Raw genomic sequence first — 57,671 nt, 5'->3', positions numbered from 1 at the left:
GATCGTTTTCGTTGAAGAACCGCAGGTGCGCCGATTCGTCCATCACGTCTTCGTCGCGGGTGTTGTTGAAGAACGCCGTGTACTTGTAAAAATCCTCGTGCCGGAACGGATCATACGGGTGGCTGTGGCATTGCGTACAGGCAAAGGTGGTGCTGTTGAACGCCACCCAGGTGGTGCTGACCCGGTCAAGCACCGCCGACACCCGGAACTCCTCATCATCCGTCCCCCCTTCGTCGTTGTTGGCGGTGTTGCGGTGGAAGGCCGTAGCAATGAGTTGGTCCTCGGTGGGGTTGGGCAGCAGATCGCCCGCCAGTTGTTCGGTGATGAACTGGTTGTAGGGCATGTTCTGGTTAAAGGCCCTGATCACCCAGTCGCGGTACCGCCAGATATTCCGGCTGTCGTCTTTCTCGTAGCCTTTGGAGTCGGCGTAGCGGGCCAGGTCCAGCCACAGGGCGGCCCAGCGCTCTCCGTAGGCGGGCGAGGCCAGCAGCGAATCTACGGCAATCTCGTAGGCATTGGCCCGTTTATCGTTCAGGAATCGCTGGTACTGCGCTTCGGTAGGGGGCAGGCCGGTCAGATCCAGGCTCACGCGCCGGAGCAGGGTCGCTTTATCCGCCAGTTTAGAGGGCGATAGTCCTCTTTCCTTTTGTTTAGCCAGCACAAAATGGTCAATGTCGTTACTAACCCAATTGGCGGTAGGATCACCGGAGACGGTAGCGGTAAGCCTGTCCCACCAGGAAGCCGTCGGCACCGCCGGCAGCTCAACAGTCTGGTAGGCCCAGTGCGTACCCCATTCGGCCCCCTCATCGACCCAGTCGGTCAGGATACGGATCTCCTCGTCCGTCAGCGGATCACCTTTTTTAGGCATGCGCTTGTCGGGGTCTTTATGGGTCAGTCGCTTTATAAACTCCGAGTGTTTGGCATCGCCGGGCAAGATAGCGGGTTTGCCGGATTTGGTGTTGCCCAGCGCTTCTTCGCGAAACAGCAGGCTGAAGCCACCGGCTTTTTTTACCCCGCCATGGCAGGCCATACACTTTTTGTTCAGGATAGGCTTTACCTCCCTGTTGAAGTCGACCTCGTCCGACGAGTGGGTTGCGTAGTAACCAACACCCAGCACCAGGGCCGATAGTCCGATCCAAACCAGGTTCTTCAGGGTACGCTTCGCCATAGCTTTGTCAGTGCCTTGCTTTACAGATTCCGGGACAAAGAGCCAATCTACTCAGGTTTAGGCGGGAAAGCAATATTCCGGGACAGAATTGGCTTCATTACAGAATAAAGCAACGGGTAGGTTCCTTTTACCGTTTTGCCGATTTTTGCGCCATGAAAATCGCGTATATCTGTTACGAAGACATCGGCACCTATGCGTCGTCGGTGGAAAACGAAGATCAGGCCCTGTTCCGGTTTCTGAAAACGAAAGGGCTCGACATTCACTTCATGCTCTGGACTGACCCCCTTGCCCAGTGGTCCCATTTTGACCTGGCCCTGCTGAAAGCCCCCTGGGATTACTTTGAGAAGATCGACCAGTTTTATGCCTGGCTGGATACGTTGAAGCAGCAGCACGTACCCCTGCTGAACCCGTATGACATTGTAAGATGGAACAGCGACAAGCATTACCTGCGCGATATTGCCGCAGCCGGGTTTCCGGTTACGCCTACCCTTTTCCTGGAAAAAGGCGAACAAGCCGACTTAGCTGCCTATTTTGATCAGTTTAACAGTGTTAAGCTGATTGTAAAGCCCTGCATCAGTGCCGGTTCCAAAAATACGTACGCCATTAGCCGTGAACAGCTAAGCGATTTTACGCCGAAGCTAAACGCGCTGCTGCAGCAGGAGGCCTTTATGGTCCAGCCGTTTCTGACCCAGATTCAGGAGGAGGGCGAATGGTCGCTGCTGTTCTTCAACGGCGTGTTCAGCCATGCCGTGCTGAAGAAAGCCAAAGCCGGTGATTTCCGGGTGCAGCACTACCTCGGCGGCACCATTCATCCGCAGCAGCCCTCGCCGGCGCTGGTTCAGGCCGCCGAAGCCTATGTCCGGCGCTTCGCCAAAGACTGCCTGTACGCCCGGGTTGACGGCACCCTGGTAGCCGAACAGTTTGTGCTGATGGAACTCGAACTGATTGAACCGTTCCTCTTTCTGTTTACCGATCCCAACAGCTACGAACGGTATTTCGAAGCCTTGCAGCACCTGACGGTATCGTCGCTCGTCTGACGGTCGGTCCGGGTTACCCGACCCTACCGGCCAAACGGTTTCTCAGGCCGGCGCTCCATTTTTACTAAATTCAACTAATTCTATGATTAATGCAATACACGGAATTAATTTTAGCTAAACCTTCTTTTTACCTCTAAAAAGTTTTACATTTTAATAAGTTTTGCTATTTTTTGGCTGGCATAGCCTTATTAGTTCGTCTCATAAAACCTTATAGCCATGAAAACAGAAAAATACCAGCAGATTCGCCTGATGGCTCAGATGTCCGGCAAAAGTTTTCTGGAGCTGAAGACCCATTACGATTGTAAAGAAACCATCGACACAACCACGGCCTACCCCGTTCGGACGTATGTGAAGATCAGTACATCGGTACCGAAAACAAGTGTTCCGGCCTGACCAGCGCCTGAGGTGTGCGCCCTGCCGGGTGGTTTGTACACCAGGGTACACAGCCGGCCGCCCTGCCTCACCGGTGGGTTGCCGGCTGGTTATTTTTTCCAGTCGAAGTAAAACGTACTGCCCTGCTCCGGTTCCGATTCAACCCGGATTTTACCGCCCTGCTCTTCCACCAGCATTTTCATGATATTTAGCCCAACGCCGGTACTGCTTTCGGTATGAGCGGTGTTGTGGCTGGTCCGGAACAACTCAAACAACTGCTCCTGCTCGTCTGCCCGAATGCCCGGTCCGTTGTCGCGGACGTAAAATTCTACATAAGACCCGGCATCCCGGCTTCCCACCTCAATCAGCCCGTTCGGCTTATCGTTGTACTTGACGGCGTTGCTGATCAGGTTCTGAAACACCTGCTGAAGCTTCAGCTTTTTAGTTTTCAGCACGGGCATGGGTTCATCGACCCGAATCTCGATATGCTTGGGTGGAAACAGCAGAAACGCAATTTCCTTCACCAGTCTCTGCACATCGACCTCTTCCACCGTCTGCTCCGCCACACTTTTCCGGGAATACTCCAGAATAGAGGTAATCATATTCGACAGGTGATAGGTCGCCTGTTTCAGTTCATCCACGTATTCACGCAGTTCCTCCGGCTTTACAGCCTGCCGTTCACTCTTCATTTCCAGCAGGGAGAGCAACGCCATGATTCCCGTCAGCGGAGATTTCAGATCGTGGGCGACGATATAAACAAACTTTTCGAGTTGCTTGTTGATGCTCTCCAGTTCGCCGGCCGTTTTCTTCAGCTCCTGCTGGTAAAAATACAACTGCTCAAACACCCGCACCTTGGCTTTAGTCACGTTAATGTCGAGCGGCTTCTGCAGGTAATCCACCGCGCCTTCTTCAAAGCCCCGCAGCACATACTGCTCTTCTTTGCTGATAGCCGTTACGAAAATTATTGAAATATGGCGGGTTTTAGGGTTGGCTTTGAGCAGCCGGGCTACTTCAAAACCGTCCATTTCGGGCATCTGCACATCGAGCATGATCAGTCCGATCCGGTCATTTTTGAGTACGTGCCGGAGGGCCTCGTTACCGGAGGTGGCTTTTATAAACAGGCGCCCCTCCTGGGCCAGCATTTCTTCCAGCGAAATCAGGTTTTCCTCCCGGTCGTCGACCAGCAGAATTGTAAACTCATTAGCAACGTAGTTGATATACATAGGGAATGGGATTAACAGCAAAGCGATGTCAGAAAAGCCACGATCTGTTTCGGGGTAAACACATCCAGCTTATCGGTCAGGGCCAGGGCCGCTCGCGGCATGGTTGGGTAATCGGCCGTCTCGGGGTCCTGCACAATGCCGCGCCCACCCTGCTTCACCAGGGTCAACAGGCCGGCGGCTCCGTCGTGGTTGGCTCCGCTCAACAGCACACCAATGGCCCTGGCCCCAAATACCTGGGCAACACTCTCGAAGGTTACATCGATGGCCGGCCGGCTGTAATTGACCAGTTCCGAATAATCCAGGCTGAAGCTTTTGTCGGCTTCCACCAGCAGGTGATAATTCTGGGGAGCCAGGTAGATATGCCCAGGCTGAATCGGCTCCTTATCGTCGGGCTCATGGATACTGAGTCCGCGCCGGCCCATCGACAGGATTTTGTTCATTTCGCTGGATACATTTTTCAACCGGTGCAGCACAATCACCAGGCTGAGCGGAAATTGGGTCGGCAGGGACGACAGGATCTGAATCATGACCGAAATACTACCGGCCGATCCGCCAAGAACGACAATGTCGTACCCTGTTTCGTTTATCATAGCGGCCTTACCATTTACGTCTGAAAATTTTGGCAGTAGCGTTTATCACCTCGAACCGGTCGCGAATATCCGAAAAAAGCAGCGACTCTTTCATGCCGATGGCCAGATACCCCAGGGGGGCCAGGCTCTCGTAAAACAGGCGAATAACCCGGTTCTGCAGGGATTTATTGAAATAGATCAGCACGTTGCGGCAAAAGATCAGTTGAAATTCGTTGAACACCTGATCGGTCACCAGGTTGTGGGGCGAAAAAAGAATGTTCTGCCGCAGCTCTTTGTTAATAATAGCGTTTTCGTACCGGGCGGTATAGTAAGATGCGAATTCGTTGTTGCCGCCCGACTGCAGGTAATTCTGTGTATACTCGCGCATGTGCGCCAGCGGAACAATACCGGTCCGGGCTTTTTCCAGGTTGGCGGGGTTCAGGTCGGTGGCGTAGATGCGGGTACGCCCCAGCAGGCCCTCCTCCTGCAGCAGAATGGCCATAGAAAACACCTCCTCGCCGGTGGCGCAGCCGGCATGCCAGATCTTGAGGACCGGGTACGACGCCAGCGTGGGCAGCACCGCTTCCCGCAGGGCCTTGTAAAATGCCGGATCCCGAAACATCTCCGTGACGTTGACGGTGATGGTTTCCAAAAACCAGGCAAAAAACTGCCTGTTGTTGAGCAGTTGAACCTTCAGGTCGTAGGTGGTTTTGAGCCCGGCACCGGCCATGCAGCGGATAATCCGGCGTTTGAACGAAGCCGGTGCATACTCCCCAAAATCATACCCATACTGCAGCCGGATCAGATTGATCACTTCGGCCATGTCCTCCGTACTTATTTCTTGCTGATGACTCATAGTTTTATTACCGGGCCAGCCACACCCGCATCAGAGAAAGCAGCTTCTGGTTATCGACGGGTTTGGTAATGTAATCAGAGGCACCGGCTTCTATGCTTTTTTCCCGGTCGCCGGGCATCGCTTTGGCCGTGAGGGAAATTACCGGCAGCTTCCGGAAACGCTCGTTGCTGCGAATACGGCGGGTGGCTTCATAGCCATCCATCTCCGGCATCATTACGTCCATCAGCACCAGGTCTACATCCGGGTGCTGATCCAGCAGTTCCAGGGCTTCCTGGCCGTCGCCGGCCGTCAGTACCTGCATCTGATGCTCTTCCAGCAGGGTACTCAGGGCAAACACATTGCGCATATCATCGTCGGCCAGCAGCACTTTTTTGCCGGTCAGACTTTCATCACCCACCGGCTTTTCGAACCGCGACGGTGGTTTTGCGGCATTTTCCTGAATCTTGTAGAGAAATAGTTCCAGTTCGTCCATCAGCCGCTCCTTGGCGCGGGACGAATCCCGGATGATCACGTCAGACAAGCGCTTCAGTTGCAGTTCGTCGGAGGCCGACAGATCCTGCGCCAGATAAATGATTACCGGCACCTCTTCAACGCCCATCTGATGCTGCAGGGTCTGTAGTTCACGCACGCCTTTGGTAAAGTCGCGGCCAATGTCGGCAATAATGCAGTCGTAGCGCTGCTCCTTTACGTGTTGCAGGGCTTCGGCTTCGGTAGCGGCAAAGTCGCATCGGCCGGTAAAATTCCGGTCGTTGATTAGTTGTTTGAGCGAGGCTTCGGTCAGGTAATCGCCCGACAGCACGAGCACTCGCTTGAGCTGAGTCTGAAGATGCTCGCTGATGCGAACAAATACCTGTTCAAGATCGTCTTCGGTCAGAGGTTTATTGACGTAAGCCAGGGCGTCGGCAGCGACCAGATCCGGCTCCACTGCGGCCGAAATCACGTGCACCGGGATATGCTTCAGGGTGTCGTCGCTCTTGAGCAGTTTCAGGAGTTGCCGGCCGTCGATCACCGGCAGCCTCAGGTCGAGCGTAATAGCCGTCGGTTTGTATTGGCGGGCATACTCCAGGCCTTCATCTCCTTTCAGGGCAATCAGGGTTTTGTATCCTTTCTGGCGGGCAAACACCTGCACCAGCCGGGCAAAATCCGGGTCGTCTTCAATAATCAGCATGACCTTATCGGTAGCCGTCAGGGTATGCCGGTCGTCGGGCAGCACGGTTTGCTCCGCCACTCCGTTGACGGGCAAGGCAGGCACTGTGGTCGGTGGCTGATCGGCAAAACGGGGGGCCGGCCGGGCATCCGGCTGCTGAACCGGCAGATACAGGATAAAGGAACTGCCCTGCCCCGGCTCGCTCTGCACGTGAATCTCTCCGCCCAGCTTTCTGATAAGTTCTTTGGCAATGGAAAGCCCCAGACCCGTGCCGCCGTACTTGCGGCTGGTAGAGCCGTCGGCCTGCTGAAAAGCCTCAAAAATGAGTTGCTGCTTATCGGCCGGTATCCCAATGCCGGTATCGGTAACCGCAATAGACAGCACGTCGGTGGCGTTCAGGAGCGCATCGTTGGTAAACAGCAACCGTCCTGAGGTGACCATCGAAAACGACAGTGTTACGCGTCCCGCTTTGGGCGTAAACTTCATGGCGTTGGACAGCAGGTTTTTGATGACCTGCTCCAGCCGCTGCTTATCGGTGACTAAGCGGGGGGGAACACCGTCGTCGATGTGCGTTACCAACTGAACGCCTTTCTGCTCGGCTACCACGGTGAAGAGTTGCTGCAGATCATCGGCAATACTGGTCACCGGCACCGGCTCTATATGCAGGTCAATCTTGCCTGCTTCGATCTTGGACAGGTCCAGAATATCGTTGATGAGGTCGAGCAGGCTCGTTCCGGATTTATGAATGATGTTGGCGTACTCGACCTGCTTGTCGGTCAGGTTATGCGTTTTGTTGTCGGCCAGCAGCCGGGCCAGGATCAGCACGCTGTTGAGGGGCGTCCGGAGTTCATGCGACATATTGGCCAGGAACTCCGACTTATACTGGCTGGTCACCTCCAGTTCGCGGGCTTTCAGAGTGAGCGCCTGGCGGGCGATCTCTACGGCCTCGTTCTTTTCTTCCAGTTCGGTGTTGATCTGGCGCAGCTCTTCTTCCTGCACCTTCAGCTCTTCTTCGGACGACTGGAGGATTGCCGCCTGGCGGATCAGCTCTTCGTTGCTTTGGCGGAGTTCTTCCTGCTGATTTTCCAGTTCTTCCTTTTGTTCCTGCACTTTCTCCAGCAGGGCCATCACCCGCTCGCGGGCGTCGGCCGCGTTCAGAGCCACCGCCACGTTGTCGGCAATAACGGTCAGAAAATCCAGTTGGCGGGGGTCAAACGACCGGAACGATGCGAGTTCCAGCACGCCCTTGATCTCCTGGTCGTACCAGAGCGGCACCAGGGCCACCTCGCCCGGCCGGGCCTGGCCGCTCCCCGACTGAATGTGCCAGTAACCGGCAGGAACCTCTCTGACCACGTAAGGCGTCTGGCGGGTGGCCGCCTGGCCAACCAGACCCTCGCCCACGGCTATCTGCCGGGGCGAGGTTGTGGGCATGGCTTCGGCGGCCGTCAGCACCAGTTGATCGGGTTGGTGCTGCAGCACATAAAAAGCGCCCACCGGTACATCCAGATATTGGGTAATGGTGTGGATGGCAGTCCGGGCCAGGGTGCGTACATCCGTTACGCCCTGCATGTTGGTATGCATGGCCGATACGCCGGAGAGCACCCAGTTTTTATCTTCGCTTTCCCGGTTCAGGGTTTCGAGCTTGGTCAGGTTTTGCTGGAGCTGCTGTTCGGCATTGCGCCGTCGGGCAAACTCCCGCAGAATCAGATACATCAATACGCAAACGATGCCCAGGCTCCCCAGCGTGCCCACCCCCACCGACCAGGATGCGTTGGTCACCGCCCGGTTGCTGACCTCCTCCCGCCGGGCCAGCAGCCGTTGTTCGGTTTCAACCATCTTGACGAGCTGGTTCCGGATGCTGTCCATCCAGCCTTTCTCTATGTCGGTCACGCGAATGATGTCTTCCCGGCTGTACCGGCCGGCATCCAGACCCAGTTCGGCCCAGAACTGCAGGATGCCATTCACCTGGGTCCCCACCTGCTGGGCGCGGGCCAGTTGGTCGGGGTTGTCGCTTACCAGCTCGTTCAGGGTTTCAACGGCGGGGCCTATGGTGCGCAGGCCGTTGTTGTACGGCAACAGAAACCGGCGCTCGTCGGTACTCCGGAAGCCCCGGCGGGAAGCTTCCATATCCAGCAGCACTTTCTGAATGCTTTCCAGTTGATTGATCACCTGATAGGTATGCTTTACCCAACCAGCATCGTCGGCCTGCCGCCGGAACGTCAGGTACGACAGGCCGCCGATAAGGATAATCAGGAAAATGGACAGGCCAAACCCCAAATACAGCCTGCTTTTAAGCGTCACTTGCATCGAATTACCCGTTAAACACGGTAATTATACGAAGAAAAGCGCTTATGGGTTCATATTCAGCATTCGCTCCACATCTTTCTGGTACAGCCGGCCAATCGGCAGTTCCTGCCCGGCAATGTCGATATGACTGGGTGTAAAGGCATTGATCTTATCCACGGCCACAATAAACGACCGGTGAATCCTGAGAAAATCCCGCTCCGGGAGCATGGCCTCTACCGAACTGATGGTCTGCTTTACCAGCAACGGTTTGGCATTGCCGGTGATGATTTTGATATAATCTTTCAGACTCTCAATGTACTGGATGTCTCGGGTGAAGACCTTTATCATTTTACGGTCGGCCCGGAAATACAGAAACGCGCCCTTTTCCGGAGCGGGCAGCTCCTGCACCGGCGGCTGAGGTCCGGTAGTTGCCGGTTCGATCCGCATTACCTTGGCGACCGCCCGCAGAAAACGGTCAAACGCTATGGGCTTCAGCAGGTAGTCGACGGCGTCGAGCTCAAAGCCGTCGAGGGCATAGTCGCGGTAGGCCGTGGTGAAGATCACGCTGGGCGGCTGGCGCAGACTGCGGAGAAAATCGGTACCGAGCAGCTTCGGCATTTTTATGTCCAGAAACATCAGGTCGACAGGCGTCTCCTGCAGCACACTGAAGGCCTGAACGGCGTTATGACATTTGGCGACGACTTCCAGCCCCTCAATCATGTCGATGTAGGATTCGATGACGTCAAGCGCCGGCGGCTCATCATCGACCAGTAAACAGCGTAATTTCATAGCGGTGTGGTGTGGTTGTTTCACCAAAGATAATCAGGAAACGACCGCCGTCTGAACTGATTGAGTGTTCGGTAAGGCAGGGGCATCTGCCAGGCCGAGCGTCAGCGACACCAGAAACAAATCTTCTTCGGGCATGAGCTGCAGCTCATAGCGTTGTGGGTACAGGAGGTCGAGCCGCTTCCGGACGTTTTGCAGACCAATGCCGCCCTGCCGCTCCGGGTGTCTGGTCTCCGGATCGCGGCTGTTGATGAGTTTAAACCGCAGCGAATCACCCTCAACGGCCAGATCCAGACTGATCCAGGCCTGGTCGAGCTGCTCACTGGTCCCGTGTTTGAACGCATTTTCCAGAAACGGCACCAGCAGCAGCGGAGCAATCTGCTTCCCCTGCAAATCGCCGTGGAAACTCATCGACAGGTCGAGCCGCTCGCCGTAGCGCAGTTGCTCCAGGCCTACGTAGTTGCGGATAAAGGCAATCTCCTTCTCCAACGGCACCTCGTCGGCGTTGCAGTCGTAGAGCATATAGCTGAGCAGTTCCGACAGCCGCAGCACCACCGCCGGCGACTGCTCCGACTTCTGAAGGGTCAGGGCATAGAGGTTGTTGAGCGTATTGAACAGAAAGTGCGGGTGAATCTGCGATTTCAGCAGTTGCAGCTCCGCCTGAAACTTTTCCTGCTGACTCTGTTGCAGCGCCTGCTGCTTCAGATACCAGTCTTTGCAGAGTTTGATGGCAGCCGCAAAGCCGGCAACGGTAGTAGCTCCCCGTAACCCGGCCATAAACCCGTATCCGATATTGGACAAGTACTCCGAAGAGGGCAACCCAATCAGTTGGCGTAAAGGAGTAATTACGTTAGCCGCCAGAAAAACTGAGACCAAGGCCGCCAGAGCGCCTAGCCCCAGTACGCCAATAAACATACTAATATAGCGGCCTTTGTATAAGAACCCGGGAATTAGCAGGTACAGAATACCGTAGGTCAGCACCATATGATTAGGCATATAGATGAAAGCCTCGATGGCCGACACTAAATAGCTAAACAGCATAGCAGGTATTGGCTCAATACCGATAGACAGCATGTGCCGCAGCGGAAATACACTGTACAAAAACCCAAAGTAAAGCATCACCACCAGCCAGAACAGACCATGACGGGCCAACCGGTAGCGGGGCTGGGTGGAGAAGACAAATTGCCGGTCTAGAAGTTGCATGGAACCGTTGATTACCTACCCGAATTTAGACAAACGCCTGGATAACAGCCACACCAGGAAGAGTTTGTAGACGAACGGCGACTTCCGGTCGCTCAACAACAAAAAACGTCGAAATACAACACTCGTCACCAGCAGCCTTCTATCTGACCCGGCATGTTTCCCGTTCGGCGACAATCCCGACTAAGTATGTAAAGACATACTACCTTTCGACCATTAAACACACAAAACTACTATCCACACCATGAAGACCTTATTCACCACCCTCCGACCGGCCTCCCTGGCCATCCTATGCGCCCTGGTTGTACCTTCAGCCGCCATGGCCCAGAAGCGCGACGTTCCTGTACCGTCGAAAGATGGCTACTGGGTGGTCGAGAGTGCTAAACAGCCCACCCGCCAAACAGTGGTACGCTTTTACAACACCGATAATAAGCTGCTCTACGAAGAGAGACTGTCCCGCAAACGGCTGAATATCCGGCGGACCAAAACCGTTATCCGGCTGAACGAAGCCCTGGACGAAGCGATGTCGCAGTGGACCATGACCAAACAAATCCGGCCGGAGCAGAATCTGGTGGCTGCGCAATTTCGTAAATAAGCGCAGAAGCCATAATCCATTTATTAAGCAGTGTTTGGTACAGCGGGCAGAGATCGATCTCTGCCCGCTGTCTTTTTCCGGTAGTTGGTCACCGGTCAACTCACAACCAGAGCCAAACTTGCCTTTTTTATTACAAATCACTAATGAATAAAAATCTTATATATTTAGTTATTTATTTAAACTTTTCAGTAACTTAGTCGGAAATTCTGACGGTATGCTGATTCGTACATTTTGGCTTCTTCTGCTCGTTAATTTTTCTTGGTTAACAGGTCTTCTGGGGCAACCGGTTTCGCCGAAATCGCGGGCATATGCTGTTGGTGTCCAGCTTGGCACTACCGGGCCGGGCCTGCAGGTGGTTCATCGCTTACGGCAGTACCCTCAACTGGCGGTCCGGCTTGGGGGCAGTTACCTGGCCTACCGCAAAATGATGCGTCTTGCTGCGGGGGAGGGCTCTACGTTGGCGCTCTATCCGGATGCGGTGCTGGGTATAGGGCAGGCGACGGCGAAGTGGTTTCCATACCGGCAAACACCGTTCTTTCTGACCGCCGGGGGCGGCTACACCTGGCATCCGGAACTGAATTTTCGGCTGGAAGCTGACAATAAGTTAACGTTTGGCGGCCTGGAAATGACCCCCGAAGATGTAGGCACCGTTACAGCCTCACTCCGCTGGAACCGGTTGCTGGGCTATGCCGGCTTTGGCTACGGCCGGGCTATTCCCCGCCGGCGTATTGGTTTGAGTATTGAATTGGGCTGCTACTACCTGGGTGCCCCCAGGGTTAATCTGGACTACGAGGGTTTTCTGGAAACGACGACCCTGCGTGACGAAATGGTCAAGGTTCAGAAAAACATGACCAATTACCGGTACCTGCCCTCCCTCCAGTTTCTGATTTCGTATGCCCTTCCCACCCGATAACGTATGAAACATTTTATTGCCCTATCCCTGTTGCTGCTGATGCTGGGCACCGACGCCTGCAAAAATCCAATTGAAGGTGTTGAACTGCGCTTTATTGAACCGCTGCCCGTGGCGGTTGAGCTTCAGTTCTTTCCAAAATCTGGCGATCTGCCCAAAAAAATTGACGTGCAACTGGCCGGACCGGAGGCTGAGTATGTGCTTACCACGATTCGCTCCAGGCGCTTCCGGGTTACCTCCGACGGCCTGCTGTACCTGTCTCTCACCCCTGATGCCAAACCCACGGCCGCTACACCCATTCGCTTCACGATCATTGCCAAAGCACCGGGCTTTCAGGACATTATTTATCCTTTACAACTGACCAGCCAGGTTACCCGATCGCTGACCCTGCCGCTGACCCGGACAGATGCCAGGGCTGCCATTGTGGAAAAGACCGGACAAAGCTCCTCCACCGGTATGGTTACGGCTCCGATCACCGCGCAAACGCCCCAGGTCCCAACAGGGCAGACTTCGGTTAGCATTCCGCAGGGAACCCAGTTGAAAGACGTTGCCGGTCAGCCCGTCGGCGGCCCGATAACGGTCCGGGTGGCACAGCTTGACGTCACTGCAACCGCCCTGGCCGAACTACCCGGAAACGGCACCATGACAAATATGCTGACTACCGACGGCAAACAGGTACCTGACCAGCGTTTACACACCCTTGTCGGAGCCGCCAGTATCGACATCTATAATACTGACTACCAACTGGTTAAAACCTTCTCACAACCTATCCGGCTGACATTCTCCGTCAATCCTACCATCCAGCATCTTCAGGCGAAGCGGCCAATCCGGCCCGGCGACCAGATTCCGCTTTTCAGCTACGACGTTATGACCAACCAATGGCGGCAGGAGTCGCCCGGGCAGGTGCTACGCAATACCCAGGGGGATCTCGAGTACGTTGCCGACATTACCCACCTGTCGATCTATGTAGCCGGCTTTACCAGGGAGAAGTGCGCATCAGGGCCGGTGTTTACGATGAATACCCCATTTCCTACCTATGGCATCGGCTACCGCGCCGAGGTCATTGAAGAAGGCACCGGGGCGGTGCTGCAACGGTTTACCACCACCCTTGAAAACGGCAGACAGTTCCGACTCGGCAACCTGGAAACCGAAACCAGCGTACGGTTCCGAATCCATGACAACGGTAGCCCGGCCACGGTTACATCTCCGGTCCTGACAGGCTGCCTTACCGGCAGCTACTCCTTTGACCTCAGTGCCTTCAACGCCCCCGAGCCACCGGTAAGCCAGCCAGGCAATGGCGGTAACAATCCCGGTACAGGTAATCCGGGCGGTAATGATCCGAAGCTGGTGACCATTTCGCTTCAGTTTCCTTGTCAGCGCATCAACGACAGCAAACTACCGACCAAAACCTTATACGCCCGTTTCCGCGAAACCGGCACTGTGCCGTGGAAGAGACTGCCGGCGGTTCACTACCAATCCGGAAAGACCGTCTTCAGCGTACAAACCAGCGAGATGGAGGTGGGAAAAACGTATGATATTCAGGCCGGCTCTGCTCCGGGCTATTATTCGTTCAGCCACGAACCCTACAAACTCACCTCCACCAGTTGGGTCATTAAGGTTAAAACGAAGGAGTACTGTCAGTAGCCTTTCTTTTTCGCTTATCCAACCAATAAGCCGTCCTGCTGCTGGCCGAAAGACCAGGATGCAGAGCGGCTTTGTTATAAGCGCGGATACGACACGATTCGCTTTTCTTCAGACCGTTGATGAACTCACCTCCGCAGTTTATCAACTGGGGGTTGCAAATGTTCGTCCAAGTCCGGTACTTACAGCCGGAAAACCGCAAACTACCCAACCAGACTACCCAAACCAATGAACAGGCAATACCTTGCCCAATGGGCCTACCACCATCCGGTTTCTGCCAGAATACTCCTTATTACTCTCGAACTGACCAATGCCGCGCTGGGTCTGCTGCTGGGTGCCAATGCCTGGGCAGATGTTTTCCGGAACGGAACTCCACCGGCCGGGCTGCTCGCAACCATGACCATCCTGCTGGCGGGTGCTGTTTATTGGATTCGGTTTATCTATTTTACTGCCGGCCGGCCTCTGCGCAGCAAGCATCACTACCAGTACGCCTTGTTTGTTGCCAATTTTCTCTTGTACACAACCCTGGGGGGTATAGGAGCGCAGCGGGCAGAAGTGTTTCACCCGTCGGGCAGTGTGGGCGGCAGTAAGGAAGTGCGCTACGAGGCTACGAACCCAACCAGTCCGGCCGCCCCGGAAACAAGTGATCACCGGGTTGAGCGGCCAGAGGCCAAAGCACCCACAGACAGCGACCGGACGGCAACCCGCGTGGGCTATGTCCTGCTGTTTCTGGCGGGCCTGGTGCTGGCTTACGGCGCTGCCGCCTTAGCCTGCAATCTGGCCTGTGCCGGGTATGGCTTTGCCTCCGTCATGGTTCTGCTGCTGGGAACGGGCATTCTGGCGGGCGGTGCGTATTTTTTCGGGCGGGCGGTTGATAAAAACATGAAATTCTACCGGGACATGACCCCCGAAGAGCGCAAACGGGAGAAGCGCCGTTTTTTCCGGACCTGGGGGGGCGTTCTGATCGCGCTGATCCTGTTTTGGTTGATCGCATTTGTCAGCGCCCGGTAGATTCCGACCTGTTTGCTTTAGCCAGGCCCTTCGTATAGACAATTCTATAAAACAGACATTTTAGCATGGATTTTCCTCTTCGATTTATGAGACTACCTATACCCGTACTGAGCATCCTGCTAATAACCCAGACTGCCTACGCCCAACTTACCCAAACCATCCGCGGGCGGGTGGTCGACAAAGAATCCAAGTACCCGCTGGTGGGCGTTACCGTCCAGCTCACCGACGTCACTCCTACGCTGGGCACCATTTCTGACACCGCCGGCCGCTACCGGCTCACCAACGTGCCCGTAGGCCGACATACCGTGCGACTTTCACTGGTGGGGTATAAAGACGCCCTGCTTAACAACATCATTGTCGACGCCGGTCGCGAAACCATCCTGGACATTGATCTGGAAGAAGCCATCCAGCAACTATCAGCCGTGACCGTCAAGGCCCAGCGCACCGGCGATGCCCGCAACGAGATGGCGCTGGTCTCGGCCCGCCAGTTCTCGGTGGAGGAAACCGACCGCTACGCCGGCAGCCGGGGCGAACCCGCCCGCATGGCCTCCAACTTTGCCGGCGTGCAGGGGGCCGACGATTCCCGCAACGACATCGTTATCCGGGGCAACTCACCCATTGGCGTGCTCTGGCGGGTGGAGGGGGTAAGCATACCTAATCCAAACCACTTTGCCATTCCGGGTACCACGGGCGGGCCGGTGAGCATTATCAACAACAAGTACCTGGCAAACTCCGACTTTTTCACGGGAGCGTTTCCGGCCGAGTTCGGCAACTCCATGGCCGGGGTATTCGACCTGCGGCTGCGCAACGGCAACAACGAGCGGCACCAGCGGTCGTTTCAGTTCGGCTTTCTGGGTACCGAGGGCCTGGTGGAAGGACCCATCTCCCGCAAAGCGGGCAGTTCGTACCTGGCTTCGTACCGCTACGCCAACCTCTGGCTGTTCAGCAAAGCCGGCATTGATATTGGCACCCAGGCTGTGCCGAGCTACCAGGATGCCGCCTTCCGGTTCAACTTTCCGCTGAAGAATGGAGGGAACATAGCGCTGTGGGGATTCGGCGGCACCAGCACCATCGACATCCTCATCAGCAAGCAGGAAGTGTCGGACCGCAATATTTTCGGCCAGAACGACCGCGACCAGTACTACACCTCCCGCATGGGGGTAGCGGGCCTGAGCTATAACCAACCACTGAGCCGCAACACCTTCCTGCGGGCTACGCTGGCCGTGTCGGGCAATTCGCAGGGGGCCGGCGACGATTACCTGTTTATCCGGCGCGACAGCCAGGGCAATCTCCAGGTGCAGAACAACCGGTTTGTCATCGACTCACTACGACCGACGCTGAGCTACCGGTTCGCCGAAACAAAAACATCGCTGGCAATGTCGGTCAACCATAAATTCAGTCCGCGCAGCACCCTGAAAGTAGGGTTAAATACCGACCTGTACCTGTTCAGCTACAACGACAGTGTTCGCACCATTACCGAAACCGCCACCAGTGTCCGGCTGAGCAACTGGACTACCCGCTGGGATAGCCGTACCTCGGCCGTGATGCTGCAGCCGTATATCCAGTGGCGCGTTAATCTGCTGCGCAACATGACGCTGAGCACCGGCCTGACCAGCTTGTACTTCTCGCTGAACAACAACAGCTTCTCGCCCATTGAACCCCGACTGGGGCTATCGTGGGACTTACCCAACCGCCAGAAGATCAGCCTGGCTACGGGTATGCACAGCCAGATACAGCCCGCCTATGCCTACTTCTACCGCTTTACCCCGGCCGGTACTTCGTTGCCCCGGAGTGACTATAACCGCGATATGGGCCTGACCAAAAGCTGGCACTACGTAGCGGCCTACGACCGCCTGCTGGGCCGCAACATGCGCCTGAAGCTCGAAGCTTATTACCAGAAATTGTTCAATGTGCCGGTCGAGCAGGGTAACAGTTCATTTTCGATCCTCAATACCGGCGCGGGTTTTTCCAGGATATTCCCCGGCAAGCTGGTCAACGAAGGTACCGGTCGTAACTACGGCGTAGAGCTAACGCTGGAAAAATTCTTCAGTGACAGCTACTATTTCCTGGTCACCGGCTCCCTGTTCGACGCGAAGTACCGGGGTGCCGATGGCGTGCTGCGCAATACCGACTTCAACGGCCGGTACGCGTTCAACGCCCTGGTGGCCAAAGAGTTTACGTTCCGCAGGGGAGACCGGCGCGGGTCGAGCCTGAACCTGGGCGCTAAGTTTACGGCTATCGGCGGCCGGTGGTACGGTCCCGTTGACGAAACAGCCTCGCGGCTGAATCAGGATATTGTCTACCGCAATGCCACCCGAAATACGCTACAGTTTGCCCCTTATCGCCGACTCGACCTAAAGGTGGATTACAAGATCAACCGAAATAAGCTTACCCACACCATTGCCGTCGATCTGGTAAATATCCTGGGTATCCAGAACCTGCTGTCGCTGAGTTACGCACCCCAGCCCGACGGCACCTTTATCAAGCAGGAGTACCAGTTGGGTTTCCTGCCCGTCTTCTTCTACCGCATCGATTTTTAACCGAAACCACCAAACCTTACTATGCCCATTCGCCTGCTCCTGACCGCCTTCATCAGTATTGTGCTGACTGCCTGTCAGCGGCAAACCGCCTTCTTTCAACCAACGGCTCGCATCCAGTATGAAGCCGCTGCCCAACCCGCAGCGGCAGTTGTTGTGGTACCGTCAGATTCAGTATACAGGCAGACTCAGGTGGACGCCACCTCTGAGTTGCCGCTGGTGATGACCGCTACGGCTGCCGAGCCCCTTCGTCAAACCGTTCGGCCGGCTAAACAGCAACGGGCCTTTCGGGAAACCATCGTCAGGGCCGTGGGCACCCAAAAGCACATCCGGCCGGCCGACGAGTCACCAGCCCGACGGCCGGCCCGTAACGCCCTCATTGCGGGTTTGCTCGGGGTAGCGGGTCTGGCCGTAGCGATCCTGATTCCCAACGCGTCGATCCTGCTTTTGCTGGCACCTGTAGCGGGCATCTGGGCTGTTGTGGCTGCCATCCGCGCATTTAACCGGTCGCGAAAAGGAGACCCTCAACGGGGCAAAGCAACAATTGGTCTGATCCTGGGTATTCTCCTCCTGGTGGTCACGGTATTATTTGCGCTGGTTATTGCCGCCTGGGGTGGCGCTTTTCAGTAGAGCCGAAATTCAATACCTTTGGCTTGCACTTGCCTCAAACTAACTATGCTACGTAAACTGCTTTACCTGCTGGTGCTGGCGTCCTGGACCAGCTTTGCCCAGCAACCTGCCCCCAGTTCATTTATCCGGGACAACTATCAGAAGTATGAATACCAGATTCCGGCCCGCGACGGCACCAGGCTGTTCACCGTTGTGTACGTGCCGAAAGATGCCTCGGAGACTAACCGCTACCCCTTTCTGATGCAGCGCACCTGCTACAGCGTGGCCCCCTACGGACCGGACAATTACGCGCAGCGCCTGGGGCCCTCACCTACGCTAATGCGGGATAAATACATTTTTGTGTACCAGGATGTGCGGGGCCGCTACATGTCGGAAGGTACCTGGACCAACATGACGCCCAACCTGCCTGACCCGCAGCCGACGGCAACCGCCAGCCGCAAAAAAGGCAAAGCGACTGCTGCCGTATCAATGGCCGGGGCTCCGGACGAAAGCTCCGACACCTACGATACCATTGAGTGGCTGCTGAAGAATGTAAAGTTCCACAACGGCCGTGTGGGGCAGTGGGGTATCTCCTACCCCGGCTTTTACACTGTGGCCGGGGCCATTGATGCCCACCCGGCCCTGAAAGCCTCGTCGCCCCAGGCCCCGGTGGGTGATTTCTTCTTCGATGATTTTCACCACAACGGCGCGTTTATTCAGGCCTATATCTGGACGTATCCCGTATTCGGTATTCAGCACCCAAAGCCGACGACCGAAAACTGGTTTGCCCCAGCGATGATTGAGCCCGAAACCAAAGATGGCTATCAGTGGCAGTATGATTTAGGGCCACTAAAGAATGCCAACAAATTCTACCAGGATAATTTTTTCTGGAAGGAGACGGTGGAGCACCCGAACTACGACGAGTTCTGGCAGAAACGTAGCATTATACCCCACCTGAAAAACGTTAAACACGCCGTGATGACCGTTGGCGGCTGGTTCGATGCCGAAGATTTGTACGGGCCGCTGACGATCTACAAAACACTGGAGAAGAATAACCCCGGCACGTATAACACGCTGGTGATGGGGCCATTCGGACACGGGCGCTGGTCGGCGGAGACGGGCCATACGCTGCACAGCAACGTTTACTTCGGCGACAGTATCGCTACCTTTTACCAGCGCAACATTGAGGCCCGCTTCTTTAACCATTTCCTGAAAGGGCCCGGCGACGGAAAAACCGGCCTGCCGGAAGCCTACCTGTTCGATACCGGCCGGAAAGAATGGAAAACCTTCGATAAGTGGCCGGCTGCTGCGACTCAGAACCAAACCTATTTTCTGACTGCAAATGGGCAACTGACGCAGCAGTCCGGCAATGGCACTGCCTTTTCCGAATTCATCAGCGACCCCATGAAACCGGTGCCGTACACCGAAGACCTGAGTACGACCGAGACCTTTACTCCGTTCAATTATATGTCGGAAGACCAGCGGTTTGCCGGTCGGCGTCCCGATGTGCTGGTGTTCCAGACCGAGCCGCTGACCGAAGACGTAACGCTGGGCGGAGAAATTACGGCCAAACTCAAGGTAAGCACCACCGGCACCGATGCCGACTGGGTGGTGAAGCTGATCGATGTATATCCGCCCGACGAGCCGAACCACGCCTATATGCCGAACAAAAACATTATTCTGAGCAACTATCAGCAGATGGTGCGCTCGGAAGCCATGCGCGGGCGGTTCCGTAACAGTTTTGAGAAGCCGGAGCCGTTTGTCCCGAACCAGGTGACCGACGTTACCTTCCGCCTGCAGGATGTGCTGCATACCTTCAAAAAAGGCCACCGCATCATGGTGCAGGTGCAGAGTACGTGGTTCCCGCTCATCGACCGCAACCCGCAGAAGTACGTCGACAACATCTTCAAAGCCGACGCAGCCGATTTCCAGAAGGCCACGCATCGGGTATACGGAAATTCGGCCATTGAGGTGCAGGTTTTGAAGTAACGTACCCCGGACCGGCTGGCCGGAGCCATGTAATTCCGGCCGTTGAAAACCCACAAACATTGTAAAAGGCATAAAACGGCCGGAATTACATGGCTCCGGCCAGCCGGTCCGGGGTACATTACTTGCCAGCGGCTCTGTTGGCGTTTTACCGTAGCACCTTATCTAGCAATCCTTTCAGATAAACTACCTGCTCCTCCAATTGCTTAATCTGCCCTTCGTACAACTTACGCTCGTTGTCGAAATTCTCCTTGCCTAAAAAGACTCCATTATTTGCTGTAGCATGTGTATGCATAGCACCAAAGATTACCAGTTTATCATCAAAGCCTATTAGCTCGTTTAATTCTACTTTCAACACACTGGCAATCTGTTGCAAACGAGACAGTGAAATATCCGTTTCGTCTCGTTCAATCTTGCCGTAGCCTGCCTGCGACATCTGTAAAGCCTCAGCCATATAATCTTGCGTGAAATTTCGTAGTTCACGCAGCTTTTTAATCTTATTTCCAATTTGCAGCGGTTCCATAGTTGTAATAAATTATTACTCTAAGTTGCTAATATACCACTATAAGTTTTGAAAGATCACTAATAGTTATATTTTCTTAGTGGTTACGCTTTTTGTAACCTTATGATTCCGCAACTGTCTGAAGACGAACGTCTTTTCCTGATTGATAAACTCCAAAATGGCGAACCACTTCCCGCTGACTTCAAATACAAGCTCTTCCCGACCCTTCAACGCGAATACGAGTTAGTATATGCCGGCAAAATGCGTAAAGAAGACTTGTTAGCCGACGAGGACGGAACCACCGCCATGCCGTTACAGGTCGAAAAGGTGTTTAACGGCACACGTGAAGGTTTTGCTGACGGCTGGCGCAACCTGATGGTGTTTGGTGATAACCTTCAATTCCTGAAAACCCTTTACGCCAACACGGACGAACTCATCCGCGACCGCGTAAAAGGACAGGTAAAGCTAATTTACATTGACCCACCGTTTGCAACAGATTCAGATTTTAATAGTAAAACTGGCCAACTAGCCTACACGGATAAAGCGAAAGGCAGTGATTTTGTTGAATTTTTACGACGCCGACTTATAGTTGCAAAGGAGATACTGGCAAGTGATGGTACTATATATGTGCATTTGGACGTAAAAAAAGGACATACTATTAAGCTGCTTCTTGATGAGGTATTTACAGGCTTTCAATTTGCCGAAATAGTTTGGGTTTGTGGGCTCATGGGGTCAGGCAAGTTCTTCCCAAAAGCCCATGAGACTATTTATTGTTACAAAGCACCTAACGCTGCCTTTAATCCTCCTCCTCGGCTGGGCTATTCAAAACGTATAACAAATGCGTTGGTAAAGGATGAAAATGGTTGGTTTTACACCAGAGGTAGAGAGAGTAGTGGCGGTTCCAATTACCTTAAAACATACATCTGCAAAAATCCAAATCTAACTAAAGAGGAAGCCATAGAGGAGGCAAACAAAAACCGTCCTCAGACTGCGTGGGATGTTTGGATTGGAAAGGACGAAATTGCAGAAGCATTCAATGACTATCCAGTTGGTACGTATGCTTTTGTAGAACAGGATAGCACCGGCTACCCCACCCAAAAACCAGAGGAACTGCTAAAGCGCATAATCGAAGCCTCTACCAACCTCAACGACATTGTTTTCGACTTTTTCGGTGGGAGTGGCACCACTGCCGCTGTGGCCGAAAAATTGGGCCGTCGCTGGATTACATGCGACATCGGTAAGCTGTCGTTCTATACCATGCAAAAGCGGCTGTTACAGATTCAGAACAGCAAAAGTCTGACTAATCCCAAGCAAAAACACGGCATCCCAGCCCGCACGTTTGCCACTGTTAACGCCGGGTTGTACGACATCGCCAAACTCAACCAACTCGACCGCGACAATTACCGGGCGTTCGTACTGAATCTATTTGAGATAGACCCGAAGTCTCAACATATAAACGGTATTCGGGTCGATGGGCAGCGATTCGGCTACTATGCCATGATTTGGAACTTCTGGGACTTCAAAGAATCGGAAGTGGATGAAGATTTTCTGAACGACCTGCATAGTTCATTGCGGGGTCGGGTGGGCAATCGGTTTTACATCATTGCCCCCGCTAATCAGGTTGGTTTCATTGCCGATTACCATGAGATTGAGGGTGTGCGGTATTACTTTCTGAAAGTACCCTACCAGATTATTCAGGAACTGCACAAAAAAGAATTTGCCCGGTTCCGTCAGCCGCAGAGCAAAAGTAAAATCAATGACCTGTCTGATGCGGTGGGGTTTCACTTCATGCGGCAGCCAAAGGTAGAAAGCCGCCTGGAAGGAAGCGAGCTAATTATCAGTCATTTTACCTCCCTGTATTCAGAAGAAGGCACCGGACGCGACATGGCAAACTTCGAGAGTCTGTCGATGGTGCTTTGGGACGCCGACTATAACGGTAGTGAGTTTTTGATGACAGGCTCTGTGTTTGCTGCCGACCTGATTGCCTCCCGCAAACAGAAGCAGAAAGACCTTGAAAAAGCTGAATCTGAAGGAGGAAACCTCTTTGTCGAACAACTCCGTCAGGAACTGACAAACCAAACCGATTTACGGATTCCGCTTACCTCGGTGGGTGCAAGGGTAGCTGTCGTATTCATCGACATCTACGGAAATGAGTTTAAAATAGAATTTAAGCCAGTGCAGTAATGCAGGAAATTAAAACATATAATACACAGGATTTAGTGTTACAAGTCAGCACTAATTACGACCCCATAAAACTAAATCTTTCGGCTTGGGACCGGTATCTGGATATTCTTTGTCAGGACCGGGCTTATCAGAAAAAGGCTATACAGACCGCTATTATTTATCTGTTTTCGGGCAAATACGCGACTATTGAGCAGCTTGTTGAAGAAAACTATCGAAAAAACGAGAGCCTGCAGGACCGGTATAATGACCTCATCGACTACAAACGAAGGTTACAGTTGCCTAATCTGCTGTCAGCTACGCTGGATTTAGCAACTGGTACCGGAAAAAGCTTTGTCATGTACGGCATTGCACAACTGGCACTCGGCCTGGGCTTTGTCGATAAAGTGCTGGTGCTGTGTCCGTCTTTAACCATCGAAAAAGGACTTACCGAAAAGTTCAGGGAACTGACCACGAACAGTACTTTAAAAAACGCGATTCCGGCACTGGCGGTATATGCCAACCCAAGCATTATCGACGGTACCCGCACGATTCAGAACGGAGACATCTGCATAGAAAACATCCACGCCGTGTATGGCCGCAACAGCAGTTCCATTCAGGATAGTCTAGGTTTTGGTAAAGGGGAGCGTTGTCTGGTATTAAACGATGAAGTACATCATGTGTATAACAAAATCATCGGAAACGATGCTGACAGTAAGGGTCTTAAGAAATGGAAAGAGTTTCTGTTAAACAATGGTTTTGGGTTTCGGTACATGCTGGGCTTCACGGGAACGGCCTATGTTGAAAATGATTACGTGAACGATGTCGTCTACCGGTATTCGCTCCGGCAGGCAATTGAAGACGGCTTTGTCAAAACGGTTGACTACGTAGCCAAAGACGAGCAGACACAGGAACGCGACGAGCAGTTCCAGAAGATTTACCAGAACCATCAGCGTAACAAAGACTTATATGGCAGCAAGCTGAAGCCGCTGACGCTCCTTGTGACGCAGGATATTATTCAGGCCGAACGACTCAAGGAAGAATTATGCGAGTTTCTGGTCAGGAAAGAAAACGTACCGATTGAAGGCGTGCGTTCAGACAAAGTGTTAATTGTGACTTCAAAACACAAACAGAACGTTGAGTTGTATCTACCTCATGTCGATAAGCAGAACAGTACGTTTGAATGGATTGTCTCGGTATCAATGCTGACCGAGGGTTGGGACGTTAAAAACGTCTTTCAGATTGTACCGATGGAAGAGCGGGCATTTAACTCAAAACTGCTAATCGCACAGGTGTTAGGTCGGGGATTACGTTTACCCGCAGATTACCCAAAAGCCATCGTAGTAGTCTTTAACCACGACAACTGGACCGGAAAAATTAAGGGACTAGTCGACGAAATTCTGGAACTGGAATTGAAGTTGGTGGCGCAACCGCTCCAAACCGGAGAACGGGCTAACTACCACTTTACGGTGTACAATATCAATTACACCAAAACGCAGGAAGAAACGCCAGTAAAACGTCCAAACGCGGTTTTCGATTATTCCAAAGAAGAGATAAAATTAGCCGCTCAGATAGATGCGTACAACCCAATTACCACATTTGTCAACACCAGAGCGCACGAGCGAACCGTCGAATATCGCATTGAAAAGGAGCTTTTTTCGGTCGAAAGTATTGTCAATAAGATTTATGAAGAATTCAGGATTCGAGAGTGGGAAGGAGTCACGCTAAAATTAAAAGACGGCGAGTACACCAAGAACAATCTACCACCGAAAGAGGTCATCGAACGGCTTATCCGCAACTCAATGGAGGCTCGGGCAATTGAGGGAGATTATCTGGATAAGCACAACCAACAGGCTATCTTCAACTCTTTTAACACTTTGCTACGTAAGACTTCCAAAAAGGTCGTCACCAAACGGGTGGCGACAAAACCAATTGCAATTTCGACCATAAACCGCGAACGGGAAACCTTATCCGTCAGTAACCTTCGGCGCGACAGCAGTGTATTTTACAGCCCGGATTATGAGACAGAACTGGTAGATGATGAGGTTCGGGCTATTTGTACAGCCGTGTTAGAAGATGAGTCCTTGCCCAGAAAAGCAATAAAAGAGGTTAAGACTGCTTTACTGAAAACGCCAGTTGATTTAGTTTTTAGCACAGCCGAACCGGAGCGAAAATTTATCGAACTATTAACTAAACCCGAAAATGCGGCCAAAATAACGGCTTGGGTTAAGTCGAAAAACCAGCGGTTTTATGAGATTGAGTACTCCATCACCTCCGATGCTGGCAAGCATAGTCGATTGGGGAAGTTTAATCCTGATTTTCTGCTATTGATTAAGACAGACGAACACGAATTTGTGCTTGTAGTAGAAATAAAAGCAGATGGCGATGTAAGCCCCGAGAACAAAGCCAAACTACGCTATGCCCGGCAACATTTCCGGGAACTGAATACCAGTCTGGAAGAAAATGGTATTGCTCAAACATACCTGTTTCATTTTCTAAGTCCACAAGACTACGCAGAGTTTTTTGGGTATTTACAGGATGGACGATTGGTTTATAAAGATGACCCGTTCAGGAGTAGGCTGGAGAATTTGCTGGAAGATTGATAAAGATGTTTATTAGAAGATGCTAGGTGAGACAGGTTACGGGCTGATTGATTCAGAAAAATAACCATAGAACTAAAATCCCGTATGAAATTAGGAGGCTATTTTATGTACCCCGGAATGTAATTCCGGCTTACATAATCCGGAATTACATTCCGGGGTACGGGGTACATTACTTCAAAAACAGCCGCTCCAGCAGTTCGGCTTTGGACCGGCGGGAAACGCCCACTTCGCTGCCGTCGGCCAGAATAACCGAGCCGCCTTCGCCCCTGATGTATTTCTCGACAAAATTCAGGTTGATGATATGCGATTTATGAACCTTAAAGAACGTCTCCGTATCGCACAGGTGGTCGAACTCGGCGATGGATTTGGAAGCCACGATCTTCTGCTTGCGGCTGCAGTAAAACGCGGTATAACTGCCCATTGCTTCAATGCGGATAATGTCCGACAGGGGCAGCAGTAAAATGCCATCCATAGTGGCAATGGGCAGCTTCTTTACTTTTTCGGGTTCGCCCCGCAGGCTTTTCAGCAGGTGCTGGAACTCCCGGAAGTGGTTCCGGTCTACTTTCTCTTTCAGACAAGCGGTCAGCCGGTCGAGCGTCTTCCGAAGCTCTTCCTCATCGACGGGCTTGAGCAGGTAATCGAACGCACTTACACGGATGGCCTGAATGGTAAACTCATCGTGGGCCGTAGTAAACACTACCTCGAAATCCAGGGCGGGCAGTTGCTCCAGCAGATCGAATCCGTTCATGCCCGGCATCTCTACGTCCAGAAAAACCACATCGGGCTTCAGCCGGTTGATCTGAGCCAGCCCATCTTCGGGCTCTTCACACATCGCCACGATATTGATGGGGCTATTGTATTTCAGGAGCTTGTGCCGGAGCGTAATCAGGGCCGGCCGCTCGTCGTCTATCAGAATAACGTTCATGGCTGTCGGGTTAAAAAGAGTTGGGGTTTGAGGTTTACACTACCGGCGTTTCGGTTTGCCTGGTCAAGGGTAATGTAAGAATTACTTTGGTTCCGGTTTTCTCTCCTTCCAGGATATCGACCACTTCTACCTGGTAGGGCGTAGCCGAGATCTCGCTCATCACGGCCATTCGTTCGCCGGTAAATTTCATGCCGAGCGACTGACTTTTGCCCGGCCGGCTTGTGCGCATCCCGGCGGCTTTCTGCCGGCCAATGCCGTTGTCTTCAATGGTGCAGATCAGTTGCTCATCCTGCACGGACAGATCGATGTGAAGCCGGCCGGCTGTGTCTCGTTTGTGCCGTAATCCGTGCAGAATGGCATTTTCCACGTACGGCTGAAGCAGCAACGGAGGAATGGTATACGGCTGTTCGAGCAATAGCGGACTTACGTCTACGGTATGCGAAAACCGGTTGTTGACCCTGGCCTCTTCCAGTTGGATGTATAGGTTCAGCGTCTCAATCTCGTTTTTGATCGGGATATGCTCGTACAGGGAGTTTTCGAGGGTTGCCCGGATCAGCCTGGAAAATTTCTGTAAAAAAGCCGTGGCTTCGTCGGGGCGGTTTTCGATGATATAAGCCTCGATGGTGTTCATGCAGTTGAACAGAAAATGCGGGTTCATCTGGTCGCGCAGCGACTTGAGCTTAATGCGGGCCAGTTTCCGGGCGAACTCGGCCCGAAGGTTTTTCAGCCGCACCTCTTCCAGTTCCGACTGCTGCCGCATAATCTCGGCATTTTTTAGCTCCAGTTCATCCACCGACTGCTGCAACGCCTGCGTTCGCTCCGCTACCTTCTCTTCCAGCAGCCGGTTCTGCTCACGCACCAGCCGCTCGTTTTCCTGCAACTGCGCAATGGCCGCCTGCTGCGAATAGAGGTTCTCTTTCCGGAAGCTGTTGAGCCGGTCGGCGAGGGCGAAAGACAACACGGTGGCTTCGCAGGCAGCCCCCGACGCATACCCATAGGCCGTGAGCAGGTATTTGAACGAGAGGACGTCCATCAGGGCCAGGATAGTCGACATTGCCCCCAGAATATACAACCCCCAGCCGACCAGGTAGTAACGCGCCGGCCGGTATCCTGCCCGGAAGGTCAGCACGCCGGCCGTAAAGAGCGACACCAGCCCGAAGAGCGTCAGCGGATAGAAGATCGTCTCCGCCACCGACAGGCCGGCAATCTTCAGCAGGCCAACCACGAGCAGCAGCCAGACAACCCCCTTGAAAAACTGGTTGAGCCGGGGCCGGTACTGATCGAGGTGCAGAAACCGTGTTGAAAACAAAATGGCAAAAACAAAGGTCAGCACGCGGGTGACGAACGAAACCCGGTCGTCGTTAAGCGGGGGAACGCTTCGCCAGAACAGATCGTAGGTCAGGCCCTCGTACATCATAAACATCAGCCCGGACAGCAGCACGTAGCAGCAGTAATACAGGTAGGTGCGGTCGCGCAGCATCAGGTAGATACAGAAATTCACGATGGCCATCACCAGCATAATGCCCAGAATGGCCCCATTGAACAGTGTTTCGCGATACAAGTGCTGAACAATCGGCTGAATTGTTCCCAGCAGAATCGGAAAATGAAACCGGCTGCCCTCCTGCACGGCGAGATACACCTCCGTGGGTGCATCGCCCAGTTTCAGTACCACGCTGTTGGTCAGGAAATACCGGTTCCGGAACGGGCGGTACGTGCCGGTATGAAACGCAGTGCTGCCGGCCGGGCCGGTGATGTAGGCATCGACGGCGTTGATATCCTGGGTCCGGAACAAGAGGTACAGCGGTTCGTTCGCCCGGTTTTGCAGCGTAACCTTCAGCCAGATGCGGGCGCCTGTCAGCCCAAAGTTCAACACATCCTGCCGGCTGGGTTCAAACAAAGAATCGGGTAGCTGTCGGACCTGCCGGATGTCGAGGGTGGCCTTCGGGTCTTTGTAGATGCGCACATGCCGGCCCAGTTCCAGCAGCGACTGCGTATAGGCGTATATAACCTCACCGGCCGACTGAGCCATCAGCGGAGTACCGGACAATCCGGCCGAAAGTATCCTCAAAAGCATCAGCAGGCTCTTCAGGTATCTGGTCAGGCTGTTTTTCATGGTCGGGTTTAGCGGCAGATCTACTACCTTATGCGTTCGGTTTCTTAGTCGATGACACCCGAAGAAAGATAAACATTTGAGGCATTACCGGCGCAAATTTTTGAGGAAAAGGCAGAATACCTGTGAGTCCCGTAATACCGCCGTTGCTCAAGTCAGGTCCGCCGTTCCCCAAGTAGCGCCGGCGGCAATTAGCATCTCACACCAACTTTAGACCAGGCAAGCCAGCCGCTTACACCGTTTCAGCTCGTGTGACTATGAAACCCTTTTTTTCGACTAAGCCCTACCGTACCCACGGTAGAAACACCATATCCGCTTCACCAATAACCAAACCCAACAATGCAAACGAATGTCATTTTTCAGAAAGAGCCGGAGGACGGCTTCTACGCGGAGCTCCGACGACGGGTACGCACTTATTTTCAGGACAAACAGCGCAGCCGGTACGCCAACGGATTTATGGCAGCAAAATGCCTGTTGCTGTTTGCCGTGTTCGTTGCCAGTTACCTGCTGGTGCTACTGGCGGATGTCTCCCTGATGACCCGCTGGGGCCTGACGCTACTACTGGGTGTTACGTTTATGGTTTCTTCCATGAACATCGTCCATGACGCCTGCCACGAAGTTCTTTCCCCCAAGCGCTGGGTGAATACGCTGTTGCTGTACTACTGCAATCTGGTGGGCGGCAACGGGTATATGTACCGCTGCAAACACCTGCTGTCGCACCACCCCTACACCAATATTCCCGGCCTGGATGTAGACCTCCAGCAGTCGGACCTGGTCCGGGTGGTACCCATTACCAAACGGCGATGGTATCACCGGTACCAGCACTGGTACATGCTGCTGCTGTATCCTTTCTATACGTTCTTCTGGCTGTTCTTTCGGGACGTCCGGTATTTCCGCCGTCGCCGGATGGGCATCAAACGGGCGCTGCACGCCCGCCGGGAGTGGGTCATTCTGGTCATCAGCAAGGTTGTTTATTTTTCGTATACCCTGGCGCTGCCGGCCTGGCTGCTGCCGCTGGCCTGGTGGCAGATCGGCATCGGCTTCATTACCATGCACATCGGGGCCGGCTTTGTGGCCATGTTTGCGCTGCTGTCCAACCATGCCGGTGAAGACGCCCATTTTGTGTACCCCGACGAGCAGGGCCGGATTCCCACCACCTGGGCGATTCACCAACTGAACACGACGGATGATTTTAGTACCAACAATCCGGTGGTTACGTTTCTGTTCGGCGGACTAAATCATCATGTAGCACATCACCTGTTTCCGCGCTACTGCCATGTGCATTACCCGGCCATTACACGCATTGTGGCTCAAACGGCCCGTGATTTTGGTCTCGAATACCGCTCCAAAACCCTGTGGCAGGCGGTTCGTTCGCACTTCCGGCTGCTGAAACAGCAAGGTACCTCACCCGATCGGCTGCCCTGGCTGATGGATAATCCGGACCTGCCATGAACGATCTATCTTTTCAGGAATTTGGGCCGGTGCTGCTGCTGGCCTTTGCGGGAGCCACGCTCCGGTATATGATCCTGGCCGGGCTGACCTTCTATGTGGGGTATCTCCGGAAGCCCCCGGCCGGCCTGCGAAAACTGCAGCCCCGCTGGCCCGATGCCCGCCAGATTCGGCACGAGTTGCGGTATTCGGCACAAACGATGCTGGTCTTTGGCCTGGTCGGTACGGGTGTATGGCTAGCCTACCGGGGCGGCTATACGCAACTGTATGAACCCTGGGATGCGTATGGCTGGGGCTATTGGGCACTAACCCTGCTGCTGCAACTGGTGGTACACGACACCTACTTTTACTGGATGCACCGGCTGCTGCACCGGCCCTGGTGGTTCCGGCACGTGCATTACGTACACCACCGGTCGCGCAACCCGACGCCCTGGGCCGCCAACGCCTTCCACCCGGTCGAAGCCCTGCTGCAGGCCGGTGGCTTTGCGCTCATCCTGCTGGTGTTGCCGGTATCCATGAGCGCCTTGCTGCTCTTCTCTTTTTTCATTATTACCATGAACGTCATCGGGCATTCCGGCTACGAATTTCTGCCCGACAACTTTGACCGGCACTGGCTGGGCAAATGGCTGGGCTCCTCGACGCACCATAACCGGCACCACCAGTACACGCGGGGTAACTTCGGCTTCTACTTCAACATCTGGGACCGGCTGATGAACACCGATTTCAGGGCAAAGACGTAAAGCCACAGAACGCTCCCACTACCATACCCGCTTTTTCCCCGATTACACCCACCGTTTCTTGTTACTTTGAGCTATTCACTCTTCGGTTCTCCTTCAAAGTTTAGTTCTGATGGACTTATTGATTTGAAGTAATTAACCGCTGAATTCCGTTACCGGGCCTCCGTTGCGGGGATGATTGATCTTGTAGCCGCTCATTTGAATGGGCGGAAGACATGATGCCTAAAACCTGAAATCCCGAAGGAACGATTGCTTTTATTGACCGAATAATAAATAGGTAAAAACCTGGTCTATAGCAGATAAAAGCTATCGCTGAAACTTTGCTAACTTCACTATAGAACTTTCTCTATCAGGCTTCTATGACGAATTTTTCGAAGCGAACTGCCGTCTGGACTGCCTTTATCTGCTCCCTCTGGAGTGTCTGTTCTCCGGCGCAGGACTGGCAGACGGCCTACGACAGTGCGGCCATCGCCAATCGGCAACTGCGCTACCACCAGGCTCGTCCCTGGGCCATAAAAGCCCTTGCCCTGGCCGAACAGCAACTCAGCCGGACCGACTCCAACTACGCCAAAACGCTGGATATATTGGCGGAGGCAGATAACTACCTGGAGTACTATGACGAAGCCTTGCAAGCAGGACAGACGGCACTGGCTATCTGGGAACGTACCTACGGCAGGCAACACCATCGGTACGTGTACACGCTACAGACCGTTGCCGAGAGCTACCAATACCTGGTTCAGTACCCCAAAGCCGACAGCCTGCATCAGATCGCATTGACGCGAACCCAAGATCGGGCCGGCGCACAAAGCACCGATTACGCCATTGCCTTAAACCGGCTGGCTCTGTTCTACCGGACCATGGGCCTTCAGGCGAAGGCCATTGCAACTGCCGAACAGGCTAAAGCGATCTTTGAGCAGCTTGATGACCAGCATTCCGTTGCGTATGCCCTGGTGCTGCAGAACCTGAGCGATCTGTATATACGCTATCTGGAAGAGTACATAATTCCCAATATTGATACGGCTATAGGTCTGCTTACGAAGGCCATACTCCTTATAGAACGGATAGGTAGCCCGCAAAGCCCGGTTTATGCAGAATGTTTACATACCCTGTCGTCTGCCTATCATTACAGAAATTTTTTTCTAAAGCAGAAAATCCCTGATATAGAAGTGTTACTAACCAAAGCGTTGGAGACACTCAGCCAAACTATTGGTCCAAATACCTCGCGGTATAATTCGTGCGCTGAAGATTTGGCAGATTACTACCGTAGGAAAGGAAATAACCATAAGGCTCGTAAAATCTTCGAGCAAATCCTGATGCGTTCAGACAGTGTAAACGGGCGCATGCATCCTTACCATACGGTCGCATTATTTAAGGTAGGGCAAATTTATACGCTCCTCAATTTAGACCGACAGGCGGAACCCTATATTGTCCAATGTAACCAGAACCTGATTCGGGAAGTGCGGCTGTTTTCGGCCACGCTGACGGATGAAGAACGGGAGCAACTCCTCAAAAATGCCAGTAACGGCTTTATCTGGCTCCACTCGTATGCCCGGCTGTTTGCCCGACACAATCCGGCTATCACGGCCGAGCAGTACAATACCCAACTAGCCATAAAGGGCTTTCTGTTACATGCCGATCAGAAGTTCCGCCGACGCATCGGCACCCATACCGATACATCTCTGCAACGCCTGTATGCCCACTGGCAGACGAGCCGCGACCGACTGGCAACATGGATCCGTCTGACGCGAACTGAACAACTCCGCCGGGGAATCCGAACCGATAGTCTGGAGCAACACGTCAACACGCTGGAAAAACAAGTGGCCCTTCGGCTACCGCAACTTACGGGCGAACTGGCGCTGAACCCGAAAACATGGCAAGATGTACAGAAGACCCTGCAACCTGGTGAAGCAGCCATTGAACTGGTCCGCTACCGTACCTATCAGGTCAGGCATGGCTGGGGCAAAACGGACACGGTTCACTATGCCGCCCTGATCGTGACGCCCAACTGCGCCTATCCTGACATCGTTATCCTGGAGAACGGCAACGTGCTGGAAGGGCCGCTGCTGACCGCCTACCGGAACGACATCCTGGACCAGACCCACGCAGCGGACAGCTACCGGCAATACTGGAAACCCATCCGCGACGCGCTGAAAGGCATCCGGCGGGTGTATCTGGCACCCGACGGCGTGTACCACCAGATCAACCTCAACACCTTACGAAATCCGGAAACCGGCCGGTATGTGCTCGATGAGCAGGAAATCGTGCTGGTCACCACCACCAACGACCTGCTTCAGGCCAAACCAACTCCACCTACCGGCCAACCCACGGCCCTGCTGATCGGTTACCCCGACTACGGCCTGTCGGAGCATAGAATGCTGGCGCAGCGAGATCTGGCCGGCCCTACCCTCTCCCAACGGGCTCCCCGCACCCGACTCAGCCGCGACGGCTACTATGAACCGCTGCCCGCTACGAAGCGGGAAGTGGCCGACATCGGGCAACTGCTGCGGAGCCGCTTTACCGTGCATACCTATACGGATACCGCTGCCCGTGAAGAGGTGGTTAAAACAACCGCTAGTCCGACAGTACTGCATATTGCTACGCACGGCTTCTTTGAAACCGATACGGCCTTAGGCCACACCCTGACCAGTCCGCTGTTCCGGTCGGGGCTGGTGCTGGCCGACGCTAACCGTACGTTAACCGATACAGCCACTGCCGACCTGTTCAGCGCCCAACGCCGGGAAGACGGTATCCTGACGGCCTACGAAGCCATGAACCTGACCCTCGACCAGACCGACCTGGTGGTGCTGAGCGCCTGCCAGACCGGCCTGGGCGAAGTTCGTAACGGGGAGGGTGTGTATGGGCTGCAACGGGCCTTCAAGGTAGCCGGCGCCCGGTCGCTGCTGATGAGCCTCTGGAAAGTAGACGACGACCTCACCCGCCAGTTGATGACCGCCTTCTACGCCAACTGGCTGCAATCCGGCGACAAAGTGCAGGCCTTCCGGCTGGCCCAGCAGGCGATCCGGAAACAATACCCCCAGCCGTTTTACTGGGGCGGCTTCGTGCTGGTAGGGCAGTAAGGATTGGGCTGTTGCTTTCTTCGCTAAGCAGGCGGCTACCGGACAATAAGCTTCGTTGTTTTCATCCCTTGCTCCGTTAGCAGGCGGCTGATATACACGCCCGATGGAATATGCACCTGCTCCAACGTTACCTGCCGGTGTTCACCGGCCTGGGCGCTACCCGACTGCACATGCTGAATCAGATTCCCGGTCAGATCAACAATATCCAGCCGGTACGCTCCCCCCTGAGGCAGCATGAACTCGAAGGTTGCTTTCCCGTCAATCGGGTTAGGGTAGTTGCTCAGGAAAAGCGTATGGGTTCTCAACTCAGGTGCCGTCCCATACCCCTCCCGGTTTCGTTTACCGGTACTGGATTGGATCTTTATATTACCACTGGTAAGGGCGGTAACCGGTTCTGCTCCATCGTCTGCACCTGCGTTATTGTCGTAGACGATCTGATCTCCATTTGCCTTATCCCAGATCTTGATCCTGAACCTATCCGTTCCGCCACTCCCGGTCAAGTCGGCATCAATAGCCGTCAGCATAAACCCGTAGTACCCACTGCCGTTTCTTGTGCCTTCACCTTTGAACTGGGCTTTGGCACCGGCTACCACCAGCCACTGGTACGCGGTACTGACGAAATGAAAATTTCCGGCTATAAATTTGAACTGGGTAGTTCCGGACGGAACCGTTGCACCGGGCTGATATTTTGCCACAAACCCGAACGTAGCCGTACCGTTGGCAGTAAGATCCCGTTTATAAGAACCGGCCGGAGAGTATATGGTGCCGCCCCCCGTAACAAATCCCCCATTGGAGTCATACACGACCACATACTGGTAGACATTTTCGGCGGTTAATCCACAAGCATTTCCGACCGTAAGCCGGATGGTAAATACCCCTGACGCCGTGTAAACATGATTTCCCTGAATGGCTGAATTATTGATCCTCCCTCCTGAGGTTGTTCCATCACCCCAATCCCAGACAGCCGTGGTTATAGTAGCGTCAGGGGTAGTGGCCATCACTGCGAAATCGGTATTTACCGGCACCGGCTCATTTGTGGCACTGACCGTCCGGATAATCGGTACACCAGGGGGGATGCAAGCACTTTTCAGCTTCACTACCCAGTAGTCATTACCTCCCCGGCCGGCTTCGCTCTTATCAAAACCCACCGATGACATAGAGGAGCCACCGGCGATATAACCGCCATCCGGGGTCGGTAAAACCAGGCTAAGGCGGTCACTACTACCCCCACCCATGGTTTTGTCCCACTCAATGGTTCCGTCGGTCCGCAGTTTCACCACCCAATAATCTTCCAGAATCCCGTTCCGATTCTCACTTTTGTTGTAGCCGGCGTTGGAATCGGAGTAGCCGCCCAGGATAAAGCCGCCATCGGCTGTCGGCCGGACTGACTGCAACACATCAAAACCAGCTCCCCCAATGGTTTTGTCCCAGGCTATGCTCCCATCGGCCCGCAGTTTCACCACCCAATAATCTGCGCCGGTGCCGGCAATAAGGTTCTGCGTTTTGTCGAAACCGGCATTGGAAGCCGAGGTACCAGCCACGATGTACCCACCGTCGGCCGTTGCTTCCAGCGAAGCCAGGTTTTCCCAGGACGCTCCGCCGAGGGTCTTATCCCATTCGATGGTACCATCGGCCCGGACCTTCACGACCCAGTAGTCCAGGTCACCTTTCCGGTTCTCGCTTTTATCAGATCCGGCGTTAGAGTCCGACGTACCGCCCAGCATATAGCCGCCATCGGCGGTGAGCAGGAGTGCGTTGCATTGGTCTGAGCCGGCTCCGCCGATGGTTTTGTCCCACTCTTTGCTCCCATCGGCCCGTAGCTTGACAACCCAGTAGTCGAAATCTCCTTTCCGGTTCTGGCTTTTATCGAAACCGGCATTGGAGTTGGAACTACCCGCTACTAAATACCCGCCATCGGTCGTAAGCGCAACAGCGTATAACTGATCGACATCACCTCCCCCGAGCGTATTATCCCACTCAATGGTGCCGTCGGCCCGCAGCTTAACCACCCAGCCATCGGAGTCCGGATCGGCAGTCGGATCGGTCATTAAGGGGTTTTCGCTTTTATCAAACCCGGCATCTGAGAGAGAATTTCCTAGCAGAAGATACCCTCCGTCCGGCGTTTGCCGTACATAGTGCAAAACATCGACCCGGTTTCCGCCGATGGTTTTATCCCACTCTTTGGTGCCGTTGGCCCGCAGCTTCACAATCCAGTAATCGGCACCTCCTTTTGAATTTTCGCTTTTATCGGTACCAGCTCCCGATGTTGAACTGCCGCCGAGGATATACCCGCCATCGGCCGTCAACTGAATACAGGTTAAATTATCAATACCACCACCGCCCAGGGTTCTATCCCATTCAATTGCCGGTTGCGCCACCAAGCTGATGGGCAACCAATAACACAGCAGCAGGCCGATAATACCCGTCAGGGTAAGCCTGCGATGATTCCCGGAATTACCGGTGAAGCCGAATCCGGCATAGGTAGTGTTCGTGTTCATAGCGGAGCGGATTTGAGTTGCAGAAACCTTTCTTGCTCATGAATAGCCTGAACCGGCCATTCTTCTGATGGACTAGCTTCGCTCCATCAGGGCGATAAAATCACTGTCGAACAACGGTAAATTCAAGAGAGTACCGGACCGTTCCTGTGGCGAAAATGCCGGTAACTGAGTGACCATTGCCTTGCAGCGTACCTCTGATCCGGTCACTGCCGGTCTGGCAAACGAGTTTCGTCTGTTCCAGAAAATAAAAGCTCTCCGGCCCGAGACTTTTATAGATTTCTTTCATAATATCCGGGGCCGTCTGTGACGAAATATTGGGGGAGGTAAAGAAATTACCAACGGCTCCTTCCCGAACATGCGTATTGGACAAAACTGCCTGAAAGCCATCCTGACCCGTATAAATCGTAAAGTACTGAAGCGTAAGCTGGCGTCCCGAGTAAGGGGTGCGGGTACTCAGCGCCGACGATATCAGGGCGCTACCAATGTCAGCCTGGTTACCAACGCTAACTGCCACATTAAACGGGTTATTTTCGTCAACCAGACTACGTTGGATGCTTATTTTAATGGGCAGGCGAAAGGCTGCACCATTGATATTGCCAACGGCTACGCCCTTCCACATACTGGGCACCGGAACAAGAGCATATATTCGCTCTTTGGTTAATAGTGTAGCCTCCTTCTCGTATGTCTGTTCACTGCTCTTGTTTTTTGGCGTTTCTGACTCATTATCAAAGGCAGACCCTAAGCTGCTCAGATAGGCTATTTGATTCAGGAGACCTAAACCTGCCCATACAATTGTCGTTAATACGATAGTTGCCATAATGATTTAGCCTTAAGTATAATCTGGAGGAGTAGCATTGTAGAAACCTTTCTGCCTCCTGAATAGCAGAAATTGCTTGAAAGTCCGGTTGGGCATGCAACATTTTTATGCGCTACCCATTGCCAAAAGCTAAACCCTCACAACTGAGCGGTAAACCGGGCTTTTGTTCTGACGGTAAAGGATCGAAGAACGGCTACCTGCTTTTTATTGCCCCAAAAAATCAGTTCCGATTCGTCATCGTATTCCAGTCCGACGGTTTGCCCGTTACTCGTCTCAACCGCCAGGTGTTTGCCTAATTTAATGAACGAACGGTCCAGTTCACCGGAGTTCAAATTCAGAACGGTCGCATAGACCCGAGTTCCTTTGCGGATAACAACTCGTCCGTTGTCTGCTTCAATATCGTCGGCCACCTCAAACGGTACCCGATCATCTTTTTTGAGGATATTAGCTGCAATGGACGATCCGTTCACCGGATTAAGCCGGATGGAAGTATTTGCCGGCAGGGTAGACGTTACTTTTACCGCCACGGGTGGGGTAACCTGTACTGAATCAGATCGCGGTGGAATCGGCCCGACCGGATCAAGGTAAGTCGCTTTGACCGGGTCAGGTCCAGCTTTGGGCGCCTGTGGCGCAGGCGGTTCATTAATGTCACGCTGTACACCACCTACCTCGTTATTCGCCTGATCCTTATTCTTACGTTCCGGCTGGTGTACAGCTTTTTTCTCCGTCTTAGCCGGCTCCGGGGCAGGTACTAATGTTTCTTCAGTCTCGATTACAGGATGTTCTTCCCGCCGGACTACTATGGCTATCGTGTCTCTTGCCGGGAGCGAGTCCATAGGTGGCGTAATCGTTAAGGTTCCAGAATTACCGCTTTGACCTGGGCGGTAAACCAGCAGAATGAGTCCGGCAACAATCGTGGCTACCAGCAAAATCAGCCATGCAGGACTTAACCGCTGGGCAGTCAGCCACGGAAGAGTCCATTGCCGTGCGGGCCGGGCAGAATCCTGCCGCGTGGCTGCGGCTGTTTGGCCAACATGGCTTCCTTCGATCCGGGTGGCGGAATGATCCGTCGATGCCCACGTAATAGTATGCCGGTACGGTGCAATGATCTGCAACTGCTCGGAGAGTTGTCGGGCATCCGGAATCCGCTTCGCCGGATTTTTCGCCAGCATCTTTCGCAATATAGCTTCCAGTGCTTTAGGAACATCGGTACGGTACGTATGCAGCGGAGCCGGAGACTGGTGCAGAATCTGGTTGATCAGCGTGGTAACGGTGGTGGCATTGAACGGACTCCGCCCCGTCAACAACTCGTAAAGGACCAGACTCAGTGCGTACAAATCAGAAGCCGTCGAAGCCGAACCATTTCCCAGCAGTTCGGGGGCTGCGTACTGCCAGGTTCCCATAAAATTGGCGGTCAGCGAAATCTTCTGCGTCGTAGCATCGGTCAGCCGGGCAATGCCGAAATCCATGACCTTGACGCTCCCATCTTTGGTCAGCATCAGGTTCGCCGGCTTCAGGTCGCGGTGCAATACGTGCCGCTGGTGCGCGTGGGCCAGCCCGTCCAGCGCCTGTAGGATGATCTGCACAGCCACTGGCACGGGTACCGGTCCGTTTTGCAGCAGCAGTTTGTCCAAACTCTGCCCATCTACAAATTCCATAACCATATAGTGGCCGTTGCCGTCCTGCAGAAAACTGTGCAGCGTCGCAATGTTCGGGTGGTTCAGCCGGCCCAGCGCTTTGGCTTCCCGCCGGAACCGCTCCAGCGTTACGGGATCGTTAAGCAGGTGGGGGTGGATCATTTTAACGGCTACCTCCCGGTCGAGCGACAGATCCGTTGCCCGGTACACTACGCCCATACCGCCTTCCCCAATCTTGTCGATGAGCTTATAGTGGTCATGAATAATTTGCTTACTGGGCATCATAAGACGGGGTAGCGGTGTCGGCAGACAGCACCGCCGACGGGTTGATCTCCAGAATCAAGAGGGTGACGTTATCGTGGCCGCCCCGGTCGAGGGCCAGGTTGAGCAACCGGTCGGCGGCTTCGTGAATCGATGGATTTAGTAGCTCAGTTGTCAGCTCGGCCGGGTCGAGCAGGTCGTACAGGCCGTCGCTGCACAGCAGCAGCCGGTCGCCCGTCTGCAACGGCTCGGCCCATTGCTCAACATGGGGGCTCAGATCCGGTTCCATCCCCAGCGCGTGTGTCAGCAGGTTACGGTCGGGGTGGGTCAGGGCCTCGTCCGGCGTCAGTACCCCTTCCGTCACCAGCGCCTGCACCAGGGTGTCGTCGCGGGTGAGTTGCCGCAGGATACCATTTATCCCGATATGATACAGCCGGCTGTCGCCGATATGCCCCATATAGAGGCTCGTCCCGCGTACCAGCGCCACGGTGCAGGTGGTACCCATGCCCCGCTGGTCGGTCTGCTCCTGGGCGGCCTGCCAGATTCGGCGGTTCGCTTCGGTAAAGGCCGTTTTCAGCGCCTGCTCCGGTGAGGTATTCTGCTGGAAATATACCTCCCGAAGGGTTTCCAGTGCCATCTGACTGGCTACCTCACCCGCCAGATGCCCCCCCATGCCGTCGGCCACGATGGCCAGGCAACCTTTCTCGGTCCGGACGGACGCTGTGCCAGGGCGAACAAACGCGGCTGCGTCTTCGTTATGCGACCGGCGTTTACCGATGTCGGTTCGGACCACAGCCCGCACTTCCCACGGTGCCGGGCTGTCCGGGGTGTTGCCCCGGCGGGTCCAGCGTTGCCATAAGCCTTTCATAGCTAACGGGTTAATTACCGATACCAGATTGACCCTGCATCAGTTCCTGACCGTATTTTATCGGTACGGCATACGTATTGCGGGTGCCGCTGCCGTCCTGCCGGCCGGCATAAAATATGCCGACTACCTCCCCCTTTTCGTTAAACACAGGCCCACCGCTGTTACCCGCGCCGGTGGTGTTTACCGACAGTTCATACGACGAACCCATGGTGTTGAAGAAGAACAGATCGTCGGGTTCATCAAAGATCCGACTGATAGCCGCCGGATTGGCCGAAGAGTTCGGTTTTTTTACGTACTCAGCGCTCCGGTTAAACACGTTTTTCGTCCGTACCAAGACATACTCATCGGGTGATACCGCCGGGTAGCCCATCACCACAACGCTTTGTCCCTGCCGTACCGGTTCTTTACTAAGCGTTACCGGCTCCAGGTCAGAACCAACATTCATCCTGATGGTGGCCACATCGTGTTTTTCCGATACGCGGGCTAATTGGGCTTCGCTGCGCTGGGTCTGGCCGGCAAAGGTTACCCGCAAGACTTTGTTGCGCCCGTCGAGTTCTCTACCGACTAGAACCCGTATCAGTTTGGTTCCACTGATTCCCTGGCTGAACCTGGCTTCAACTGCAAACAACCGCCCACGGGCCGGAACCCAGTCTGCCACATCCGCAGGACCAACATCATCGCGCAGGCGATTCCCGTATTCGTCGAGCAACAAGCCGGGGAAAGTGCCGGGCGGAAAATTATACCGGGCGTGCCAGCCGGCCGCAACATGGGCATTGGTCATAACGAGGCCATCGGCTCCTACGACAAAACCAGTGCCCGTACCTCCTCCTATGATAGGTCTACCTTCGACAGCAGGATTGTTGGTAATGGCACTGCGGAGCACCAGGTACGGCACAACTTTTCCGTCGGATAGTCTTAAAAATAGCGCATGGGTCCCGCCAGGCCGGCGTAGGTGCAGGTGATATACGTCTTCTCCGCTCTCAATCTCGAACAGTTGCCAGTTATTTTCGATGTACACGACTTTGTCCCTGTTCGCGGCCGCTATTTCGGCATTAGTCAATGGAGCTGGTGGCGCAGGAGGTGGTGGAGACACCGGCCCGCCACCAGGCCCCTGCGGCTCTGGCCCGCTTTGCAGCCAATTCGCAAAAGCCAGGGCGCCCAGAATCAGGAGACCGCCCACGGCAGCGGCCCACCAGACAGCCTTACCGGGACGACTGACGGGCTTAACCTCCGGCAACAAGACCGGCTGTGACCCAGCCTCCGGAGCTACGGCCGTCGGCATCACGGGTGGCACCTCGGCCCTGGGGCTACCGTTCCGGCGAACGGGTACGATCCGCGTTTCGCCCATCGGGCGGGGGTCGAGGTCGAAAATGAATTCGGGGCCTTCTTTGCCCAGCCGCACCCGGTCGCCGGGGTTGATAGCCACCGTATCCTTAACCCGTTTGCCGTTCAGGTAGGTACCGTTGCTGCTTTGGTTGTCTTTCAGCAGAAAGGACAGTGCCTGGTTCGGGTCTTTTTCGATCCAGCCGTGTTCGCGGCTTACCACGTTATCCAGTTGCGGATCGAACCGGACGTGGTTGGTAGTGGCCCGGCCGAAGGTCAGCGTCGGATGGTCGGCAAACTGAAAGTATTCGATCTGCCGGGCTTTGGAGCCGGTTTGGTGCCGGATAACGAGCTGTCGGATCTGTTCATGTACGGGAGTTTCCATGATACACAGTAGCGTTGTAGGGTGTTTGGAGAAGACTTATTTGGGATTGGGCATCGCGCCGAGGGGAAAGCCGTAGCCGATGGTGACCATACCGGTGCGGAATTTAGACTCCTCGTTCCGACTGAAATCAGTCAATCCCAGGCTGGCCCGGCCGTCGAGAAATAAAAGACCGGTGCCCATGCGCATACCTAGGGCTATTCCGGCCTGGGCGGCAACATCGACCCGGTTGAACACCGCCGGATCGAAATACTCTAACGAGGACGTAGACGTGCCTTTTTCAAATCTGCTTTTACCGGCTATCGAAAGGGAGTTCTGACCGGCAGCTCCACTAGCCGCGAACCGACCGTTGAGTCCATAGCCGATGGCAGGCCCGCCAAAGACAAATACCCTAAACCGATTTTTAGCCCAGAAAGCCCGAAGCAGCAACGGCACTTCTACATAGTTAAAGTAGTACTGAACGCGTGCATTAATGCCGCCTTCAGTCATCCGGAGCTCGTAGCTTTTCCGAACGTAAGTAAGTTCGGGCTGTAAGGAAAAACGACCACCCAGGGGAATATTGAGCCCAACGCCGGCCGCATACGTATAGAGTGATGATGCGCTCTGAGTAGTTCGCTTTCCATTGACTGCCGTGACCGACGCCGGAAAGGTCAAACCAGATACGCCCCCACCCACCCGCACACTTAGTAGTTTATGATTCTGAGCCGAGGCTAAGCCGGCCAGACTGACCAGGCAGAGCAGTAACCAGCACTTTTTCATAGTCATCACCTGGTTAATCGGCCAGTTGGAGTGCCTGTTTCACTTCATCGTAATTCTGCCAATCAATGGCTTTTAGCCGGCCACCGGCCAGCGTTGCAGCAGGAACAATTAACCAGCGAAACTGGAGTTCCGGAAAGCTTGACGCACTCAGGTTGTTCGGTGAGTCATAAGTGAAGACCACGTACCCTTTCCGACTATTTGGATCAACATACCCTGCTGAGCCGATGGTTGTACCTCCCGCTCCAAACGTCATCGGTAATGCATATACGATGGTCGAACTGGTAGACGTACTGGGAAAACGAACATACCCAACGACCAGACCTCTTTCTAAGGTAGTCTGGGTAATATTGGCATCTTCCGCTATCGCAAGGGCCGATTTAGGGTTGCTACTGGAAATACTCCAGTTGGTTCCCCGAAACGTGGTCCAGGGCGATGTAATGATGCTGGAGCCACCAGCGGGTCCCTGCGGCCCGGCCGGCCCCTGAGGTCCCTGCGCACCGGCGGGACCGGGCTCCCCGGCAGGTCCTTTACAGCTAACGATCGTCAATAAGACTAATAAGAAGAATGACAAAGACTTAGCAGTTTTCATCGTACACAATATTTAGAAGGTGAGACAATAAAAAGAGGTTCTTAAAACAAAAAAGGAAGCGCTTCTTAGTCATGAATAGCCCGACACACCCAAAGGTCCGGGCGGACTCCAAAATTTTTCAGAAAATTAGGGAAGGTGGTTAGTAGCGGTACGCGTGCCAGCCGCTCACGCGGCCGTTGCGGGTTTCGACCAGGAGGGCGAGGGATTTGTAGTGGCAGACGACGCGGTTGCCGGTAAGAGGTAGTTGAACGTCGGGGTGGCCGTAGCGCCGGTACAGTTCACCGGTAGGTTGACCAATACGCAGCCCGGCGCGGGTAGCTCCTTTGTACGAGGGTGTGGTCGAGAGAATTTCCATTTGCAGATCCGCCGTCAGCAACCGCATGGCCGTTACACCCGCAGCCGATTGCCGGATGATGCTGACCGGCTGGGTTGGGTGCGGCAGCAGCAGCGAATCCCGCAGGGTGGTACGCCGGGGAAGGGGCCGGTGGAGCCAGTCATTGAAGCGGAACGGGCCGAGCGCTTCTTCGCGCAACTGCGGCCGGGGCTCCGCCGATGGGCCGGACCAGGCGTCCCGTATCCAGCGCTCAAGCGATGACCAGTCGGGTATCAGATTCGCCAGCAGGTGCTGCGGCTGCGTTTTATCGAATACATCCTGGTTATACTCCGCCCGGAAGGCGTTCTGCAGTACGGCCTGCGCAAAATAAGGCTTGGCGCGGTCAGACTGTTGATTTTGGGCGTAGGCAATGCCTTTGACCAGATAGGCGTTGGCGGGGACGGCTACCTGCTGGGTCCGGCAGACTTCTTCCAGTTCCTGAATGGTGCTGATGCTGCCTTCCTGATTCCCCAGCAGGGAATACGTGCAGGCCAGGTTAACGGCTGCCGTAGCATAGGTGGGATCGAGTTGTTCGGCCCCTTTGAAGTACTCTTTGGCCTGCTGTAGCCAGCCGGCAACCTGTTTGCCGTTGGCAGGGCCGCTCCGCAGACTACCCAGGCGCAGCCGGTGGCCGGGATCCCACTCAAAGGGGTACGCATACGGCACCTCGCGGGTTGCTGTTTTACCCAACGCCTGGGTCAGCCGGATAACCCCAAGGTTGTTGTAGACCTCTTTGCTCCGGAACTGATTCAGCACGTGACTAAAACAGGAAATGGCGGCTTCGTAATGCTGCGTCATCCACAGCAGTTGACCAGCCTCAAACGCCAGCGCCAGCGGCCGGAACCGGCGACGTTCCTCCTCGGCCAGCGCCAGCCGCTCGTTCAGCGACGGATACCCCGGAAGCTGGTGGCTGAGCCGGTAGTCGGCATACACCGCTCTGAGGACACTGGGCAACAGCCGGTAGGTATCGTAGCCTGCCAGATAGCCGTAATACAGCCCGAACCGGTCGGCCTCAGCCTCCTTTCGGGTCCGCTCGGCGGTGGTACGGGCCGGCTGCGGACTCACCAGACCGGATGACGGTCCATAGGCGGGGATAAATCCCTGTTGCTGGTAGAAATGGCCGAGTTCGTGCCCGATCAGGCAGGCCAGCGCATGCAGGGAATCGGGACCGTAGGTACGGCAGCGGTCATACAACCGCTCGTCCAGCCGCAACACCACCACTCCGCCCGGCTCCACGTCAAACAGGGCGATCTGGCCGGGTTTAGACCAGATTTCCAGCCGGGGGCGCACCAGTGGATTGCCGTAAGCGGCCGCAATCCGCCGGCACACCTCGTCGGTAACGCGGTGTTTGTAATGCGTAGGCGGCAGTATGGGGCCGGCCATTGCAGCAGCGCTCAGCAGCGCCAGCGAGCAATACAGCGTGGTCAGGCGTACCATAGGCGTACGGGTTTATCTACTGCGTTCAAGCGGACGAAGCCGGCGGAAGCCCCGTTCCAGCAGGAACGTTGCCGTGTCGTTTACCGTCAGCCGGTACCGGCCACTGACCGGGTCTTGTGTTAGTCGCACCCGGCCGGGGTTAATCCGGTCAGGATGGGTGTAGAGGTACAGCGTATCCGTAAACCGGTATTGGTCGGGTTCTCCGCTAACCGGAACAATAGCCGTCCACACGGAATCAGTCTCAACGCTGTCGCCGGCGAAACCCATACCAGTTGAGGCTGAGCCTACCGGCAGCCAGAAGCCGGCAGCCGACGTCTCCGCTGAAGGTGAAGGCGTGGTTGAGCGGGTGGTCAGCCACAGGCCGGCAACAATCAGGGCCGCGCCGATGGAAGCCGCCAGGTAAAGTGCTGGACGTTGCCAGAGGGGGCGTACCCCATCCTCCGCATCGCCGATTTCGGCATCCCACTGCTGCATCCGGGCGCGTAGTTCCTGCTGCCCCCGCCATCTCAGTTGTTCCAGCAGCGCCCGCTGAAGATCTACCTCCTGCCTGAAAGCCGCATCGGTCCGGATGCGCTCCTCAACCCGCTGCCGCGCTTCGTCATCGAGCTGACCGGCTAAATAGGCATCAATCAGTTCGGTGTTCGTCATCTCATTCGGGCTCATACTCGTCGGTATTATAGCGGTCAGCCAGTTTCTTCAGTTTATTGAGGCAATCGTATTTGCGCTTTTTGGCCGATTCGCCATCCGTCAGACCCACCCGCTGCGCCACCTCCTGCATCGACAGTCGCTCGTAGTAAAACAGTTGCAGAATACGTTGGCATCGTTCGTCCAGCCGGTCGATCAACCGCTGCAGGAACTTGTCTTCCCGGAGCGTGTCGGTTTCCGGTTCGCCGGGCGGCAGGTCGTTGTCGGCGATATAGTCGACCAGCATCTCGCGTTTTTGGCCGCGCAGGTGATTGCGCCACTGGTTCTGCGCCAGTTTAAACAGGTAGGTGCTCAGCTTACCGCTCAGAGACACCAGCTTACCGTCGGCGACATTCCCGTGAAAAGCTACCATGACATTCTGATACAGGTCCTTCGCATCCTGAGCGGTTCCGTGGTTTTGCAGTACATACCGGAGAATGGCCGGACGATTCATCTTGTACACCATCTCAAAGGCTTTTTCGTCACCCTGGCGAATACGGTCAAGAAGGGCCTGATCGGCTGCGCTGGTTTCCTGCATACGGACATTCTTTCAGGGAAAATACGTACCCATGCGCCAAAAACCAACACAGCAAGTAAGCCTTTTACTATTCGGTTACATCGGGGTTTATAGGCATGAATACCGGGAAATGGGGAAAGGTCCGGGCAGAATGACAATTTTTTGCGAGTGGGTACTTACCATTTACTCACAAACCCTGACTAAAAACAACATTGTCTGGCGGGATTTGCCCGAAGGCTTTTCCCCCGGCAGACAATACGATTGGTACTTTTGCAAGTGGAGCAAAGACAACACCTGGCTGCTGATCGCTAATGAGTTAACCATGCTGCACCGCCAAAAGACAGACAAAAAGCCCCTACCTACGGTGGCTGTTATTGACAGCCATAATGTAAAAAACACCGCAACGGCTACCCAGCAGCTTGGCTTTGATGGGGTAAGTCAATAAAAAAAGCGTTTAGTGTTAGTCAACACAATGGGTCCTGTATTGTGGACTGATGGCAAGCCTGTCAATGTAGCTGATGGCAAAGCACTGGATTGAGGAGCGCACTATAAATTGGCTAGGTAACAATTGACGTTTATCCAAAGATTATGAGCGCACGATCCTATCGGCGCAAAGCTTTATCTGGATGGCTCCTATCAGACGCACTATCAAACGAGCAGGCACTTAACTCAAACAGCTTCTTATACCATGGATCAATTAGCCAGAAAGCTCCGCAAAATACAGGACTACATCACGCCGACCAAAAGTTTACGTCCTTTCCAATTTTGGGACCCTGATCAACTACCACGACGGGTCAACAAGTTTTCACCTTCATTTCCGGCGGGCCAACGATCTTAAGCCTGTTTTTGAACGCAGCCCGCTTGCGTTTGATGTGTCTATCGGGTATGTCGACAGCTACGAAGCCAATCTCCTAAATCATAGCAACGCTGCCGGGCGCCTTTACTTTTCCGACAGCCAATCCGTGATGGAGTATCTGACTGCCAGATAACACAGGCGTACCGGTCGTATAGGGCAGACAGAACTGGCTTTTCGCTTACGTATTAAACTAATACCCCTGAATGGGGTTATAGAGGTATAGCTTCGTTTGGATTGAGACCAACACCGGTTCGTCGTCGAGGAGTTTACTTATGTACCGGGTTCCTCAGTAGCCTTCTTCCAGCCCCAGCCGCAGGATTTTCATGCAGGCCCTGCCTGTTCGTTTCGTCTAAACACGTTTTGTCATGTCTATCTCCATCCATTTCTTTGCCTATGACGATCCCGGTCGCCAACACTTCCATTCTTTATTGCATCAGGTAAGCGTCGGTTCGCTAGTGGGCTTCCACTACGGACAGCGATTTATCCTCAGTAAAGCTGAACCGGAGAGCCCGCCCCAATCCTATCGAATTGCAGCTCTGCCTGTCCAAAGACCCCAGCCCGCTTTTTTCCACGATTCGATGCAGGCCGTCGACATCTTTTTAGCCAGAGAAGAACAGTGGGCAGCACTTGTCCCCTTCTTTACAACAGCAGAAAAGCCATTGGCCGGTCTGTATGTACGTTCTCCTGCCAGCCTTTATACCTACCGGCTGACCTGGCAATCAGCTTCTTTTGTTTCTGTATGAAAAAGCTACTGAAATGGGCCATGGGTGAGTTAATTACCCCTCACCGGCTCCGGAACAATCGGGTATTTGGCGAAGTCAACGGGTAACCACCTTAAACCAACGCGGCTATGACTATCATTTTTGATTATTTATTTACCCGGACAGCCGATGAGTTTATCTGCCGGGTTCCCGTCAGGTTCTGGGGGGAGAATGTGATCCTCGGCAAAGGGGTCAGCGCTGATGCCGATAATACGCCGGGCATCGACCTCCATCAATGGATCGGCAAGAGCTTAAAAGTCAATATAGACGAAGGGGTGTATACCATTACCGGATTAGTTTAGGACGTGCAAAGCGATCTTCTGGTATACACCCCTCATATGTATCAACAAGCCGTCATTTTTAATGCCGGCCACTGAACTTGTTTCTCCCTTTCTTCGTAGTAGGTATAGTACCCCTCTGTTAGTCTGTTACCGGCAAACATCTGCCTACTTGGGCCGGCCGACTATTCGTTAGAGGATGCACCCCGTCAATTTTAGCCTGATTTGCGTATCGGGCAAGCAAATTGACTTTACGTGAGGAAACCACAATCCCGGTAAACTGCCTAGCCTTTCCACCCTGGCTTTATCTCCGCACTTTCTTTTCTGTTTTATCCAATCCATTCATTTTTTAAAAGCTTATGAAAGCTCATCTTGCCTTATTAGCAGCCTGTCTGCTGAGTACCGGCCTGGCCCGGGGCCAGACAACGCCTTCTATCGGCAATATTCAGACGTTCCCGACGGATACCCTGAAAAGCAGCCGTACTGCCCTGGCTGGCGACACCCTGCCGGGAACCGGCAGAACGACTGAAACGGCCCCGATGGTGAACCATACGAATGACGCGGTTCGCACTGCCACGCAGGCACCCATCGCCACAATGCCTGCCCCCCGCACCGATGATAGCGCTCCGGCCACGTCTGCCCAGCCTGCCAGCCGGGAGCAGAAGACCAGAGATTATAAAAACGTTGCCTACGGCATCTATGCCGGCCTGAACACCACCCGATTTCAGGGAGAAAATGCGCGTGGCAACCAATTAACAGGTCGGCTGGGGTATCAGGCTGGCTTTCTGGTTCGTGCTGGGGGAAGGCTTTACGGGCAACTTGGTGCCGAGTACTTTGCCTCAAGTGCCAATTATTTCCGGGCAGGTGACGGCACTTCGGTCAGTGCCATTCAGGATCAGATTAACATCCACTACGTACAGGTACCGGTCTATATTGGCTACAAACTGGTTCAATCCCTGCGGGGTATCTCCGCCGTGCGGTTGCAGGCGGGTCTGGAATATGCCAACCGGATCAGCGCCAACAGCGGCTCCTTTAACCTGAATAAATCGGAGATCAAGAGTGGTACCTTCAACGGACTGGCGCAGTTAGGCTTCGATATGGGGCCGGTGTTGCTGAACCTGACCTACCACCACGGTTTCGACAATGCGGTTCAGGCGGTGAACGCCATCGGGTTTGCAGGTTCGCAGCGACGGGTGCTGAGCGCCAGCCTGGGCTGGACCTTTTAAACGGTATCGACATACCAACCGGTAGAACCCCTTTATTCGTAGAGGGGTATTCGCCAAACCTTCTGCCCTGACCCATCAAGTTCACGGCTATTTAGTAATCCTTTAACGGCAAGAACAATGGAAACGACATGGATACTGCTTCTGATCATCCTGATAGGGCTTTTTCTGGCGGGCGTTAAAATAGTGCGTCCCACGCATCGGGGCTTAATTGAGCGGCTTGGCAAATACAACAAATTTGCGAGTCCGGGCTTTCACTGGATCATTCCTTTTATCGACAAAATGTATAAGGTGAATACGACCGAACAGATGGTTGATGCCCAGCCTCAGGAAATTATCACCAACGATAACCTGAATGCCCGGGTAGATGCCCAGGTCTATTTCAGAGTCATTGAAACCGAGGAGAGTGTAAAGAGCTCCTTATACAACGTCAATGATTACAAAATTCAGATTGTCAATCTGGCCCGTAGCACCCTGAGGAACATCATTGGAACGCTAACGTTACGCTCGGCCAACAGCGAGCGGGGTAAAATGAACGCTGAATTACACAATACCCTCAAAAACGAGACGGCCAACTGGGGTATTATTATCATACGAACCGAGCTGAAGGAAATTGATCCTCCTAAAGATGTGCAGGACACCATGAATAAAGTGGTGAAAGCCGAAAATGAGAAAATTGCGGCTATCGATTACGCTACAGCCGCCGAAACGGTGGCGGATGGCGTAAAACGGGCAAAAATCAAAGAAGCCGAAGGGTTTAAGCGGGCAAAAGTTCTGCATGCCGAAGGAGAAGCGGAAGCCATTAAACTGGTCAATGTGGCTGCCGACGAATACTTTACCGGTAATGCCCAACTGCTACGAAAACTCGAAGCCCTGGAGAACGCTCTGAGCACGAATACGAAAATAGTGATTCCTTCCGGATCGGAGCTGATCAATGTCATCGGCGAAATGGCCGGCCTGGTGCCTGTTCATGTCAAGACCGAGGCCGCTGAAGGACGCCGGAACAGCCGGGTTGCTGAACTGGCCTGACTTCGGTAATGATTTTATTGGTAATTACCTGATGCAGCCTGTCGGGTCCGACACCTGGTGAATGAAATTTTATGTTTAAACCACTTGTAACAATGATCTTTTCACTAATTGAGCTAATTAGTCAACTGGTTCGGGCGTTTCAGCCCGTTATCGAGAGTAATCAGTCAATCTACGAGCCGCTTAGCCGGGTGGGTCCGGGAGCCGCCGGGGTTTGTGACCGGCGTGTAGCAGCGAATGGGTTAACACCCGTACTGATCGATCAACCGTTTGCCCCATACCGGTTTGGGAGGACCGATCAGGATGACACCACAGGACTTGTATAACCGGACTCCCGAACGGGAAGATAACGATCTGCGGGTACTGACCGGCTGTACTTACAATCATATTCCGGAGGTGACTACGTTTCCGGAACAGGAGCCGACCCCTACGGCGGGAGGTAAAAAAGTGCTCATCCGGTATTACAAAGACCACTTTTTTTATAACCACTACCTGTGGCGCCTGGCTTCGGTCTGGTTTGGCGGTAAGCCGGTAATGATCATCCAGAATGCAGGATTGGAAGGCGAAGAATTCAAGCGGCGGATCATTACCAACGCTCAGCTATATCTAAAACTGGTGCAACACCTAAATGGAAAATTGACGGATGTGTTCCTGAAAACGGGAGACCTGGTTGATTCAACACAGGAAATCAGAGGACTTGATGCCTTTCACGGCAGCATGCTGGACACCTCGTTCGAGCCCTCGCCCCACGCACTGCTATCCGGCGTTTGGCCGTACGAACTAACCAAAAACTAAATGAAACCCTTACTTGCTTCCTCCGCTCAAGCCCAGCTTGCTTACGACGGGCAACGTCTCCACCAGATTCTGGAGTCGCCAGTATTTGATCAGTCAACCCCAGAAGATACCTCCTGGAAACCGGCTTTCTGCGAGGCAATCATTTTGTTAGACGGTTTACTGAACCATGCCGAGCAGATGGGCCATCGCATTGACTTCACCGACGAGGTGGGCGTGCATGGGAAAGTTCAGGATATAACGTCGCTGGTTAGCTGGTTTCGCCGATGTATGCCGGCATCGGCGGCTGAAGCCCCCGACCGGCACCTGAGCAGCCGGTTGAATTGTTACGCTGATGCAGGTTCGGGTTATTTTGCCAATGGTTATTTTTTTACTTGTAACCATACCGGAGAGTTGGCTTTCTTTTTAGATGATCAGCGGATCTATCTCCACCGCCATATTCACCGGTCTTTACAGGAGGCTGAGTCTGCCTGAAACCAATCAGGCGAAACGACAGGGGGTACAAATCCCTTTTAGTTTATTCGGTGAAGAGACGCTTATTTACTCCGGGGGCAAAACCTCATGTAATCTTCATGTTGACGTGTTAGCTTTATAGGTGGACTGCAACAAACTTTCGGGTACAAGCACATATCGAACAGCGTATTCGTCGCAACCATTTCCCCTGTATAACTATGAAAATTTCCCTCAAATTTCAAGAAGTCCCCTTTTTGGTTGGTGATATAGTCTGGGTAAATCAACCCTGCTTAGTTGCCGGACAACAATCGTATTTTCAGGGAGAGATCATGCAGATAATCCTGGATGGCAGCCTGATGAGTACTTCCGCAGTCCGGCTCCGCGCAGAAAATTACGAGCTGGTGATGAGCCAGGTCATTTACGATATTAAACCGTCAGGTGATCATGCCGGCATGCCCCGAATTAGTATAAACGTGGCATTGGCCCCCGGACAAAAGACCTTATTCAGGACGCGAGCAGAACTCCTGACTCATCAGCGTAATAGCGAAAAATGGATGTCCTGATCAATTATGTTCATATGCATGAACAAGTAGTCATTTTTTAATACCGACATCTGAACTTGTTTCTCCCTTTCTTCGTAGTAAGTATAGTACCCCTCCGTTAGTCCGTTACCGGCAAACACCTGCCTACTTGCGCCCGTCTCATAACAAGCGTACGAAAGTGCACCTTATCCTGAGCAAAGCGTACTGAACGCCAGCCTGAACTGGACGTTTCGAACCACCACCCACCCGTACTTATATCTGCTTACGTTAGTGCATTTATCACTGGTTAAAACCCGATAAATCAATGGCTTACATGTTTGGATATACCCCTGAGTTACCCGGAATCCGTGAACAACTTAAGCTGAAACGTCAACACGTCAGCCATTTTAAAGCGCTGCTGAAGGCCGAAATCGAAAACTGGGATGTACTGGAACATCGCCAGCAACGGGAAACTAGGCTGATTGACTCCGGAGTCGCTACGGTTCGTGAAGAACTTTCCCTGATGATGAGCCGGCACCTGAAGGAAATAGAATCGACGGAAAGCCAGCACGAGCAAAAGCGCAGGCGTTTGAAGCAAAGCCACGCTAAAAGTGGATTCTGATTACGGTCGGCTCTCAATAATAATGCCTTAAACTGCCAGCATGAACGTACTGATTATCGAAGACGAACCCTCAATGGCGATGGAAATGGCTACCTTTCTGCGCCAGGAAAGTTTCGTGTGCAGTATTGCGAACACGGGACAACTGGCGTCTGAACTGCTTTACGTTAACAGTTACGATTTTGTGCTGATTGACCTGGGTTTACCCGACTATGATGGATTCGACTTACTCCAGGAAGCGATAGCCAGTCAGCAGACAACCTCCTATTTAATTATTACCGCTAGTGGTGAGCTGGGGAATAAACTGAAAGGGTTGAATCTGGGCGCCGATGACTACCTGACCAAGCCTTTCTCGCTGCTGGAACTCCACTCGCGTATGCTGGCTATCAACCGCCGGAAGCATGGATTGAGTGACCCGACTATTGCTTTTGCCGGCTTTGTGCTGGACCCACTCAGACGGCTTGTCTCCTTCGGCGCAGCAGGAGTCGAACTGACCAGACGGGAGTTTGATCTGCTACATTACCTGTTGCTGTATCGCAACCGGGTAATTACCCGCCTGCAACTGGCCGAACACATCTGGGGAAATCTGTCGGATGATGAATCAAACTCGAATTATATCGATGTGCATCTTAAGAACCTGCGGAAGAAGCTGGCCTTGTTTGAGCCAGTCAACTGGCTGGAAACGGTACGTGGAATCGGTTATCGGATCAATTTACCCGGACCACTATGAGACTTTCTACAAAGCTGGCACTTTATAATACCGGCATCCGGCTCCTGGGGATGGGAATCGCCGGTTGGTTCTGGCCGGCTCCGCTTACCTGGGTGTACGTTGCCGGAGCAGCGGCTATTCTCGGGCTGGCTTATCTGGTTGACCTGAGGTATACCTATTTCCTGCTCCGCCCGCTCCGCGTGCTGATTAGTCGCAAACTCCGGATTATTCAGGACCCCAGTTACTTCGATTACTCGCCCCTCCCGACCACAACAACCGATTTGAAGTTGCTCAACCAACACATCAATGACCTCATGCGCCAGCTGAATGTCCGGTTTGAATGCGAGAAAGCCTTTACGGCGTATGCCTCTCACGAATTGCTGACGCCAATTACCGTGCTTCGCAATCGCTTCGATAACCTCATCACTAACAGCCAGACCCCCAGTCAGGTAGCTATCCGGTTGGTAGAATCGCAGCAGACCTTATTGCAGCTAAGCAACATTGTGCAGAAGTTACTGCGTCTGGCCAGAATTGAAAACCATCAATATGAAAAAAACGAACAAGTCTCGATCCGGTCGGTAGTGCTGGAGGTATTACAGGATTTGGAGGACCGGATCGCGCTAAAAAATGTTTCGGTTGATCTGGATTTTAAGGAAGACATCCTGGTGGCGGAGGGGAATCATTCGCTACTCTACACGATGCTCTCGAACCTGATCCGAAATGCTATTCGCTATAACAGCAGGGAGGGCCGGCTAATGCTGACTCAAGCGCTGACTGGTAATCAGGCGACACTATCCATTACGGATACCGGCCCTGGCATGACCGCCGATCAGATTACAACGCTGAAGGAATATGGCCGGCCGCCCAAAGCTACCGGAAAAGGCAATGGTATCGGCCTGCAGTTGATTCGCACCATTGCTGCTTTTCACCGAATTGGCCTGACAGTTTATTCGGTTGCCGGACAGGGCACGTCCATTATACTGACCTTCGAGGCTATTTAGCTACTTCATTCAATCTTCATGTTAAGCCTTTATCTTTATATAACCTTTCCATAAAGGCACTTAAAATCAGGTATTCTGTTGTCTCCATTCACTATTCTCGTTCTTTCCGGGTCTTTGACTACTTCCAATATCAAAGACCCGGCTGGTATGGGGATTACCCAGCCACCGATTTAGAAAAAGTAGCCTGCTATTTTAGCCCCCTTTTTTATGAAAATTGACGCAACTATTATTCAGATTGATCACTTGACCAAAATCCTGATTGCGCACATTGTAATGATTGAAGGGGATGGCAACTATAGTCACCTGGTTACCAATACCAACCACAGGCATACCTCGTCTACTACCCTGCAAAAGTTTGCACTTGCGTTACCGAGCTTTATCCGCTGCCACAAGCATACGATAATCAACCCCGCTTATATCGTACAAATAAACCACCCCAAAAAAGGGTTGCCAGGGTCGCTGACGCTCACCTTATCGACTGGCGCTTTAGTTGAGGTATCCCGGCGTAGAGCAGGCGAAACGATCCAGGCCGTAGCCGATACCATACTTTACGGACAATTTCTTTCAGACTACCCCCTGGTTTTATTGAGGTAAATTCAGGATTTTTTCCCATTGGACCTGAAGCTTGCGCAGGTGTTCGCCCATAAGCTGTTTGTCAAAAGCGGCAACCGGCAGTTCCATATCGGCCCCCTCTTCGACGCGAAGACTAACAAAAAGAACAGTCCAGCCTTCTACCACCAGTCTGGTCACAAAATCAAGAGCTCCTTCTACGTCTAAATCGCGTGAGCCATAAATAAACTCGCGCTGAGGAACATGGTCTTTGCAGGCAAATAACGTAAGGTAGACCATGTAGTTGAGAATTTCGGCAACGGGTGCCGACAGGAAAACACCTGCCGTAATGAGTTGAATAACATCAGAAAGTAAGAATAGATTCATTTGACGGGTTTAGGTACTTCCCGCAGATCAGCCAAACAGATTATTTGGGCAGTCATCATGAACCGCAATTTTTGAAACCTCCACCATAGCCCGTTTTTACCTCGGTCACAGAAAGAACACCAACCTGTCTCTCAGGCTCCTGTGTATCAAAAAGTCTCATTCTAAATACTACGTATTGAACTTGTTTGGGGCTTTCTCTATAGTAAGTATATACCTCCACTGATCGTATGGCAAAAGGCTCCTTTTGGAATCTTTGTGACGCGGGTTGACTTTTTAGGAGACTTGAACAAAATGAGCATAGATGTGGCGATGACGGTCGTTCTATAGGCGGTTCCGTGATTTTGCAGTACGTACCGGAGAATGACGGGGCGATTCATCTTGTACACTATCTCAAAGGCTTTTTGATCACCCCGGCGTATACGGCTGATAAGCTCCTGATACGTACCCATGCGCCAAAAATCAACAAACAAGCCTTTTACTTTTCGGTTACACCGGGGTTTATAGGCATGAATACCGGGGAATGGGGAAAGGTCCGGGCAGAATGACAATTTTTTGCGGGTGGGTACTTACCATTTACTCACAAACCGGTTGCCTTTGACGTAAAACCGGTAGGGCAGGTCGGCACCCTGCGTAATGCCGATGCGGGTGGTGGTGACCATCTCAAAATCGGGCAGGCTGCGGGGACGAATGTAGAGCGGCCCGGTGGTCAATGAGGAGAAATTGTGTTGATGCCGGTCGACGCCCAGGGCAATGACCAGTTTGCCGGGGCCGCTGCATAGGCCGCGCAGACCGGCTTTGGTGGTGGGGTCAAGGCCCCGTCGTATACCCATCAGATCAAGGCCTTCGGTGGGTTCCAGCGCCCGGATCAGCACGGCCTCGCCGACGCCTTCGGGGCCGGTAACCACGTTCAGGCAGTGATAGTAACCGTAAATCAGGTAGACGTACAGCGTACCGGGCGGCCCGAACATAGCGGCATTGCGGTTGGTCTTTTTGCGGTAGGCATGGCAGGCGGGGTCGCCGGTCAGGTAGGCCTCCGTTTCGACGATGATGCCGGCGGTGGTGCCTTCGTCGCTTTCGTGGACAAGCTCGCAGCCCAGAAGGAGCCGGGAAAGGGTTAGCGTATCGTGTTGTTCGTAAAAGTCGGGGGGAAGTTTCATGGGCTTAATTTCACGCAAAGCCGCAAAGAGAAGGAACAAAAACCTTGCCCGGTATACCTACTCTCGTATTAGTTACGTAAAAAAAGGCATGGCTGTTACCGATAGATACTTTTCAGAAAAAATCGCTGATAGCTTCTTTAATCTGGTTTGTCGATACAATCAAAGGTTTTTTCGTTATCGTCACCTGAATGGGCGTTGTATTGCCTGATGGGGGGCCAAGTACTTCGTACGAACCTTCAACCCCACCAATGGCAGTTTTGATTCGGAAGGTACCTTTGCTGCTATCACCGGTAAACTGCCCACCTTTCTGACCGATAGCCGAACTGGCTTTTACCGTAAACTGGCTGGGTGTGCCGGGAAAATTAATCGTGAATGACGACATAGCTTTAACGAAAATTTGGTACAGAATCCTGAACGCTTCTATGCAGAGAAACCATGCCGGGAAGTTAGTCATTCCCACATGGGATAGCATGTCTTTCTTACAATTCGGTCCCGATTTTCATATAAATACCCCTTAAACCCTTAACTTGCCCCATCAACCTATCTGCCATTATTTGCTGCGCTTATGAAAAATGTACTTGTTGTCGGCCTCGGTAAGGTAGGCTCCCTGGTCGGCATCCTGCTCAACAAACGCTTCAGTGTTACGGGTTTCGACAAGCAGATTCCCGCCCACGCCCTGCCCTTCAAAACCATCCGGGGCGATATTGCCGACGAGGCCACACTGATGGAAATCGTGTCCGACTTCGACGCCGTGGTCTCCTGTCTGCCCTACAACCTGAACCTGCCCATTGCCAAAGCAGCCTACCAGTTGGGCGTTCACTACTTCGACCTTACCGAAGACGTACCCACCACCACCGCCATCCGGGAGATGGCCGAAACCGCCAAAGCCGTCATGGCTCCGCAGTGCGGTCTGGCACCGGGCCTGATCGGCATTGTGGGTGCCGACCTGGCCAAACGCTTTACCAAACTGCGCGACATCGAATTACGGGTGGGTGCTCTGCCCCGCTACCCCAACGGTCTGCTGGGCTACTCGTTTACCTGGTCACCGGCGGGTGTCATCAACGAATACATCAACGACTGCGAAGTGATTGCCAACGGCGTGCGCAAGATGGTGCCCGCCCTCGACGGCATCGAACTCATCAACATCGAGGGGCAGGAGTTCGAAGCCTTCAGCACCTCGGGCGGCCTGGGCACCATGTGCGAAACCTATGCCGGGCAGGTGGATACGCTCAACTACAAGACCATCCGCTATCCAGGCCACGCCAAACTCATGCGCTTTCTGCTGTACGAACTGATCCTGAAAAACAAGCGCCAACTGGTGGAAGACATCCTGACCGAAGCCAAACCACCCGTGCAGGAAGATGTGGTGTACGTATATGCCGTGGTGGAAGGCTGGAAAGGCACCGAACTGGCCCGCGAAGAGTTCTACCGCGCCTACCATCCCCGCCAGATCGACGGGCAGCACTGGCGGGCCATCTCCTGGACCACCGCCGGCTCCGTAGCCGCCGTCGTTGAACTGGTCGCCGATGAAAAGCTCCCCCAAACCGGCTTCCTCAAACAGGAAGACATCTCCCTCTCCGCCTTCCTGGACACCAGCAACGGCCGGTTTTTCCGGGAGGTGAAGGCAATGGTGGAGTTATAAGTGAAGAGTTATGAGTTAAGAATTGAATAGCTTGCGCCAGCCTAATTCTTAACTCA

General features: G+C 53.6%; 51 protein-coding genes (1 of these 51 only partly in view). 28 read left to right on the top strand and 23 right to left on the bottom strand.

What is annotated here, in order from left to right; all coding sequences use genetic code 11:
- Positions 1 to 1,168, bottom strand: the beginning of a protein-coding gene (locus tag ABD931_RS25950) for a DUF1553 domain-containing protein (RefSeq protein WP_345270945.1). 1,616 nt of this gene lie to the left of the window's left edge; only the first 1,168 of its 2,784 coding nucleotides appear in the window; its start codon is at positions 1,166 to 1,168; its stop codon lies off the left edge, out of view.
- Positions 1,169 to 1,320: 152 nt separating this feature from the next.
- Between ABD931_RS25950 and ABD931_RS25945 the strand changes: the two genes are divergently transcribed.
- Both ABD931_RS25945 and ABD931_RS25940 read left to right on the top strand, forming a co-directional pair.
- Positions 1,321 to 2,205, top strand: coding sequence for an ATP-grasp domain-containing protein (locus ABD931_RS25945; RefSeq protein ID WP_345270944.1), 885 nt, complete (start codon positions 1,321 to 1,323; stop codon positions 2,203 to 2,205).
- 216 nt (positions 2,206 to 2,421) lie between these two features.
- Entirely contained in the window at positions 2,422 to 2,598 is a 177-nt protein-coding gene (locus tag ABD931_RS25940) for a hypothetical protein (protein ID WP_345270943.1), read from the top strand.
- An 89-nt stretch (positions 2,599 to 2,687) separates the two neighbouring features.
- On the opposite strand, the gene ABD931_RS25935 is transcribed toward ABD931_RS25940, so the two are convergent.
- The 6 genes from ABD931_RS25935 to ABD931_RS25910 are packed head-to-tail and all read right to left on the bottom strand — an operon-like array spanning position 2,688 to position 10,647.
- The gene (locus tag ABD931_RS25935) at positions 2,688 to 3,800 is read right to left on the bottom strand and encodes a sensor histidine kinase (RefSeq protein WP_345270942.1); all 1,113 of its coding nucleotides are present in this window, start codon (positions 3,798 to 3,800) and stop codon (positions 2,688 to 2,690) included.
- A gap of 11 nt (positions 3,801 to 3,811) precedes the next feature.
- Complete coding sequence (locus ABD931_RS25930; protein ID WP_345270941.1) at positions 3,812 to 4,390, bottom strand: chemotaxis protein CheB; 579 nt, start codon at positions 4,388 to 4,390, stop codon at positions 3,812 to 3,814.
- A gap of 7 nt (positions 4,391 to 4,397) precedes the next feature.
- The gene (locus tag ABD931_RS25925; protein WP_345270940.1) at positions 4,398 to 5,225 is read right to left on the bottom strand and encodes a CheR family methyltransferase; all 828 of its coding nucleotides are present in this window, start codon (positions 5,223 to 5,225) and stop codon (positions 4,398 to 4,400) included.
- A 7-nt stretch (positions 5,226 to 5,232) separates the two neighbouring features.
- Entirely contained in the window at positions 5,233 to 8,679 is a 3,447-nt protein-coding gene (locus ABD931_RS25920; RefSeq protein WP_345270939.1) for a response regulator, read from the bottom strand.
- A gap of 42 nt (positions 8,680 to 8,721) precedes the next feature.
- Positions 8,722 to 9,447, bottom strand: a complete 726-nt coding sequence (locus tag ABD931_RS25915) for a LytR/AlgR family response regulator transcription factor (RefSeq protein WP_345270938.1) — start codon at positions 9,445 to 9,447, stop codon at positions 8,722 to 8,724.
- 33 nt (positions 9,448 to 9,480) lie between these two features.
- Entirely contained in the window at positions 9,481 to 10,647 is a 1,167-nt protein-coding gene (locus ABD931_RS25910) for a sensor histidine kinase (RefSeq protein ID WP_345270937.1), read from the bottom strand.
- Between the two features lie 241 nt (positions 10,648 to 10,888).
- On the opposite strand from ABD931_RS25910, the gene ABD931_RS25905 reads away from it, so the two are divergent.
- The 7 genes from ABD931_RS25905 (at position 10,889) to ABD931_RS25875 (ending at position 19,936) form a co-directional block, all read left to right on the top strand.
- On the top strand, positions 10,889 to 11,239 hold the full coding sequence (locus tag ABD931_RS25905; protein ID WP_345270936.1) for a hypothetical protein: 351 nt from the start codon (positions 10,889 to 10,891) through the stop codon (positions 11,237 to 11,239).
- A 352-nt stretch (positions 11,240 to 11,591) separates the two neighbouring features.
- A complete protein-coding gene (locus tag ABD931_RS25900) occupies positions 11,592 to 12,152 on the top strand; it encodes a hypothetical protein (protein ID WP_345270935.1) in 561 nt (186 codons plus the stop codon).
- A 3-nt stretch (positions 12,153 to 12,155) separates the two neighbouring features.
- Positions 12,156 to 13,793 carry a hypothetical protein gene (locus tag ABD931_RS25895; RefSeq protein ID WP_345270934.1) on the top strand — a complete coding sequence of 546 codons (1,638 nt, stop codon included), beginning with the start codon at positions 12,156 to 12,158 and terminating at the stop codon, positions 13,791 to 13,793.
- Between the two features lie 225 nt (positions 13,794 to 14,018).
- The gene (locus tag ABD931_RS25890) at positions 14,019 to 14,801 is read left to right on the top strand and encodes a hypothetical protein (RefSeq protein WP_345270933.1); all 783 of its coding nucleotides are present in this window, start codon (positions 14,019 to 14,021) and stop codon (positions 14,799 to 14,801) included.
- 86 nt (positions 14,802 to 14,887) lie between these two features.
- Positions 14,888 to 17,341, top strand: a complete 2,454-nt coding sequence (locus ABD931_RS25885; RefSeq protein ID WP_345270932.1) for a carboxypeptidase regulatory-like domain-containing protein — start codon at positions 14,888 to 14,890, stop codon at positions 17,339 to 17,341.
- Positions 17,342 to 17,362: 21 nt separating this feature from the next.
- A complete protein-coding gene (locus tag ABD931_RS25880) occupies positions 17,363 to 17,968 on the top strand; it encodes a hypothetical protein (RefSeq protein ID WP_345270931.1) in 606 nt (201 codons plus the stop codon).
- Between the two features lie 45 nt (positions 17,969 to 18,013).
- Complete coding sequence (locus tag ABD931_RS25875) at positions 18,014 to 19,936, top strand: CocE/NonD family hydrolase (RefSeq protein WP_345270930.1); 1,923 nt, start codon at positions 18,014 to 18,016, stop codon at positions 19,934 to 19,936.
- A gap of 145 nt (positions 19,937 to 20,081) precedes the next feature.
- Here ABD931_RS25875 and ABD931_RS25870 read toward each other — a convergent pair whose 3' ends face one another.
- A complete protein-coding gene (locus tag ABD931_RS25870; protein ID WP_345270929.1) occupies positions 20,082 to 20,456 on the bottom strand; it encodes a helix-turn-helix domain-containing protein in 375 nt (124 codons plus the stop codon).
- A gap of 102 nt (positions 20,457 to 20,558) precedes the next feature.
- On the opposite strand from ABD931_RS25870, the gene ABD931_RS25865 reads away from it, so the two are divergent.
- Positions 20,559 to 22,619 carry a DNA methyltransferase gene (locus ABD931_RS25865; protein ID WP_345270928.1) on the top strand — a complete coding sequence of 687 codons (2,061 nt, stop codon included), beginning with the start codon at positions 20,559 to 20,561 and terminating at the stop codon, positions 22,617 to 22,619.
- Complete coding sequence (locus ABD931_RS25860) at positions 22,619 to 25,198, top strand: DEAD/DEAH box helicase family protein (protein WP_345270927.1); 2,580 nt, start codon at positions 22,619 to 22,621, stop codon at positions 25,196 to 25,198. The genes ABD931_RS25865 and ABD931_RS25860 overlap by 1 nt, the downstream gene beginning before the upstream one ends.
- A 169-nt stretch (positions 25,199 to 25,367) precedes the next feature.
- Here the strand turns inward: ABD931_RS25860 and ABD931_RS25855 are convergent, their stop codons facing one another.
- Both ABD931_RS25855 and ABD931_RS25850 read right to left on the bottom strand, forming a co-directional pair.
- Positions 25,368 to 26,123, bottom strand: a complete 756-nt coding sequence (locus ABD931_RS25855) for a LytR/AlgR family response regulator transcription factor (RefSeq protein ID WP_345270926.1) — start codon at positions 26,121 to 26,123, stop codon at positions 25,368 to 25,370.
- Positions 26,124 to 26,157: 34 nt separating this feature from the next.
- On the bottom strand, positions 26,158 to 28,236 hold the full coding sequence (locus ABD931_RS25850; protein ID WP_345270925.1) for a 7TM diverse intracellular signaling domain-containing protein: 2,079 nt from the start codon (positions 28,234 to 28,236) through the stop codon (positions 26,158 to 26,160).
- Positions 28,237 to 28,572: 336 nt separating this feature from the next.
- On the opposite strand from ABD931_RS25850, the gene ABD931_RS25845 reads away from it, so the two are divergent.
- The 3 genes from ABD931_RS25845 to ABD931_RS25835 all read left to right on the top strand — a co-directional run bounded on the left by ABD931_RS25845 (position 28,573) and on the right by ABD931_RS25835 (position 33,496).
- Complete coding sequence (locus tag ABD931_RS25845) at positions 28,573 to 29,685, top strand: fatty acid desaturase family protein (RefSeq protein ID WP_345270924.1); 1,113 nt, start codon at positions 28,573 to 28,575, stop codon at positions 29,683 to 29,685.
- Positions 29,682 to 30,422, top strand: coding sequence for a sterol desaturase family protein (locus ABD931_RS25840; RefSeq protein ID WP_345270923.1), 741 nt, complete (start codon positions 29,682 to 29,684; stop codon positions 30,420 to 30,422). Before ABD931_RS25845 ends, ABD931_RS25840 begins: the two co-directional genes overlap by 4 nt.
- A 356-nt stretch (positions 30,423 to 30,778) precedes the next feature.
- The gene (locus tag ABD931_RS25835) at positions 30,779 to 33,496 is read left to right on the top strand and encodes a CHAT domain-containing tetratricopeptide repeat protein (RefSeq protein WP_345270922.1); all 2,718 of its coding nucleotides are present in this window, start codon (positions 30,779 to 30,781) and stop codon (positions 33,494 to 33,496) included.
- A gap of 35 nt (positions 33,497 to 33,531) precedes the next feature.
- Here the strand turns inward: ABD931_RS25835 and ABD931_RS25830 are convergent, their stop codons facing one another.
- The 10 genes from ABD931_RS25830 to ABD931_RS25785 all read right to left on the bottom strand — a co-directional run bounded on the left by ABD931_RS25830 (position 33,532) and on the right by ABD931_RS25785 (position 45,662).
- Complete coding sequence (locus tag ABD931_RS25830) at positions 33,532 to 35,994, bottom strand: PKD domain-containing protein (RefSeq protein WP_345270921.1); 2,463 nt, start codon at positions 35,992 to 35,994, stop codon at positions 33,532 to 33,534.
- A 100-nt stretch (positions 35,995 to 36,094) separates the two neighbouring features.
- The gene (locus ABD931_RS25825) at positions 36,095 to 36,811 is read right to left on the bottom strand and encodes a hypothetical protein (protein WP_345270920.1); all 717 of its coding nucleotides are present in this window, start codon (positions 36,809 to 36,811) and stop codon (positions 36,095 to 36,097) included.
- 137 nt (positions 36,812 to 36,948) lie between these two features.
- Positions 36,949 to 38,733: a serine/threonine protein kinase gene (locus ABD931_RS25820; RefSeq protein ID WP_345270919.1), complete on the bottom strand. Its 1,785-nt coding sequence runs from the start codon at positions 38,731 to 38,733 to the stop codon at positions 36,949 to 36,951.
- Positions 38,720 to 39,577 (bottom strand): Stp1/IreP family PP2C-type Ser/Thr phosphatase, encoded by an 858-nt coding sequence (locus tag ABD931_RS25815; RefSeq protein ID WP_345270918.1) that lies wholly within the window; start codon positions 39,575 to 39,577, stop codon positions 38,720 to 38,722. Before ABD931_RS25815 ends, ABD931_RS25820 begins: the two co-directional genes overlap by 14 nt.
- 10 nt (positions 39,578 to 39,587) lie before the next feature.
- The gene (locus tag ABD931_RS25810; protein WP_345270917.1) at positions 39,588 to 41,285 is read right to left on the bottom strand and encodes a trypsin-like peptidase domain-containing protein; all 1,698 of its coding nucleotides are present in this window, start codon (positions 41,283 to 41,285) and stop codon (positions 39,588 to 39,590) included.
- A 36-nt stretch (positions 41,286 to 41,321) separates the two neighbouring features.
- Positions 41,322 to 42,041: a porin family protein gene (locus tag ABD931_RS25805; RefSeq protein WP_345270916.1), complete on the bottom strand. Its 720-nt coding sequence runs from the start codon at positions 42,039 to 42,041 to the stop codon at positions 41,322 to 41,324.
- A 13-nt stretch (positions 42,042 to 42,054) separates the two neighbouring features.
- On the bottom strand, positions 42,055 to 42,630 hold the full coding sequence (locus ABD931_RS25800; protein ID WP_345270915.1) for a hypothetical protein: 576 nt from the start codon (positions 42,628 to 42,630) through the stop codon (positions 42,055 to 42,057).
- Between the two features lie 139 nt (positions 42,631 to 42,769).
- Positions 42,770 to 44,440, bottom strand: a complete 1,671-nt coding sequence (locus ABD931_RS25795; protein ID WP_345270914.1) for a hypothetical protein — start codon at positions 44,438 to 44,440, stop codon at positions 42,770 to 42,772.
- 12 nt (positions 44,441 to 44,452) lie between these two features.
- Entirely contained in the window at positions 44,453 to 45,103 is a 651-nt protein-coding gene (locus ABD931_RS25790) for a hypothetical protein (protein ID WP_345270913.1), read from the bottom strand.
- Positions 45,090 to 45,662 carry an RNA polymerase sigma factor gene (locus ABD931_RS25785; protein WP_345270912.1) on the bottom strand — a complete coding sequence of 191 codons (573 nt, stop codon included), beginning with the start codon at positions 45,660 to 45,662 and terminating at the stop codon, positions 45,090 to 45,092. Before ABD931_RS25785 ends, ABD931_RS25790 begins: the two co-directional genes overlap by 14 nt.
- A 130-nt stretch (positions 45,663 to 45,792) precedes the next feature.
- Between ABD931_RS25785 and ABD931_RS25780 the strand changes: the two genes are divergently transcribed.
- The 13 genes from ABD931_RS25780 (at position 45,793) to ABD931_RS25720 (ending at position 54,474) form a co-directional block, all read left to right on the top strand.
- A complete protein-coding gene (locus tag ABD931_RS25780; RefSeq protein ID WP_345270911.1) occupies positions 45,793 to 46,086 on the top strand; it encodes a hypothetical protein in 294 nt (97 codons plus the stop codon).
- Positions 46,087 to 46,862: 776 nt separating this feature from the next.
- The gene (locus ABD931_RS25775; protein ID WP_345270910.1) at positions 46,863 to 47,240 is read left to right on the top strand and encodes a hypothetical protein; all 378 of its coding nucleotides are present in this window, start codon (positions 46,863 to 46,865) and stop codon (positions 47,238 to 47,240) included.
- A 107-nt stretch (positions 47,241 to 47,347) separates the two neighbouring features.
- Positions 47,348 to 47,560 (top strand): hypothetical protein, encoded by a 213-nt coding sequence (locus tag ABD931_RS25770; protein WP_345270909.1) that lies wholly within the window; start codon positions 47,348 to 47,350, stop codon positions 47,558 to 47,560.
- 335 nt (positions 47,561 to 47,895) lie between these two features.
- Positions 47,896 to 48,762, top strand: coding sequence for an outer membrane beta-barrel protein (locus ABD931_RS25765; protein WP_345270908.1), 867 nt, complete (start codon positions 47,896 to 47,898; stop codon positions 48,760 to 48,762).
- Positions 48,763 to 48,879: 117 nt separating this feature from the next.
- A complete protein-coding gene (locus tag ABD931_RS25760; RefSeq protein ID WP_345270907.1) occupies positions 48,880 to 49,788 on the top strand; it encodes an SPFH domain-containing protein in 909 nt (302 codons plus the stop codon).
- A gap of 92 nt (positions 49,789 to 49,880) precedes the next feature.
- Positions 49,881 to 50,111, top strand: a complete 231-nt coding sequence (locus ABD931_RS25755) for a hypothetical protein (RefSeq protein ID WP_345270906.1) — start codon at positions 49,881 to 49,883, stop codon at positions 50,109 to 50,111.
- Complete coding sequence (locus ABD931_RS25750; protein WP_345270905.1) at positions 50,089 to 50,580, top strand: hypothetical protein; 492 nt, start codon at positions 50,089 to 50,091, stop codon at positions 50,578 to 50,580. Before ABD931_RS25755 ends, ABD931_RS25750 begins: the two co-directional genes overlap by 23 nt.
- Positions 50,581 to 51,051 (top strand): hypothetical protein, encoded by a 471-nt coding sequence (locus ABD931_RS25745; RefSeq protein WP_345270904.1) that lies wholly within the window; start codon positions 50,581 to 50,583, stop codon positions 51,049 to 51,051. It abuts the gene before it with no gap.
- A gap of 197 nt (positions 51,052 to 51,248) precedes the next feature.
- On the top strand, positions 51,249 to 51,593 hold the full coding sequence (locus ABD931_RS25740) for a hypothetical protein (RefSeq protein ID WP_345270903.1): 345 nt from the start codon (positions 51,249 to 51,251) through the stop codon (positions 51,591 to 51,593).
- A gap of 283 nt (positions 51,594 to 51,876) precedes the next feature.
- Positions 51,877 to 52,173 carry a hypothetical protein gene (locus ABD931_RS25735; RefSeq protein ID WP_345270902.1) on the top strand — a complete coding sequence of 99 codons (297 nt, stop codon included), beginning with the start codon at positions 51,877 to 51,879 and terminating at the stop codon, positions 52,171 to 52,173.
- 40 nt (positions 52,174 to 52,213) lie between these two features.
- Complete coding sequence (locus ABD931_RS25730) at positions 52,214 to 52,900, top strand: response regulator transcription factor (RefSeq protein ID WP_345270901.1); 687 nt, start codon at positions 52,214 to 52,216, stop codon at positions 52,898 to 52,900.
- Positions 52,897 to 53,880: a sensor histidine kinase gene (locus tag ABD931_RS25725; RefSeq protein ID WP_345270900.1), complete on the top strand. Its 984-nt coding sequence runs from the start codon at positions 52,897 to 52,899 to the stop codon at positions 53,878 to 53,880. Before ABD931_RS25730 ends, ABD931_RS25725 begins: the two co-directional genes overlap by 4 nt.
- Before the next feature lie 207 nt (positions 53,881 to 54,087).
- Positions 54,088 to 54,474, top strand: a complete 387-nt coding sequence (locus tag ABD931_RS25720; RefSeq protein ID WP_345270899.1) for a LytR/AlgR family response regulator transcription factor — start codon at positions 54,088 to 54,090, stop codon at positions 54,472 to 54,474.
- Here the strand turns inward: ABD931_RS25720 and ABD931_RS25715 are convergent.
- From ABD931_RS25715 to ABD931_RS25705, 3 genes are all read right to left on the bottom strand, one after another.
- Entirely contained in the window at positions 54,463 to 54,816 is a 354-nt protein-coding gene (locus ABD931_RS25715; RefSeq protein WP_345270898.1) for a hypothetical protein, read from the bottom strand. The genes ABD931_RS25720 and ABD931_RS25715 overlap by 12 nt on opposite strands.
- A gap of 566 nt (positions 54,817 to 55,382) precedes the next feature.
- The gene (locus ABD931_RS25710) at positions 55,383 to 55,973 is read right to left on the bottom strand and encodes a DNA-3-methyladenine glycosylase (protein WP_345270897.1); all 591 of its coding nucleotides are present in this window, start codon (positions 55,971 to 55,973) and stop codon (positions 55,383 to 55,385) included.
- Between the two features lie 112 nt (positions 55,974 to 56,085).
- Positions 56,086 to 56,355 (bottom strand): hypothetical protein, encoded by a 270-nt coding sequence (locus ABD931_RS25705; protein WP_345270896.1) that lies wholly within the window; start codon positions 56,353 to 56,355, stop codon positions 56,086 to 56,088.
- A gap of 183 nt (positions 56,356 to 56,538) precedes the next feature.
- On the opposite strand from ABD931_RS25705, the gene ABD931_RS25700 reads away from it, so the two are divergent.
- On the top strand, positions 56,539 to 57,615 hold the full coding sequence (locus ABD931_RS25700) for a saccharopine dehydrogenase family protein (protein ID WP_345270895.1): 1,077 nt from the start codon (positions 56,539 to 56,541) through the stop codon (positions 57,613 to 57,615).
- The last annotated feature ends 56 nt before the right edge of the window (positions 57,616 to 57,671 follow it).

Origin of the sequence: Nibrella viscosa, assembly GCF_039541875.1 — a bacterium.
In the GTDB taxonomy this organism is placed as follows: domain Bacteria; phylum Bacteroidota; class Bacteroidia; order Cytophagales; family Spirosomataceae; genus Nibrella; species Nibrella viscosa.
The sequence above is the reverse complement of the archived record's forward strand: the minus strand, read 5'-3'. Positions and strand labels throughout refer to the sequence as shown.

What these genes read in the sequence shown, in the direction of transcription:
- ABD931_RS25735 (WP_345270902.1), top strand. Translation starts at nt 51,877, where the DNA reads ATGGCTTACATGTTTGGATATACCCCTGAGTTACCCGGAATCCGTGAA.
- ABD931_RS25820 (WP_345270919.1), bottom strand. Translation starts at nt 38,733, where the DNA reads ATGATGCCCAGTAAGCAAATTATTCATGACCACTATAAGCTCATCGAC.
- ABD931_RS25740 (WP_345270903.1), top strand. Translation starts at nt 51,249, where the DNA reads ATGAAAATTTCCCTCAAATTTCAAGAAGTCCCCTTTTTGGTTGGTGAT.
- ABD931_RS25755 (WP_345270906.1), top strand. Translation starts at nt 49,881, where the DNA reads ATGATCTTTTCACTAATTGAGCTAATTAGTCAACTGGTTCGGGCGTTT.
- ABD931_RS25840 (WP_345270923.1), top strand. Translation starts at nt 29,682, where the DNA reads ATGAACGATCTATCTTTTCAGGAATTTGGGCCGGTGCTGCTGCTGGCC.
- ABD931_RS25780 (WP_345270911.1), top strand. Translation starts at nt 45,793, where the DNA reads ATGACAATTTTTTGCGAGTGGGTACTTACCATTTACTCACAAACCCTG.
- ABD931_RS25920 (WP_345270939.1), bottom strand. Translation starts at nt 8,679, where the DNA reads ATGCAAGTGACGCTTAAAAGCAGGCTGTATTTGGGGTTTGGCCTGTCC.
- ABD931_RS25945 (WP_345270944.1), top strand. Translation starts at nt 1,321, where the DNA reads ATGAAAATCGCGTATATCTGTTACGAAGACATCGGCACCTATGCGTCG.
- ABD931_RS25815 (WP_345270918.1), bottom strand. Translation starts at nt 39,577, where the DNA reads ATGAAAGGCTTATGGCAACGCTGGACCCGCCGGGGCAACACCCCGGAC.
- ABD931_RS25925 (WP_345270940.1), bottom strand. Translation starts at nt 5,225, where the DNA reads ATGAGTCATCAGCAAGAAATAAGTACGGAGGACATGGCCGAAGTGATC.
- ABD931_RS25810 (WP_345270917.1), bottom strand. Translation starts at nt 41,285, where the DNA reads ATGGAAACTCCCGTACATGAACAGATCCGACAGCTCGTTATCCGGCAC.
- ABD931_RS25870 (WP_345270929.1), bottom strand. Translation starts at nt 20,456, where the DNA reads ATGGAACCGCTGCAAATTGGAAATAAGATTAAAAAGCTGCGTGAACTA.
- ABD931_RS25805 (WP_345270916.1), bottom strand. Translation starts at nt 42,041, where the DNA reads ATGAAAAAGTGCTGGTTACTGCTCTGCCTGGTCAGTCTGGCCGGCTTA.
- ABD931_RS25845 (WP_345270924.1), top strand. Translation starts at nt 28,573, where the DNA reads ATGCAAACGAATGTCATTTTTCAGAAAGAGCCGGAGGACGGCTTCTAC.
- ABD931_RS25905 (WP_345270936.1), top strand. Translation starts at nt 10,889, where the DNA reads ATGAAGACCTTATTCACCACCCTCCGACCGGCCTCCCTGGCCATCCTA.
- ABD931_RS25700 (WP_345270895.1), top strand. Translation starts at nt 56,539, where the DNA reads ATGAAAAATGTACTTGTTGTCGGCCTCGGTAAGGTAGGCTCCCTGGTC.
- ABD931_RS25855 (WP_345270926.1), bottom strand. Translation starts at nt 26,123, where the DNA reads ATGAACGTTATTCTGATAGACGACGAGCGGCCGGCCCTGATTACGCTC.
- ABD931_RS25775 (WP_345270910.1), top strand. Translation starts at nt 46,863, where the DNA reads ATGTCTATCTCCATCCATTTCTTTGCCTATGACGATCCCGGTCGCCAA.
- ABD931_RS25795 (WP_345270914.1), bottom strand. Translation starts at nt 44,440, where the DNA reads ATGGTACGCCTGACCACGCTGTATTGCTCGCTGGCGCTGCTGAGCGCT.
- ABD931_RS25930 (WP_345270941.1), bottom strand. Translation starts at nt 4,390, where the DNA reads ATGATAAACGAAACAGGGTACGACATTGTCGTTCTTGGCGGATCGGCC.
- ABD931_RS25835 (WP_345270922.1), top strand. Translation starts at nt 30,779, where the DNA reads ATGACGAATTTTTCGAAGCGAACTGCCGTCTGGACTGCCTTTATCTGC.
- ABD931_RS25765 (WP_345270908.1), top strand. Translation starts at nt 47,896, where the DNA reads ATGAAAGCTCATCTTGCCTTATTAGCAGCCTGTCTGCTGAGTACCGGC.
- ABD931_RS25940 (WP_345270943.1), top strand. Translation starts at nt 2,422, where the DNA reads ATGAAAACAGAAAAATACCAGCAGATTCGCCTGATGGCTCAGATGTCC.
- ABD931_RS25710 (WP_345270897.1), bottom strand. Translation starts at nt 55,973, where the DNA reads ATGAAACTTCCCCCCGACTTTTACGAACAACACGATACGCTAACCCTT.
- ABD931_RS25830 (WP_345270921.1), bottom strand. Translation starts at nt 35,994, where the DNA reads ATGAACACGAACACTACCTATGCCGGATTCGGCTTCACCGGTAATTCC.
- ABD931_RS25890 (WP_345270933.1), top strand. Translation starts at nt 14,019, where the DNA reads ATGAACAGGCAATACCTTGCCCAATGGGCCTACCACCATCCGGTTTCT.
- ABD931_RS25760 (WP_345270907.1), top strand. Translation starts at nt 48,880, where the DNA reads ATGGAAACGACATGGATACTGCTTCTGATCATCCTGATAGGGCTTTTT.
- ABD931_RS25730 (WP_345270901.1), top strand. Translation starts at nt 52,214, where the DNA reads ATGAACGTACTGATTATCGAAGACGAACCCTCAATGGCGATGGAAATG.
- ABD931_RS25790 (WP_345270913.1), bottom strand. Translation starts at nt 45,103, where the DNA reads ATGAGCCCGAATGAGATGACGAACACCGAACTGATTGATGCCTATTTA.
- ABD931_RS25825 (WP_345270920.1), bottom strand. Translation starts at nt 36,811, where the DNA reads ATGGCAACTATCGTATTAACGACAATTGTATGGGCAGGTTTAGGTCTC.
- ABD931_RS25910 (WP_345270937.1), bottom strand. Translation starts at nt 10,647, where the DNA reads ATGCAACTTCTAGACCGGCAATTTGTCTTCTCCACCCAGCCCCGCTAC.
- ABD931_RS25725 (WP_345270900.1), top strand. Translation starts at nt 52,897, where the DNA reads ATGAGACTTTCTACAAAGCTGGCACTTTATAATACCGGCATCCGGCTC.
- ABD931_RS25705 (WP_345270896.1), bottom strand. Translation starts at nt 56,355, where the DNA reads ATGTCGTCATTCACGATTAATTTTCCCGGCACACCCAGCCAGTTTACG.
- ABD931_RS25785 (WP_345270912.1), bottom strand. Translation starts at nt 45,662, where the DNA reads ATGCAGGAAACCAGCGCAGCCGATCAGGCCCTTCTTGACCGTATTCGC.
- ABD931_RS25770 (WP_345270909.1), top strand. Translation starts at nt 47,348, where the DNA reads ATGACTATCATTTTTGATTATTTATTTACCCGGACAGCCGATGAGTTT.
- ABD931_RS25865 (WP_345270928.1), top strand. Translation starts at nt 20,559, where the DNA reads ATGATTCCGCAACTGTCTGAAGACGAACGTCTTTTCCTGATTGATAAA.
- ABD931_RS25745 (WP_345270904.1), top strand. Translation starts at nt 50,581, where the DNA reads ATGAAACCCTTACTTGCTTCCTCCGCTCAAGCCCAGCTTGCTTACGAC.
- ABD931_RS25850 (WP_345270925.1), bottom strand. Translation starts at nt 28,236, where the DNA reads ATGAAAAACAGCCTGACCAGATACCTGAAGAGCCTGCTGATGCTTTTG.
- ABD931_RS25860 (WP_345270927.1), top strand. Translation starts at nt 22,619, where the DNA reads ATGCAGGAAATTAAAACATATAATACACAGGATTTAGTGTTACAAGTC.
- ABD931_RS25720 (WP_345270899.1), top strand. Translation starts at nt 54,088, where the DNA reads ATGAAAATTGACGCAACTATTATTCAGATTGATCACTTGACCAAAATC.
- ABD931_RS25750 (WP_345270905.1), top strand. Translation starts at nt 50,089, where the DNA reads ATGACACCACAGGACTTGTATAACCGGACTCCCGAACGGGAAGATAAC.
- ABD931_RS25885 (WP_345270932.1), top strand. Translation starts at nt 14,888, where the DNA reads ATGAGACTACCTATACCCGTACTGAGCATCCTGCTAATAACCCAGACT.
- ABD931_RS25935 (WP_345270942.1), bottom strand. Translation starts at nt 3,800, where the DNA reads ATGTATATCAACTACGTTGCTAATGAGTTTACAATTCTGCTGGTCGAC.
- ABD931_RS25800 (WP_345270915.1), bottom strand. Translation starts at nt 42,630, where the DNA reads ATGAAAACTGCTAAGTCTTTGTCATTCTTCTTATTAGTCTTATTGACG.
- ABD931_RS25895 (WP_345270934.1), top strand. Translation starts at nt 12,156, where the DNA reads ATGAAACATTTTATTGCCCTATCCCTGTTGCTGCTGATGCTGGGCACC.
- ABD931_RS25880 (WP_345270931.1), top strand. Translation starts at nt 17,363, where the DNA reads ATGCCCATTCGCCTGCTCCTGACCGCCTTCATCAGTATTGTGCTGACT.
- ABD931_RS25715 (WP_345270898.1), bottom strand. Translation starts at nt 54,816, where the DNA reads ATGAATCTATTCTTACTTTCTGATGTTATTCAACTCATTACGGCAGGT.
- ABD931_RS25915 (WP_345270938.1), bottom strand. Translation starts at nt 9,447, where the DNA reads ATGAAATTACGCTGTTTACTGGTCGATGATGAGCCGCCGGCGCTTGAC.
- ABD931_RS25875 (WP_345270930.1), top strand. Translation starts at nt 18,014, where the DNA reads ATGCTACGTAAACTGCTTTACCTGCTGGTGCTGGCGTCCTGGACCAGC.